The 56,496-nt window shown below is 66.6% G+C and carries 55 protein-coding genes (2 of these 55 cut by a window edge); 36 read left to right on the forward strand and 19 right to left on the reverse strand.

What is annotated here, in order from left to right; all coding sequences use genetic code 11:
- Both rplA and ACWDXS_RS25205 read left to right on the forward strand, forming a co-directional pair.
- A protein-coding gene (gene rplA, locus ACWDXS_RS25200) for a 50S ribosomal protein L1 (RefSeq protein ID WP_301903705.1) crosses the window boundary here: on the forward strand, positions 1–145 show its end. 569 nt of this gene lie to the left of the window's left edge; only the last 145 of its 714 coding nucleotides appear in the window; the start codon falls outside the window, past its left edge; the stop codon is at positions 143–145.
- A 114-nt stretch (positions 146–259) separates the two neighbouring features.
- Positions 260–799 carry an NADPH-dependent FMN reductase gene (locus tag ACWDXS_RS25205; RefSeq protein ID WP_387445712.1) on the forward strand — a complete coding sequence of 180 codons (540 nt, stop codon included), beginning with the start codon at positions 260–262 and terminating at the stop codon, positions 797–799.
- A gap of 40 nt (positions 800–839) precedes the next feature.
- Here ACWDXS_RS25205 and ACWDXS_RS25210 read toward each other — a convergent pair whose 3' ends face one another.
- Positions 840–2,456, reverse strand: coding sequence for an MFS transporter (locus tag ACWDXS_RS25210; protein WP_378990963.1), 1,617 nt, complete (start codon positions 2,454–2,456; stop codon positions 840–842).
- A gap of 417 nt (positions 2,457–2,873) precedes the next feature.
- On the opposite strand from ACWDXS_RS25210, the gene rplJ reads away from it, so the two are divergent.
- From rplJ to ACWDXS_RS25240, 6 genes are all read left to right on the forward strand, one after another.
- Positions 2,874–3,437, forward strand: a complete 564-nt coding sequence (gene rplJ, locus ACWDXS_RS25215) for a 50S ribosomal protein L10 (protein ID WP_062988862.1) — start codon at positions 2,874–2,876, stop codon at positions 3,435–3,437.
- Between the two features lie 62 nt (positions 3,438–3,499).
- The gene (gene rplL / locus ACWDXS_RS25220; protein ID WP_194826830.1) at positions 3,500–3,883 is read left to right on the forward strand and encodes a 50S ribosomal protein L7/L12; all 384 of its coding nucleotides are present in this window, start codon (positions 3,500–3,502) and stop codon (positions 3,881–3,883) included.
- 231 nt (positions 3,884–4,114) lie between these two features.
- Positions 4,115–5,194 carry an ABC transporter ATP-binding protein gene (locus ACWDXS_RS25225; protein WP_378634266.1) on the forward strand — a complete coding sequence of 360 codons (1,080 nt, stop codon included), beginning with the start codon at positions 4,115–4,117 and terminating at the stop codon, positions 5,192–5,194.
- 644 nt (positions 5,195–5,838) lie between these two features.
- On the forward strand, positions 5,839–9,339 hold the full coding sequence (gene rpoB, locus ACWDXS_RS25230; RefSeq protein WP_378990961.1) for a DNA-directed RNA polymerase subunit beta: 3,501 nt from the start codon (positions 5,839–5,841) through the stop codon (positions 9,337–9,339).
- 105 nt (positions 9,340–9,444) lie between these two features.
- A complete protein-coding gene (locus tag ACWDXS_RS25235; protein WP_378990960.1) occupies positions 9,445–13,398 on the forward strand; it encodes a DNA-directed RNA polymerase subunit beta' in 3,954 nt (1,317 codons plus the stop codon).
- Between the two features lie 81 nt (positions 13,399–13,479).
- Positions 13,480–14,013, forward strand: a complete 534-nt coding sequence (locus ACWDXS_RS25240) for a hypothetical protein (protein ID WP_387445713.1) — start codon at positions 13,480–13,482, stop codon at positions 14,011–14,013.
- On the opposite strand, the gene ACWDXS_RS25245 is transcribed toward ACWDXS_RS25240, so the two are convergent.
- Entirely contained in the window at positions 14,010–14,837 is an 828-nt protein-coding gene (locus ACWDXS_RS25245; protein WP_378990956.1) for a formate/nitrite transporter family protein, read from the reverse strand. The two genes, ACWDXS_RS25240 and ACWDXS_RS25245, sit on opposite strands and share 4 nt — an antisense overlap.
- 159 nt (positions 14,838–14,996) lie before the next feature.
- Between ACWDXS_RS25245 and cynS the strand changes: the two genes are divergently transcribed.
- Positions 14,997–15,446 (forward strand): cyanase, encoded by a 450-nt coding sequence (cynS, locus tag ACWDXS_RS25250; protein ID WP_378990954.1) that lies wholly within the window; start codon positions 14,997–14,999, stop codon positions 15,444–15,446.
- 18 nt (positions 15,447–15,464) lie between these two features.
- On the opposite strand, the gene ACWDXS_RS25255 is transcribed toward cynS, so the two are convergent.
- A complete protein-coding gene (locus ACWDXS_RS25255) occupies positions 15,465–16,466 on the reverse strand; it encodes an EamA family transporter (RefSeq protein WP_387445714.1) in 1,002 nt (333 codons plus the stop codon).
- A gap of 38 nt (positions 16,467–16,504) precedes the next feature.
- Here ACWDXS_RS25255 and ACWDXS_RS25260 point away from each other — a divergent pair, with 38 nt between their 5' ends.
- The gene (locus ACWDXS_RS25260; protein ID WP_449969244.1) at positions 16,505–17,035 is read left to right on the forward strand and encodes a CGNR zinc finger domain-containing protein; all 531 of its coding nucleotides are present in this window, start codon (positions 16,505–16,507) and stop codon (positions 17,033–17,035) included.
- Between the two features lie 53 nt (positions 17,036–17,088).
- Here the strand turns inward: ACWDXS_RS25260 and ACWDXS_RS25265 are convergent, their stop codons facing one another.
- The gene (locus tag ACWDXS_RS25265; RefSeq protein WP_449969247.1) at positions 17,089–17,757 is read right to left on the reverse strand and encodes a TetR/AcrR family transcriptional regulator; all 669 of its coding nucleotides are present in this window, start codon (positions 17,755–17,757) and stop codon (positions 17,089–17,091) included.
- A 114-nt stretch (positions 17,758–17,871) separates the two neighbouring features.
- Between ACWDXS_RS25265 and ACWDXS_RS25270 the strand changes: the two genes are divergently transcribed.
- Both ACWDXS_RS25270 and ACWDXS_RS25275 read left to right on the forward strand, forming a co-directional pair.
- A complete protein-coding gene (locus tag ACWDXS_RS25270; RefSeq protein ID WP_449969249.1) occupies positions 17,872–18,390 on the forward strand; it encodes a hypothetical protein in 519 nt (172 codons plus the stop codon).
- A 23-nt stretch (positions 18,391–18,413) separates the two neighbouring features.
- Positions 18,414–19,748 (forward strand): serine hydrolase domain-containing protein, encoded by a 1,335-nt coding sequence (locus tag ACWDXS_RS25275; RefSeq protein ID WP_449969252.1) that lies wholly within the window; start codon positions 18,414–18,416, stop codon positions 19,746–19,748.
- 61 nt (positions 19,749–19,809) lie between these two features.
- Here the strand turns inward: ACWDXS_RS25275 and ACWDXS_RS25280 are convergent, their stop codons facing one another.
- Together ACWDXS_RS25280 and ACWDXS_RS25285 are read right to left on the reverse strand one after the other, a co-directional pair.
- The gene (locus ACWDXS_RS25280; RefSeq protein WP_379313628.1) at positions 19,810–20,490 is read right to left on the reverse strand and encodes a hypothetical protein; all 681 of its coding nucleotides are present in this window, start codon (positions 20,488–20,490) and stop codon (positions 19,810–19,812) included.
- 79 nt (positions 20,491–20,569) lie between these two features.
- On the reverse strand, positions 20,570–21,580 hold the full coding sequence (locus tag ACWDXS_RS25285; protein ID WP_449969256.1) for an aldo/keto reductase: 1,011 nt from the start codon (positions 21,578–21,580) through the stop codon (positions 20,570–20,572).
- Between the two features lie 100 nt (positions 21,581–21,680).
- Here ACWDXS_RS25285 and ACWDXS_RS25290 point away from each other — a divergent pair, with 100 nt between their 5' ends.
- A complete protein-coding gene (locus ACWDXS_RS25290) occupies positions 21,681–22,526 on the forward strand; it encodes a helix-turn-helix transcriptional regulator (RefSeq protein WP_449969259.1) in 846 nt (281 codons plus the stop codon).
- Position 22,527: 1 nt separating this feature from the next.
- Here ACWDXS_RS25290 and ACWDXS_RS25295 read toward each other — a convergent pair whose 3' ends face one another.
- A complete protein-coding gene (locus ACWDXS_RS25295; RefSeq protein WP_379313624.1) occupies positions 22,528–23,169 on the reverse strand; it encodes a hypothetical protein in 642 nt (213 codons plus the stop codon).
- A 111-nt stretch (positions 23,170–23,280) separates the two neighbouring features.
- Positions 23,281–24,537: an FAD-dependent oxidoreductase gene (locus ACWDXS_RS25300; RefSeq protein WP_449969263.1), complete on the reverse strand. Its 1,257-nt coding sequence runs from the start codon at positions 24,535–24,537 to the stop codon at positions 23,281–23,283.
- A 124-nt stretch (positions 24,538–24,661) separates the two neighbouring features.
- Between ACWDXS_RS25300 and ACWDXS_RS25305 the strand changes: the two genes are divergently transcribed.
- Entirely contained in the window at positions 24,662–24,994 is a 333-nt protein-coding gene (locus ACWDXS_RS25305; RefSeq protein ID WP_378634300.1) for an ArsR/SmtB family transcription factor, read from the forward strand.
- Entirely contained in the window at positions 24,991–25,470 is a 480-nt protein-coding gene (locus ACWDXS_RS25310; RefSeq protein WP_387445720.1) for an SRPBCC family protein, read from the forward strand. The genes ACWDXS_RS25305 and ACWDXS_RS25310 overlap by 4 nt, the downstream gene beginning before the upstream one ends.
- 109 nt (positions 25,471–25,579) lie before the next feature.
- Here ACWDXS_RS25310 and ACWDXS_RS25315 read toward each other — a convergent pair whose 3' ends face one another.
- The 5 genes from ACWDXS_RS25315 to ACWDXS_RS25335 all read right to left on the reverse strand — a co-directional run bounded on the left by ACWDXS_RS25315 (position 25,580) and on the right by ACWDXS_RS25335 (position 28,945).
- The gene (locus ACWDXS_RS25315) at positions 25,580–26,569 is read right to left on the reverse strand and encodes a pirin family protein (protein WP_449969268.1); all 990 of its coding nucleotides are present in this window, start codon (positions 26,567–26,569) and stop codon (positions 25,580–25,582) included.
- Positions 26,566–26,880, reverse strand: a complete 315-nt coding sequence (locus ACWDXS_RS25320) for a GNAT family N-acetyltransferase (RefSeq protein WP_378990930.1) — start codon at positions 26,878–26,880, stop codon at positions 26,566–26,568. Before ACWDXS_RS25320 ends, ACWDXS_RS25315 begins: the two co-directional genes overlap by 4 nt.
- Before the next feature lie 130 nt (positions 26,881–27,010).
- Positions 27,011–28,027: an aldo/keto reductase gene (locus ACWDXS_RS25325; protein WP_378990928.1), complete on the reverse strand. Its 1,017-nt coding sequence runs from the start codon at positions 28,025–28,027 to the stop codon at positions 27,011–27,013.
- Complete coding sequence (locus tag ACWDXS_RS25330) at positions 28,024–28,488, reverse strand: MerR family transcriptional regulator (protein WP_378990927.1); 465 nt, start codon at positions 28,486–28,488, stop codon at positions 28,024–28,026. Before ACWDXS_RS25330 ends, ACWDXS_RS25325 begins: the two co-directional genes overlap by 4 nt.
- A gap of 88 nt (positions 28,489–28,576) precedes the next feature.
- Entirely contained in the window at positions 28,577–28,945 is a 369-nt protein-coding gene (locus tag ACWDXS_RS25335; RefSeq protein ID WP_378990926.1) for a VOC family protein, read from the reverse strand.
- Between the two features lie 48 nt (positions 28,946–28,993).
- On the opposite strand from ACWDXS_RS25335, the gene ACWDXS_RS25340 reads away from it, so the two are divergent.
- On the forward strand, positions 28,994–29,197 hold the full coding sequence (locus ACWDXS_RS25340; RefSeq protein ID WP_062988972.1) for a hypothetical protein: 204 nt from the start codon (positions 28,994–28,996) through the stop codon (positions 29,195–29,197).
- A gap of 16 nt (positions 29,198–29,213) precedes the next feature.
- Here ACWDXS_RS25340 and ACWDXS_RS25345 read toward each other — a convergent pair whose 3' ends face one another.
- Positions 29,214–29,705, reverse strand: coding sequence for a SixA phosphatase family protein (locus ACWDXS_RS25345; protein WP_378634316.1), 492 nt, complete (start codon positions 29,703–29,705; stop codon positions 29,214–29,216).
- Between the two features lie 155 nt (positions 29,706–29,860).
- Between ACWDXS_RS25345 and ACWDXS_RS25350 the strand changes: the two genes are divergently transcribed.
- Positions 29,861–31,528: an FAD-dependent oxidoreductase gene (locus ACWDXS_RS25350; protein ID WP_379314894.1), complete on the forward strand. Its 1,668-nt coding sequence runs from the start codon at positions 29,861–29,863 to the stop codon at positions 31,526–31,528.
- Between the two features lie 99 nt (positions 31,529–31,627).
- Here the strand turns inward: ACWDXS_RS25350 and ACWDXS_RS25355 are convergent, their stop codons facing one another.
- The gene (locus ACWDXS_RS25355; RefSeq protein ID WP_378634320.1) at positions 31,628–32,398 is read right to left on the reverse strand and encodes an acyl-[acyl-carrier-protein] thioesterase; all 771 of its coding nucleotides are present in this window, start codon (positions 32,396–32,398) and stop codon (positions 31,628–31,630) included.
- A 187-nt stretch (positions 32,399–32,585) separates the two neighbouring features.
- Between ACWDXS_RS25355 and ACWDXS_RS25360 the strand changes: the two genes are divergently transcribed.
- The 9 genes from ACWDXS_RS25360 (at position 32,586) to ACWDXS_RS25400 (ending at position 42,823) form a co-directional block, all read left to right on the forward strand.
- Positions 32,586–34,586: a protein kinase domain-containing protein gene (locus tag ACWDXS_RS25360; RefSeq protein ID WP_449969277.1), complete on the forward strand. Its 2,001-nt coding sequence runs from the start codon at positions 32,586–32,588 to the stop codon at positions 34,584–34,586.
- A 53-nt stretch (positions 34,587–34,639) separates the two neighbouring features.
- Positions 34,640–35,614 carry an NADPH:quinone oxidoreductase family protein gene (locus tag ACWDXS_RS25365; protein ID WP_378990922.1) on the forward strand — a complete coding sequence of 325 codons (975 nt, stop codon included), beginning with the start codon at positions 34,640–34,642 and terminating at the stop codon, positions 35,612–35,614.
- A gap of 66 nt (positions 35,615–35,680) precedes the next feature.
- Positions 35,681–36,793 (forward strand): winged helix DNA-binding domain-containing protein, encoded by a 1,113-nt coding sequence (locus tag ACWDXS_RS25370; RefSeq protein ID WP_449969280.1) that lies wholly within the window; start codon positions 35,681–35,683, stop codon positions 36,791–36,793.
- Between the two features lie 127 nt (positions 36,794–36,920).
- Positions 36,921–38,234, forward strand: a complete 1,314-nt coding sequence (locus ACWDXS_RS25375) for an amidohydrolase family protein (protein WP_449969283.1) — start codon at positions 36,921–36,923, stop codon at positions 38,232–38,234.
- A gap of 112 nt (positions 38,235–38,346) precedes the next feature.
- Entirely contained in the window at positions 38,347–39,132 is a 786-nt protein-coding gene (locus tag ACWDXS_RS25380) for an ABC transporter ATP-binding protein (protein ID WP_449969285.1), read from the forward strand.
- On the forward strand, positions 39,132–39,974 hold the full coding sequence (locus ACWDXS_RS25385; RefSeq protein ID WP_449969288.1) for an ABC transporter permease: 843 nt from the start codon (positions 39,132–39,134) through the stop codon (positions 39,972–39,974). Before ACWDXS_RS25380 ends, ACWDXS_RS25385 begins: the two co-directional genes overlap by 1 nt.
- Positions 39,975–39,982: 8 nt before the next feature.
- Positions 39,983–41,152: an ABC transporter substrate-binding protein gene (locus ACWDXS_RS25390; protein WP_449969291.1), complete on the forward strand. Its 1,170-nt coding sequence runs from the start codon at positions 39,983–39,985 to the stop codon at positions 41,150–41,152.
- Between the two features lie 10 nt (positions 41,153–41,162).
- On the forward strand, positions 41,163–42,155 hold the full coding sequence (locus tag ACWDXS_RS25395) for an isopenicillin N synthase family dioxygenase (RefSeq protein WP_449969293.1): 993 nt from the start codon (positions 41,163–41,165) through the stop codon (positions 42,153–42,155).
- Between the two features lie 29 nt (positions 42,156–42,184).
- Positions 42,185–42,823 (forward strand): GntR family transcriptional regulator, encoded by a 639-nt coding sequence (locus ACWDXS_RS25400; protein WP_449969296.1) that lies wholly within the window; start codon positions 42,185–42,187, stop codon positions 42,821–42,823.
- Between the two features lie 29 nt (positions 42,824–42,852).
- On the opposite strand, the gene ACWDXS_RS25405 is transcribed toward ACWDXS_RS25400, so the two are convergent.
- Positions 42,853–43,368 carry an Lrp/AsnC family transcriptional regulator gene (locus ACWDXS_RS25405; RefSeq protein WP_364408533.1) on the reverse strand — a complete coding sequence of 172 codons (516 nt, stop codon included), beginning with the start codon at positions 43,366–43,368 and terminating at the stop codon, positions 42,853–42,855.
- 132 nt (positions 43,369–43,500) lie between these two features.
- Between ACWDXS_RS25405 and hppD the strand changes: the two genes are divergently transcribed.
- From hppD to tuf, 7 genes are all read left to right on the forward strand, one after another.
- Positions 43,501–44,643, forward strand: coding sequence for a 4-hydroxyphenylpyruvate dioxygenase (gene hppD, locus ACWDXS_RS25410; RefSeq protein WP_378990910.1), 1,143 nt, complete (start codon positions 43,501–43,503; stop codon positions 44,641–44,643).
- A 31-nt stretch (positions 44,644–44,674) separates the two neighbouring features.
- On the forward strand, positions 44,675–45,202 hold the full coding sequence (locus ACWDXS_RS25415; protein WP_378990909.1) for a DUF3558 domain-containing protein: 528 nt from the start codon (positions 44,675–44,677) through the stop codon (positions 45,200–45,202).
- On the forward strand, positions 45,199–45,744 hold the full coding sequence (locus tag ACWDXS_RS25420; RefSeq protein WP_378990908.1) for a DUF3558 domain-containing protein: 546 nt from the start codon (positions 45,199–45,201) through the stop codon (positions 45,742–45,744). Before ACWDXS_RS25415 ends, ACWDXS_RS25420 begins: the two co-directional genes overlap by 4 nt.
- Before the next feature lie 272 nt (positions 45,745–46,016).
- Positions 46,017–46,391, forward strand: coding sequence for a 30S ribosomal protein S12 (rpsL, locus tag ACWDXS_RS25425; protein WP_056814220.1), 375 nt, complete (start codon positions 46,017–46,019; stop codon positions 46,389–46,391).
- A 1-nt stretch (position 46,392) separates the two neighbouring features.
- On the forward strand, positions 46,393–46,863 hold the full coding sequence (rpsG, locus tag ACWDXS_RS25430) for a 30S ribosomal protein S7 (RefSeq protein WP_056814216.1): 471 nt from the start codon (positions 46,393–46,395) through the stop codon (positions 46,861–46,863).
- 33 nt (positions 46,864–46,896) lie between these two features.
- Positions 46,897–48,999, forward strand: coding sequence for an elongation factor G (gene fusA, locus ACWDXS_RS25435; RefSeq protein WP_056814212.1), 2,103 nt, complete (start codon positions 46,897–46,899; stop codon positions 48,997–48,999).
- Positions 49,000–49,135: 136 nt separating this feature from the next.
- Positions 49,136–50,326 carry an elongation factor Tu gene (gene tuf, locus ACWDXS_RS25440; protein ID WP_378990905.1) on the forward strand — a complete coding sequence of 397 codons (1,191 nt, stop codon included), beginning with the start codon at positions 49,136–49,138 and terminating at the stop codon, positions 50,324–50,326.
- Between the two features lie 94 nt (positions 50,327–50,420).
- Here the strand turns inward: tuf and ACWDXS_RS25445 are convergent, their stop codons facing one another.
- The gene (locus tag ACWDXS_RS25445) at positions 50,421–50,768 is read right to left on the reverse strand and encodes a nitroreductase/quinone reductase family protein (protein ID WP_387445729.1); all 348 of its coding nucleotides are present in this window, start codon (positions 50,766–50,768) and stop codon (positions 50,421–50,423) included.
- 125 nt (positions 50,769–50,893) lie between these two features.
- On the opposite strand from ACWDXS_RS25445, the gene ACWDXS_RS25450 reads away from it, so the two are divergent.
- Positions 50,894–51,715, forward strand: a complete 822-nt coding sequence (locus ACWDXS_RS25450) for an alpha/beta fold hydrolase (RefSeq protein ID WP_387445730.1) — start codon at positions 50,894–50,896, stop codon at positions 51,713–51,715.
- A gap of 1 nt (position 51,716) precedes the next feature.
- On the opposite strand, the gene ACWDXS_RS25455 is transcribed toward ACWDXS_RS25450, so the two are convergent.
- Positions 51,717–52,148, reverse strand: coding sequence for a PPOX class F420-dependent oxidoreductase (locus ACWDXS_RS25455; RefSeq protein ID WP_378990900.1), 432 nt, complete (start codon positions 52,146–52,148; stop codon positions 51,717–51,719).
- A gap of 272 nt (positions 52,149–52,420) precedes the next feature.
- Here ACWDXS_RS25455 and fusA (ACWDXS_RS25460) point away from each other — a divergent pair, with 272 nt between their 5' ends.
- A complete protein-coding gene (gene fusA / locus ACWDXS_RS25460; protein WP_387445731.1) occupies positions 52,421–54,499 on the forward strand; it encodes an elongation factor G in 2,079 nt (692 codons plus the stop codon).
- A 53-nt stretch (positions 54,500–54,552) separates the two neighbouring features.
- Here fusA (ACWDXS_RS25460) and ACWDXS_RS25465 read toward each other — a convergent pair whose 3' ends face one another.
- Complete coding sequence (locus ACWDXS_RS25465; protein WP_449969304.1) at positions 54,553–55,455, reverse strand: helix-turn-helix transcriptional regulator; 903 nt, start codon at positions 55,453–55,455, stop codon at positions 54,553–54,555.
- A 102-nt stretch (positions 55,456–55,557) separates the two neighbouring features.
- On the opposite strand from ACWDXS_RS25465, the gene ACWDXS_RS25470 reads away from it, so the two are divergent.
- Positions 55,558–56,496, forward strand: partial view of an MFS transporter gene (locus ACWDXS_RS25470; protein WP_387445744.1) — the 5' portion only. The gene runs 579 nt beyond the window's last position; the window shows 939 of its 1,518 coding nt (coding positions 1–939); it begins with the start codon at positions 55,558–55,560; its stop codon lies off the right edge, out of view.

Here is a 56,496-nt window from a genome sequence, read left to right on the forward strand (position 1 = left end):
CGCCGCGCTGGACGAGATCCTGCGTGTGAAGCCGTCGACCGCCAAGGGTCGCTACGTCAAGAAGATCACGGTTTCGACGAACACCGGACCGGGCATCCCGGTGGACCCGAACCGTACCCGCAACCTCCTCGACGAGGATGCGTGAGCTTCGGCTGACAGCTAGCTCCTGAGAGCAACACGAGGGTGGGAACGCACAGCGTTCCCACCCTCGTGGTCTTTCGGGGGACTAATCGCCCCGGCATCCCGGTTGCGCACAGGTGTGACCAGGATTCTGCTGATCTCCGGTAGCACCAGAGCCGGATCTACCAATACCGCCGCCCTCCGCACCCTGGCCGGGCTCGCGCCCGACGGGATGCGCGCCGACCTCTATACCGGCCTGCGTGACCTGCCCGCTTTCGTTCCCGGCGACGATCCGGACGACTATCCCGCGGTGGTCGACCTCCGCGCCGAGCTCGCCACCGCGCACGCGGTGCTCATCTGCACCCCCGAATACGCGGGGACGCTGCCCGGCAGCTTGAAGAACCTGCTCGACTGGACCGTCGGTACGGCGGACCTGTACGAGAAGCCCACGGCCTGGTTGTCGGTGGCCCAACCGGGCCGCGGCGAGGGTGCGCTGGACACGCTGTCCACGGTGCTCGGTTACGTCGGCGCCGATGTCGTCGAGCGGGCGTGTCTGCGAGTGCCGGTGCTCGGCGCCGAGGTCGACGAGGACGGGCTGGTCGCGGATCGGGAGTTTGCGCTGAACGCATCGATCGCATTGATCGAGCTGGCTGCTCATCTGCGTCGAATCGGAGTGTGACGTGCGCGCACCGGGCCGCGACAGCCCGGTGCGCGTGCGGTCAGTTCTTCGCCTCGGTGTCCTCGGTCTCGCGCCAGCCGAGCAGGACGGACTCTCCGTCATGCGGCCGCCAGGGCAGGAAGATCGCCACGATCACCGCGCAGACGAGCACCGCGACGGTGGCGACCAGGGACGCGGCGTGGGCGCCCTGGAGCGTCGCGGCCTTCATGGCGACGATCAGGTTCTCGCGTTGGGTCTCGAAGAACGGCGCGAGCTCACGTTTGCGCAGTTCCAGCACGCTCAGCGGACTGGCCTTGACCAGGCTCTTCTCGTTGTCGTTCATGATGCCCATCGGGATGGCGTCGATGCGTGCGCCGATCCGGCTGGTGTAGTACGAGGCCACGATCGAGCCGAGCACCGCGACACCGAGCGTGCCGCCGATCTCGCGGGTCGTGTCGTTGACCGCCGAACCCGCCCCCGCCTCGTTCAGCGGCAGCGAGGACATGATCGATTCGGTGGCCGGTCCCTGCACGATGCCCAGACCCAGCGCCATCAACACCATCGAGGGCAGCACGCCGATCAGGTAGCTGCTGTCGACGGTGACCTGTCCGCCGAGGTAAAGGCCCGCGCCGATCAGTAGCAGGCCGATCACCAGTACCGCGGTGGTACCGACCCGTTGTGCCAGCAGCGTCGCGACCGGTGCGCCGATGGCGACCGAGAAGGCGAACGGCAATGAGGCGATACCGAATTCGAGCGGGGTGTATTCGCGCACGCCCTGGAAATACTGGGTGATCAGGAAAAGGAAACCGAACATCGAGAAGTAGCCGATGGCGATTGCCAGCGCGGGCAACGAGAATCGGCGGTTGCGGAACAACCGCATGTCGAGAATCGGTGCGGCAGTGCGCAATTCCCAGGTGACGAAGGCGGCGAGCAGGACGGTGCCGAGCGCCGCGGTGCACAGTGTGGTGAGCGAGAGCCAGCCATTGTGCGGCGCTTCGATGATCGACCACACCAGCAACGTGATCCCGGCGATCGAGAGCGCGATACCGACGAGATCGAGCTTGCCGATGTGGTCGGCGCGCGATTCGGGCACCCAGATCAGCGTCGCGACCAGCGCGACCAGCGCCACCGGCACGTTGATCCAGAACACCGAATGCCAGCTGAAATGTTCGAGCAGCCAGCCGCCGGAGATCGGGCCGATGGCGATCGCGAACCCGGCCATCGCGGTCCACGCGGCGATGGCCAGCGCGCGTTCGCGCCGGTCGGTGAAGATATTGATGATCAGGGCGAGGGTGGCGGGGAAGACCGCGGCGGCGAAAACGCCCATCGCGGCTCTGGCGACGATGACCTGCGTCATCGTTTCGGCGAGTGCGCCGCCGACCGACATCACCGCGATGCCGACGAGGCCGATGGTCATGATCCGGCGGCGGCCGTAGCGGTCGCCGAGGTTGCCTGCCGCCAGCAGCAGGCCGGCGAAGGTGAGGGTGTAGGCGTCGACGACCCACTGCAGGCCGGAGACTCCGGTCCGTAGCTGGACGCCGATCGAGGGAAGGGCGACGTTGACGATGGTGTTGTCGAGTACCACGAGCAATTCGGCCAGACAGATGACGGCGAGCGCGAGAAACCGCTGCGAACGCCGGTCCAGCAGCACTGATGGAGCGACTATGGAGGTTGCCATAGCATTGGAGTGAACCAGATTACTGTCACCCTGCGTAACACCTTCTCGGTAGGATCACTGCCACATTGCGCTGCCGAAGTGGTCTGTGTCACAGCAGATCCGGCCGAATCGGACCGGGGGATACCCGTTTTGGCAGATGGGGGGAGGTGCAGGTACAGTGGTCAACGGTCATGCGGGATGTGCATACATCCGGCGAAGACCACACCCATTCGTTCTACCGAAGACCGTTGGTCGTTGATGCCGAATTTCACGGTGTCGATCGAAGGTCCGGCGACATTGCCGGCGACCCACGCAGGGAGAGCTGAGGCCGAAGATATTTTGCGCCCCGGTACGCCTTGCGTCCGGGGCGTTCGTTTTGTCGCCGGCCCCTGATTCGGTAGTGCACCAACGAAACCGACATCAGAGAGGAGGCGAAGTATGGCGAAACCTGAAAAGGTCACCGCTGTCGCGGAGATCGCGGAGCAGTTCAAGAACTCCACGGCCACTGTTGTCACGGAATACCGTGGCCTGTCGGTCGGCAAGCTCACCGAGCTGCGTCGTGCGCTCGGCGCCGACGCCACGTACTCCGTCGCCAAGAACACCCTGGTCAAGATCGCCGCCGGCGAAGCCGGTGTGGCGGGTCTCGACGAGCTGTTCGTCGGCCCGACCGCTATCACCTTCATCCAGGGTGAGCCGGTCGATGCCGCCAAGGCGCTCAAGCAGTTCGCCAAGGACAACAAGTCCCTGGTCATCAAGGGCGGATACATGGACGGCCGCGCGCTGTCCGTGTCCGAGGTCGAGCGTATCGCTGACCTCGATTCGCGCGAGGTGCTGCTGGCCAAGCTGGCCGGTGCGTTCAAGGCCAAGCCGTCGCAGGCTGCCGCCCTGTTCGCCGCTCCCGCTTCGCAGGTCGCCCGGCTCGCCCAGGCGCTGCTCGAGAAGCGCACGAGTGCCGAAGGCGCTCCTGCTGCCGAAGAAGCACCCGCGGCTGACGCCGAATAAGACATCTATTACCCGCCTCGGGGTGCGTATGCGCTGCGAGGTACACCACGAAAGGAACCACCATGGCAAAGCTGAGCACCGAAGAACTGATCGGCGCCTTCAAGGAGCTGACCCTGCTCGAGCTCGCTGAGTTCGTCAAGGTCTTCGAAGAGACCTTCGACGTCACCGCCGCTGCCCCCGTCGCCGTCGCGGCCGCCGGTGGCGCTGCTCCGGCCGAGGCTGCCGAAGAGCAGGACGAGTTCGACGTCATCCTCGAGGGTGCCGGCGACAAGAAGATCCAGGTCATCAAGGTGGTCCGTGAGATCGTCTCGGGCCTGGGCCTGAAGGAAGCCAAGGACCTGGTCGAGGGCGCCCCGAAGCCGATCCTGGAGAAGGTCGCCAAGGATGCCGCCGAGGCCGCCAAGGCGAAGCTCGAAGAGGCCGGCGCCAAGGTTTCCGTCAAGTAATTCGGAACCAGTGCTGTTGTGAACGGGCGGTCCTTTCCGGGCCGTCCGTTTGCTATTTGTCCGGACATGCGAAAGTGATCCGGGTCGTAGTAGCCGCGCCAGGTTACTCTTCAGTCATGTAGGGGTGTGCCCCGTCTCACTGATGGGTTACAGTGACCGGACCCACAGAGTCGTAGCGCACCGCCGTGATGTGAGCGCGCGGGAACGCGGGTGGGGTGCTCGCAGGGATCAATGGAGGTAGCAGTGGGCGTCGAGGTCAGGACCGAGGGTGTAACAAAATCCTTCGGTTCACAGCGAATTTGGCAGGACGTGTCGATCACGCTCCCTTCGGGTGAGGTCAGTGCATTGCTCGGCCCATCGGGTACGGGTAAGTCGGTGTTCCTGAAGTCGCTCATCGGTCTGCTGCGGCCCGAGCGCGGGTCGATCTTCATCGATGGCACCGACATCATGACCTGCTCCAACAAGGAGCTCTACGAGATCCGCAAACTGTTCGGCGTCCTTTTCCAGGACGGCGCGCTGTTCGGGTCGATGAATTTGTACGACAACATCGCGTTCCCGCTTCGTGAGCACACGAAGAAGTCGGAATCCGAGATCCGCCGCGTGGTCATGGAGAAGCTCGAGCTGACCGGTCTGCTCGGCGCCGAGGGCAAGCTGCCCGGCGAGATCTCCGGTGGTATGCGCAAGCGCGCCGGTCTGGCCCGCGCGCTGGTCCTCGACCCGCAGATCATCCTCGTCGACGAGCCCGACTCGGGCCTCGACCCGGTGCGTACCTCGTACCTGGCGCAGCTGCTGCTCAACATCAACGCGCAGATCGACGCCACGATCCTGATCGTGACGCACAACATCAACCTGGCCCGTACCGTGCCGGACAACATCGGCATGCTCTTCCGCCGCAACCTGGTGATGTTCGGCCCCCGTGAGGTGCTGCTCACCAGCGAGGAGCCGGTGGTCAAGCAGTTCCTCAACGGCCGCATGATCGGCCCGATCGGTATGTCGGAGGAGAAGGACGAGGCGCAGATGGCGCGCGAGCAGGCGCTCGTCGACGCCGGTCACCACCACGGTGGCGCCGAGGAGATCGACGGCATCATCCCGCAGATGAAGGCCGAGCCCGGCATGCCCGCCCGCCAGGCCGTGTTCCGCCGTCAGGCGCGCGTGCGCGAGATCATCCACACCCTGCCGCACGCGGCACAGGTGGCGATCCGCGAGTCGCTGGATTCCTCCGATGACACTCAGGTGATGGCTGCCTACGGCGGCAACGATCAGCCCACCGAAACGTTCAAGACCGTTCCGCACGGCCAGATCAACGGCTGAGCGACTTTTACGCCTCGGATGAGCCCCGGCCTACGGCCGGGGCTCTTCTGCGTGACAGGGCGGAAAACAACTGCTGACCGGCCGTCGCCGGGGTGGCGCGCACGGCGTGTCGCGAGTAAAATGACCGCGGCGCGGGGTGGGGGATCCCCAGCGCGCCAGGCGATCTCGCATCGCGAACAGACCTTCGCGCGCCACTTGACGAGGGGCTCGCAAACCGTCACCCTATTCACAGCAGCGTGAGCTGTTGAGGGGCATCAACGCCAGCGAGAATTCGGCCCAGCACCAGCTGACAGGGGTCGGCGCCAGTTGAATAGAGGGCTCAGCGCCAAGTGAGCGGTCGTCTCGGGGGAGTCGGCGGCAGGGCGCGCAGCGGTGAAGGAACCCGACGCGGCCAGCGTCCAGGGCTTCGGCGCGTTATCCCGTGCGTCCGGTCACACGGATGGTATGTTGACACTCCCTTGTCTAGGGGTGTAAGTTTGGACGTTGCGCTGGCTGCCTCCTGTCCACACCTTGATTCGCACTCGAAAGTTCCACCCTTCCGGTGTTACTTCCGCTGCTGCTTGTTCTGGTTTCGTTCGGGCTGTAACCAGCGGAATTCGTAGCAGACAAGCGACGGTCGCGGACCACCACGCGACGCGCGTGAGGTGCTGGAAGGACGCATCTTGGCAGTCTCCACCCAGACCAAGGCTGGTATCCCCGGAGCCCCTTTGAGGGTTTCGTTCGCGAAGATCCGAGAGCCCTTGGAGGTGCCCGGACTTCTCGACCTACAAACGGACTCGTTCGCCTGGTTGGTCGGTACTCCCGACTGGCGTGAGAAGGCGGCCGCTCGCGGCGACGTCGGTCTCGCAGGCGGCCTCGAAGAGGTGCTCGAAGAGCTCTCGCCGATCGAGGACTTCTCCGGATCCATGTCCCTGTCGTTCTCTGATCCGCGCTTCGAAGAGGTCAAGGCCTCCATCGACGAGTGCAAAGAGAAGGACATGACCTACGCGGCGCCGTTGTTCGTCACCGCGGAGTTCATCAACAACAACACCGGCGAGATCAAGAGCCAGACGGTGTTCATGGGCGATTTCCCCATGATGACCGACAAGGGCACCTTCATCATCAACGGCACCGAGCGTGTCGTCGTCTCCCAGCTGGTCCGTTCCCCGGGCGTCTACTTCGATCACAACATCGACAAGACCACCGAGAAGGACCTGCACAGCGTGCGCGTGATCCCGTCGCGCGGCGCGTGGCTGGAGTTCGACGTCGACAAGCGCGACACCGTCGGTGTCCGTATCGACCGCAAGCGTCGTCAGCCGGTCACCGTGCTGCTCAAGGCGCTGGGTTGGACGACCGAGGAGATCGTCGAGCGTTTCGGCTTCTCCGAGATCATGATGTCCACCCTGGAGAAGGACAGCACGCCCGGCCAGGACGAGGCGCTGCTCGACATCTACCGCAAGCTGCGTCCGGGCGAGCCGCCGACCAAGGAGTCCGCGCAGACTCTGCTGGAGAACCTGTTCTTCAAGGAGAAGCGCTACGACCTGGCCCGCGTCGGTCGCTACAAGATCAACAAGAAGCTCGGCATCCACGTGCACGAGCCGGTGACCTCCTCGGTTCTCACCAAGGAAGACATCGTCGACACCATCGAGTACCTGGTGCGTCTGCACGCCGGTGACCGCACGATGACCGCCCCCGGCGGTGAAGAGGTCCCCGTCGAGATCGACGACATCGACCACTTCGGTAACCGTCGTCTGCGCACCGTCGGTGAGCTCATCCAGAACCAGATCCGCGTGGGCCTGTCCCGCATGGAGCGTGTCGTTCGTGAGCGGATGACGACTCAGGACGTCGAGGCGATCACGCCGCAGACCCTGATCAACATCCGTCCGGTCGTCGCGGCGATCAAGGAGTTCTTCGGAACTTCGCAGCTGTCGCAGTTCATGGACCAGAACAACCCGCTGTCGGGTCTGACCCACAAGCGCCGCCTGTCGGCGCTGGGCCCGGGTGGTCTGTCCCGTGAGCGCGCCGGTCTGGAAGTTCGTGACGTCCACCCGTCGCACTACGGCCGCATGTGCCCGATCGAGACCCCGGAAGGCCCGAACATCGGCCTGATCGGTTCGCTGTCGGTGTACGCGCGGGTCAACCCGTTCGGCTTCATCGAGACGCCGTACCAGAAGGTTGTCGACGGCAAGGTCACCGACGAGGTCAAGTACCTGACCGCCGACGAGGAAGACCGCTACGTTCGCGCGCAGGCCAACTCCCCGGTCGACGCCGAGGGTCGTTTCCTCGAGGAGAAGGTCCTCGTCCGCCGTGCGGGCGAAGAGGTCGAGTTCGTGACGCCGGCTCAGGTCGACTTCATGGACATCTCGCCGCGCCAGATGGTGTCGGTCGCGACGGCCATGATCCCGTTCCTCGAGCACGACGATGCCAACCGTGCCCTGATGGGCGCGAACATGCAGCGTCAGGCCGTGCCGCTGATCCGTTCCGAGTCCCCGATCGTGGGCACCGGCATGGAGCTGCGCGCAGCCGTCGACGCGGGCGACGTTGTTGTCAACGAGAAGCCCGGCGTTGTCGAAGAGGTCTCGGCCGATTACGTCACCGTGATGGCCGACGACGGCAGCCGCAAGTCCTACCGGATGCGCAAGTTCAACCGGTCGAACCAGGGCACCTGCTCGAACCAGCGTCCGATCGTGGACGAGGGCGATCGGGTGGAGAAGGGGCAGGTCCTCGCGGACGGCCCCTGCACCGAGAACGGTGAGATGGCGCTGGGCAAGAACTTGCTCGTCGCGATCATGCCGTGGGAAGGCCACAACTACGAGGACGCGATCATCCTGTCGCAGCGCCTCGTGGAAGAGGACGTTCTCACCTCGATCCACATCGAAGAGCACGAGATCGATGCCCGCGACACCAAGCTCGGTGCCGAGGAGATCACCCGGGACATCCCGAACGTCTCCGACGAGGTCCTCGCCGACCTCGACGAGCGCGGCATCATCCGCATCGGTGCCGAGGTCCGCGACGGCGACATCCTGGTCGGCAAGGTCACGCCCAAGGGCGAGACCGAGCTCACCCCGGAAGAGCGTCTGCTGCGTGCCATCTTCGGTGAGAAGGCTCGCGAAGTGCGCGACACCTCGCTCAAGGTGCCCCACGGTGAGTCCGGCAAGGTCATCGGCATTCGCGTGTTCTCGCGTGAAGACGACGACGATCTGCCTCCCGGTGTGAACGAGCTGGTCCGCGTCTACGTGGCCCAGAAGCGCAAGATCCAGGACGGCGACAAGCTCGCCGGTCGCCACGGCAACAAGGGCGTCATCGGCAAGATCCTCCCCATCGAGGACATGCCGTTCATGCCCGACGGCACGCCGGTCGACATCATTCTGAACACCCACGGTGTGCCCCGTCGTATGAACATCGGCCAGATCCTGGAAACCCATCTCGGGTGGATCGGTAAGGCCGGCTGGAATATCGACGTGGCCGCGGACGGCACCCGTCCCGACTGGGCGGCGACGCTGCCCGAGGAGATGCTGGCCGCGCCGGCCGACTCGAACATCGCCACGCCCGTCTTCGACGGCGCCAAGGATGACGAGCTGACCGGTCTGCTCGGGTCGACCCTGCCCAACCGTGACGGCGAGCGGATGGTCAACGCCGACGGCAAGTCGACGCTGTTCGACGGTCGTTCCGGTGAGCCGTTCCCGTACCCGGTCGCGGTCGGTTACATGTACATCCTGAAGCTGCACCACCTGGTCGACGACAAGATCCACGCCCGTTCGACCGGTCCGTACTCGATGATCACGCAGCAGCCGCTGGGTGGTAAGGCGCAGTTCGGTGGTCAGCGATTCGGTGAGATGGAGTGCTGGGCCATGCAGGCCTACGGTGCGGCGTACACGCTGCAGGAACTCCTGACCATCAAGTCCGACGACGTGGTCGGCCGCGTGAAGGTCTACGAGGCCATCGTCAAGGGCGAGAACATTCCGGAGCCGGGCATTCCGGAGTCGTTCAAGGTGCTCCTCAAGGAACTCCAGTCGCTGTGCCTCAACGTCGAGGTGCTGTCTTCGGATGGTGCCGCGATCGAGATGGGCGGCGGCGAAGACGAGGATCTGGAGCGCGCGGCCGCGAACCTGGGCATCAACCTGTCCAGGAACGAAGCCGCCACCATCGACGATCTGGCGAACTAGGTGGTAAGCGGTGCGGTCGCTGTGGAAGCGACCGCGCCGCGCACCGCGCTCGACAACTAGTGAACTTTTGCTCGAATTCGACCCGAACAGGGGAAAGGAAGTTACGTGCTAGACGTCAACTTCTTCGATGAACTCCGGATCGGCCTTGCCTCCGCCGATGACATCCGCCAGTGGTCTTTCGGCGAGGTGAAGAAGCCGGAGACCATCAACTACCGCACGCTCAAGCCGGAGAAGGACGGGCTCTTCTGCGAGAAGATCTTCGGTCCCACCCGGGACTGGGAGTGCTACTGCGGCAAGTACAAGCGTGTCCGCTTCAAGGGCATCATCTGTGAGCGCTGTGGCGTCGAGGTGACTCGCGCCAAGGTGCGTCGTGAGCGGATGGGCCACATCGAGCTGGCCGCTCCGGTTACTCACATCTGGTACTTCAAGGGCGTTCCGTCGCGCTTGGGCTACCTGCTCGACCTGGCGCCGAAGGATCTCGAGAAGATCATCTACTTCGCCGCCTACGTCATCGTCGGCGTCGACGAGGAGCTGCGTCACAACGAGCTCTCCACGCTCGAAGCCGAGATGGAGGTCGAGAAGAAGGCTGTCGCCGATCAGCGCGACGCCGACCTCGAGGCCCGCGCGCAGAAGCTCGAAGCCGATCTGGCCGAGCTGGAAGCCGAGGGCGCCAAGTCCGACGTGCGTCGCAAGGTCAAGGACGGCGGCGAGCGCGAAATGCGTCAGCTGCGCGACCGCTCGCAGCGTGAGCTGGACCGCCTCGACGAGATCTGGACGACCTTCACCAAGCTGTCGGTCAAGCAGCTCATCGTCGACGAGGTGCTCTACCGCGAGCTCGTCGACCGCTACGGCGAGTACTTCACCGGCGCCATGGGTGCGGAGTCCATCCAGAAGCTGATGGAGAACTTCGACATCAACGCCGAGGCCGAGAGCCTGCGCGAGACCATTCGCTCCGGCAAGGGTCAGAAGAAGCTGCGTGCGCTCAAGCGTCTGAAGGTCGTCGCGGCCTTCCAGACCAACGGCAACTCGCCCATGGGCATGGTGCTCGACGCTGTTCCGGTGATCCCGCCGGAGCTGCGCCCGATGGTCCAGCTCGACGGTGGCCGTTTCGCCACCTCCGACCTGAACGACCTGTACCGCCGCGTGATCAACCGCAACAACCGCCTCAAGCGACTGATCGATCTGGGTGCGCCCGAGATCATCGTCAACAACGAGAAGCGGATGCTGCAGGAGTCGGTCGACGCACTGTTCGACAACGGCCGTCGTGGCCGTCCGGTCACCGGACCGGGTAACCGCCCGCTGAAGTCCCTGAGCGACCTGCTCAAGGGCAAGCAGGGTCGTTTCCGTCAGAACCTGCTCGGCAAGCGCGTCGACTACTCGGGCCGTTCGGTCATCGTGGTCGGTCCGCAGCTCAAGCTGCACCAGTGTGGTCTGCCGAAGCTGATGGCGCTCGAGCTGTTCAAGCCGTTCGTCATGAAGCGTCTGGTCGATCTCAACCACGCGCAGAACATCAAGTCCGCCAAGCGGATGGTCGAGCGTCAGCGCGCACAGGTGTGGGATGTCCTCGAAGAGGTCATCGCCGAGCACCCTGTGCTGCTGAACCGCGCGCCCACCCTGCACCGCCTCGGCATCCAGGCCTTCGAGCCCCAGCTGGTCGAAGGCAAGGCCATTCAGCTGCACCCGCTCGTCTGTGAGGCGTTCAACGCCGACTTCGACGGTGACCAGATGGCCGTGCACCTTCCGCTGTCCGCGGAGGCGCAGGCCGAGGCACGCATTCTGATGCTGTCGTCGAACAACATCCTGTCCCCGGCGTCGGGTCGCCCCCTGGCGATGCCGCGTCTGGACATGGTGACGGGCCTGTTCTACCTGACCCGTCTCGACGAGAACGGTGTCGGCACCTACAAGGCCGCCGCCAAGGACGAGCCGGAGTACGGCGTGTTCTCCTCGCCCGCCGAGGCACAGATGGCCGTCGATCGTGGCGAGCTGACCGTGCGGTCCACCATCAAGGTGCGGCTGACCGAGCAGCGCCCGCCGCGGGATATCGAGAACGAGCTGTTCCCGGACGGCTGGAAGCGCGGCGAAGCGTGGCTGGCCGAGACCACGCTGGGTCGCGTGATCTTCAACGATCTGCTCCCGGCGGACTACGCGTTCATCAACGAGCCGATGCCGAAGAAGCGTCAGGCCACGATCATCAACGATCTGGCCGAGCGCTACCCGATGATCGTCGTCGCGCAGACCGTCGACAAGCTCAAGGACGCCGGCTTCTACTGGGCCACGCGTTCGGGTGTCACCGTCTCCATGTCGGACGTGCTCGTTCCGCCGGAGAAGCCCGAGATCATGGAACGCTACGAGTCGATGGCGGACCTGATCGAGAAGAAGTACCAGCGTGGCGCGCTCGATCACTCCGAGCGCAACAACGCCCTGGTCAAGATCTGGCAGGAAGCCACCGAGGAAGTGGGCGCCGCGCTGCGTACCCACTACCCGCCGGACAACCCGATCATCACGATCGTCGACTCCGGCGCCACGGGTAACTTCACCCAGACCCGTACCCTCGCGGGTATGAAGGGCCTGGTGACGAACCCGAAGGGTGAGTTCATCCCGCGCCCGATCAAGTCCTCGTTCCGTGAGGGCCTGACCGTGCTCGAGTACTTCATCAACACCCACGGTGCTCGTAAGGGTCTGGCCGACACGGCGCTTCGTACCGCCGACTCGGGTTACCTGACCCGTCGTCTGGTCGATGTGTCGCAGGACGTCATCGTCCGCGAAGAGGACTGTGGCACCGAACGCGGCATCCTGGTGCCGATCGCGGAGAAGCTGGCCGACGGCACGATCATCCGTGACGCGCACGTCGAGACCTCCACCTATGCCCGGACGCTCGCGTCCGACGCGGTGGATGCCAAGGGCAATGTCATCGTGTCGAAGGGCGCCGACCTCGGCGACCCCGCGCTCGACGCGCTGCTCGCGGCCGGTATCACCGAGGTGAAGGTCCGCTCCGTGCTGACCTGCACCACCGGCACCGGCGTCTGTGCCACCTGCTACGGCCGTTCGATGGCCACCGGCAAGCTGGTCGATATCGGCGAGGCCGTCGGCATCGTCGCGGCCCAGTCCATCGGTGAGCCCGGTACCCAGCTGACCATGCGTACCTTCCACCAGGGTGGTGTCGCAGGCGACGACATCACCGGTGGTCTGCCGCGTGTTCAGGAGCTCTTCGAGGCCCGTGTCCCCAAGGGCAAGGCGCCGATCGCGGAGGTCTCGGGCCGGGTGCGTCTCGAGGACGACGACCGCTTCTACAAGATCACGATCATCCCTGATGACGGGTCGGAGGAAGTCGTCTACGACAAGCTCTCGAAGCGTCAGCGTCTGCGGGTGTTCAAGCACGACGACGGCTCCGAGCGTCTGCTGGCCGACGGTGACCACGTGGAGGTGGGTCAGCAGCTGCTCGAGGGCGCTGCCGATCCGCACGAGGTGCTGCGCGTGATGGGTCCCCGTCAGGTGCAGGTCCACCTGGTCCACGAGGTCCAGGAGGTCTACCGCTCGCAGGGTGTGTCGATCCACGACAAGCACATCGAGGTCATCGTTCGCCAGATGCTGCGTCGTGTGACGATCATCGATTCGGGTGCGACCGAGTTCCTGCCCGGCTCGCTCACCGAGCGCGCCGAGTTCGAGAACTCGAACCGTCGCGTGGTGGCCGAAGGCCGCGAGCCGGCCTCGGGCCGTCCCGTGCTGATGGGTATCACCAAGGCGTCGCTGGCCACCGATTCGTGGCTGTCGGCGGCTTCCTTCCAGGAGACCACCCGAGTGCTGACGGACGCGGCGATCAACTGCCGCTCCGACAAGCTGATCGGCCTGAAGGAGAACGTGATCATCGGTAAGCTCATCCCGGCTGGTACCGGTATCAACCGTTACCGCAACATCCAGGTGCAGCCGACCGAAGAAGCCCGTGCCGCGGCGTACGCGGTGCCGTCCTACGACGACACCTACTACTCCCCGGACAGCTTCGGCTCCTCCACCGGCGCAGCGGTGCCGTTGGACGACTACGGCTTCAGCGACTACCGCTAAGCAGTAGCCCGAACGCCCCGTTCCTTCTTGGAGCGGGGCGTTCGTCGTTTCTGTGTCGGTGTGGGGTGAGACCATCTCGGTATGCCCGAAACCGCAGAGGCCCTGTCGATCGAGGACATGGTCCGTGGCGCGATCAAGCAGGTGTGGGCGGACTGTCCGGATCTGGTCGTGGATGCCGTTCACGAGCGAACTGTGGTGGCGCACATCGCATCCGCGCTGAATCAGCGATTGTCGGTTCTGCCCGGGAAGTGGCGGGCGGATGTCGAATACGATCGTGTCACGAATTTAGAATTCTCGATGGTGCGGAAGCAGCTGCGATTGGCGCGCGCGGGGCTCGACGATGTCAGCTTCGTGGTACCGGACTTGATCGTGCACGAACCGTACAGTGGTTCGAAACGTGGCAATATCCTTGTGCTGGAAGCCAAGAAGGGGCGCGTTTCAGCGCGGGCACGCGAAGGCGATTACATCAAACTCTGTGCGTTCATCGAGCAGCTCGGATACCGGCACGCGGTTTTCCTCGAGTTCGACGGTGCGGGTGGCCGCCCCAGGGTCGAGTGGATTCGCTCGGCGTACGAGTACCCGGACCCAACCCTGCGGGCGTCGGAGGAGCTCTAGTCCACTGCCGATTCGGCGGGCCGGCGTGACGGGGCGGTGCGGGCGTGGGTGGCGTAGAGGGTCAGGCCGACGAAGGTGAGCCCGCCTACGAGATTGCCGAGGACGGTGGGGATTTCGTTCCATACGAGGTAGTCGCCGAGGGAGAAGTCGCCGCCCAGGAGCAGGCCGGAGGGGAACAGGAACATGTTGACGATGGAGTGTTCGAAGCCCATGTAGAAGAACAGCATGATGGGCATCCACATCGCGATCACCTTGCCCGACACCGAGGTCGACATCATGGCGGCGACCACGCCGGTGGAGACCATCCAGTTGCACAGCACGGCGCGGATGAACAGGGTGAGCATGCCCGCGGCTCCGTGTTCGGCGTAGCCGAGGGTTCTGGATTCGCCGATCTCACCGAGCTTCTCGCCGACGGCGCTGGGGTCGACGGAGAAACCCATGGTGAGGATGATGGCCATCATCACCGCGACGGTGAACGCGCCCGCGAAGTTGCCGACGAACACCAGTCCCCAGTTGCGCAGCATCGTGCGCACCGTGACGCCGCGTCGTTTGTCGATCAGGGCCAGCGGAACCAGCGTGAAAACGCCGGTGAGCAAGTCGAATCCGAGCAGGTAGAGCATGCAGAACCCGACCGGGAAGAGCACGGCTCCGAGTAGTGGTTCGCCGGTGTTCACGGTGATGGTCACGGCGAACGCGGCGGCGAGGGCGAGGATCGCGCCCGCCATGTAGGCGCGGATCACGGTGTCGCGGGTGGACATGAAGGCTTTGGCCTCGCCCGCGTCGATCATCTTCTCGACGAAGTCCGCCGGTGTGAGATAGGACATGGAAAACCCTTCGTAGTGGCTCTAGCGCAGGAGTTTTCGCTGTCGAGGTTGCCTCGCGGTCACCGGACGTTGCTCCCACGTAAATAGTGGTATTCCACTATGGCGGCGAGTGCCTCCGAATGGCAGGCTGGCTGCGACCCCGACCCTAGGAGCCCCTGCATGCAACCGATTCTGAGCAAGTCCGCCGCCGCCGACCTCATCGTCGCCGCTCGTATCCGCAAGGGTATGACGTGGGCGGGCATCGCGGAATCGATCGGCGCACCCGTGGTCTGGACGACGGCAGCCCTGCTCGGCCAGCACCCGATGACCGAGGAACAGGCCGCCGCCGTCTGCACCCTGCTGGACCTCGACGACACCGTCGCCGAAAGCCTGCGTCTGCAACCCTCCCGCGGCGCCGACCCGGCGACACTGTCCGACCCCACCATCTACCGCCTCGTGGAAGCCGTCTCGGTCTACGGCCCCGCCCTCAAGGAACTCATCCACGAGGAATTCGGCGACGGCATCATGAGCGCCATCAACTTCAACATCGACATAGCCCGCCGCCCCCACCCCGACGGCGACCGCGTCGTCATCACCCTGGACGGCAAATTCCTCGACTACCGCTGGTGAATCGGGTTCTGTCGACGGTCAGGATCCTTGCTCGGTCCGAGTCCGCGGGAGCTCCGTCGGGGTGTCTGCCGGTGTCTCGGGGTCGCCGAGCGCGGGCGCGGTGGGCTCGCCGAGGCGGACGGAGACGACTCCGATGAGGATCAACGCGCCGCCGAGTAGCTGGATCGGGCGGGGGGCTTCGGCGAGGAGGATCCAGGCGAAGATCAGGGCGGCGAGGACTTCGGTGAGGGCTACGAAGGAGGCCAGGCGGGAGCCGAGGCGGCGGGTGGCGGCGATGCCGGTGACGTAGGCAATGGCGGCGGTGACGATGCCGATGACGAGGATGGGGATCCACCAGGGGGTGGTGAAGTCGGCGAAGGCGACCCGGTGGGTGGTGGCGTGCAGGGGGACGATGCCGAGGGCGCCCGCCAGGATCAGGGTGAGGCCGCCGATCAGGAGTCCGCCGCAGGCCAGAACGGTGCCGGGGAGGTCGCCGCCCTGGGCGGAGAGGACGAAATAGGCCGCGGCGCCGAGCATCGCGGCCAGCGCCCAGGCGATGCCGATCGGGTCGGTCGACAGGCCGGAGGTCACATCGAGCACGAGCAGCAGGCCGGTGATTCCGAGGACCGCGCCCGCGATGGTGGCCGCGCCGGGCTGTTGCCGGTGGCGCACCCACAACCAGCCCACCACGACGATCGGCGCGGTGTATTCGATCAGCAGCGCGGCGCCGACTTCCATGTGCGCGACGGCGTTGAAGTAGGCGAGCTGGGTGCCCGCCACGGCGACCAGGCCGTACGCGACGATGAGATTAGCGTTGGTGCGCAACAGTTTCCAGTTTCCCCGCAGGTGGGGGAGGGCGAGCGGCACGAGAACCACCCCGGCCAGCAGCACGCGCGCGGCGACAACGGCGGCGGCGCTCCAGCCCGCGTTCATCAGCCCACGCGCGAGTGGACCGGACAGCCCGAACGAGGTGGCCGACGCCAGCGCGAGCAGCAGTCCGGACCGCATCCGGATCGCGCTGTCATGAGTCAAAGTCACCATGACTAATGACGGTAAGGAGCCTGCGGTAATATGTCAATGTGGTTTTTGCTCATGGCACCGAGGCGGCCCTGCTGGCGGCGGTCGAACTGGTCAATTCCGCCGAAGACCCCGACACCTTGACCGAGACAGCTCAGCTCGCCGAGTTCTTCGAACGACACGTCTACACGGGCGCGCACACCGGCGACGCGGCCGAACTGACCGCTGTCCGGGCCCTGCGCGCGCCGCTGCGCGCGATGCTCACCAGCGACCGTGATACCGCCGTCACGCTCGTGAACGAGACTCTCGCCGGGCACCGCGCCGTACCGCAGTTGGTCCGCCACGGCGACGTCGACTATCACGTGCACGCGGTCCCGCCGCAAGCCCCACTTCCGGTCCGCATCGCCGTCGAAACCGCGATGGCGATGATCGATCTGATCCGCGCCGACGACCTGAGCAGACTCTCGATCTGCGCCGACGCGGACTGTGCGGGACTGGTACTCGACCTGTCCCGCAACCGTTCCCGCCGCTATTGCAGCACCGCATGCGGCAACCGCAACGCCGTCGCCGCCTACCGTGCGCGCCAGAAGTAGCCCACTGCAACGTGGTTCGGAGTAGGCCGATGCCGGACTGAGTCTGTCTCGGGCTAGCTCGGCCGTCTCTGCGTGAGCCCGTCGAGCAATGCGGTGAGCCCGAACTCGAAACTCCCCACGGCCGTGAGGGTTTCCGTGTCGGCGCGCTCGAGCCGGGCTCGCAGCCGCGGATACGGCAGGGCGATCTCGCCTGCCTCGTCGAGCGCGGCCTGGAGTTCTACCGCCGGATCGCGATCTCCGCGCCCGAGCCGTCGCCGCAGTGACACATCGGCCGCGGCGCCGGCGGCACTGCCGAGGATCAGTGTGAACACCGACCCCATCGCTTGGTCGGCCGCGTCGTCGACGAACCCGGCGTTCTCGTACACCGTCAGTGCGACCTCGTCGTGGCGAGCCTTGTTCGGCCCGTAGAGCAGGTAGCTCGACTGCGCCTGCGCCAGCCAGGGATGCCTGGTGATGGTTGTGTACAACCCGCGGGCCAGCTGTTCGGCGGCCGGGCGCCAGTCGAGCGAGTCGGGATCGGGCAGGGTGATTTCGCCCCAGATCTCGTCGGCGGCGAGGCGAATCAGGTTGTCCTTGTTCTTCACATGCCAGTACATCGCGGTCGGCGCGGAATCGAGCCGCTTGCCGAGGCTGCGCATGTTCAGCCCGTCGAGTCCCTCTTCGTCGAGCAGGTCGATCGCGGTGGCGACGATTTGTTCGCGGGTCAATGTCTCACGCGGCATGCCTAGACCATAGGGGTTCACCTGGCACTTTCACAAAGTTCAAGAAATCTCTTGCACTTAGTTCAAGTAGACCGCTACGCTACTTTTACAAAGTTCAAGAAGGGATCGACCAGCATGAATGTCTTCCTCGCCACCATCGACCTCGCCATCGCCGCCGCGTTCGTGAGCATGCCGTTCGTGCGCAATCGCTACGGCACGGCCGCCATGGTCACCGCCGAGTCCGAGCTGGCCAGACAGGGGGTGCGCACCACCGCGCTCACCGAGAACGGCATGCGGTTCGACGCCAGTGGCCACGAGAGTGCCGCGCCACTGAGCGTCGCCGCGATCATGATCGCGCTCGCCGGCGTCAACCTCGCTGACCTGGCCGTCGCCCGGCCGCTGAACTGGGTGCTGTTGACGCTGGTTCTGCTCGGCAACAGCGTCATCGTCTACAGCAATCACACCGCCGTGCGCTCGGTGCGCGCCGCGTTCCACCGCAAGGGCGATCCCGAACTGATCCGTATCGACGTTCCCGCACTGCTCGCGGCCGCCGAATCCGGCTTCCCGGCCTGGACTTGGACGTTGCAGACGCTGCGCAACATCACCGTCTTCGGCAGCGCCGTCCTCGGCCTCGCGGCCCTCGTACTTTCCTGAAACAGCAAGCAAGGAGAAGAACCATGTCCGATCTCGCCCAGTTCATCGCCGCTACCGCCACCGAATTCGGCATCCCCGGCCTAGCCGTCGGTGTTTTCGCCGACGGTCACGAGATCTTCGCGACGCACGGCGTCACCGGCATCGACAACCCGCTTCCCATCACCCCCGACACTCTGTTCGCCGCCGGCTCCATCACCAAACCGGTGACCGCGACCGCGCTGATGCGGCTGGTCGCCGAAGGCAGAATCGACCTCAACGCGACTGTTCAGCAGTATGTTCCGGAATTCACGGCCTCGACCGACATCACCGTCGGGGCCCTGCTCAACCACACCTCGGGCCTGGACTGGAACCTCCTCGTCGATACCGGCGAGGGTGACGACGCGCTCGCCGAGTTCGCCCGCCGGTTGAGTGATCTCCCGCCGATCGGCAAGCCGGGCGAACGCTCCTCCTACAGTCAGGCCGGTTTCAACCTCCTCGGCCGGGTCATCGAAACTGTCACCGGCCAGAGTTTCGAGCGCGCGGTCCATGACCTCGTACTCGCGCCGGTCGGTATGGACAACAGCGTCTTCCAGCTCTCCGATGTCATGACCCGCCGCTTCGCGATCGGTCACGAACTCGGCGCCGACCACGAAATGAGCGTCGTCCGGCCGTGGAAGGGCAACCGCGCCAACAATCCCGGCGGTGGCCTGGCCACGACCGTCGCCGATCAGTTGCGGTGGATGCGCGTGCACCTGGGGAAGAGCGATGTGCTGCCGACCGACATGCTCGCCCGCATGCAGGAGCCGACCGTGCAGCTGCGGGCCAGTTCGCTCGGCGACGCGATCGGTCAGTGCTGGTTCGTCCGCGACATCGATGGCGTCCGCACCATCGGCCACGGCGGTTCGGGCTTCGGGCAATTCGCCGAACTGCTTCTCGTCCCCGAACGCGACTTCGCGGTGGTGGTGATGGCCAACGCCGGTCCCGATGGCATCGCGTGCAACCAGCGCATCGTCCGCTGGGTCCTCGCGCACTACCTCGGCATCGATGATGTCGACCCGGCACCGCTGCCCTTCGACGCCGCGGCGGCCGCGGAACTGGTCGGCCGCTACGAGATCGACGCGATGACTTTCGACATCACCGCGACCCCGTCGAGCCTGGTCCTCGAGGTCAGGATCAAGCCGGAGCTGCGTGCGGCGGCCGACCAGGATCTCCCGCCCGACCACGTGCCGTTCGATGTCGGCCTGCTGCCCGGCGCAGGTGACGAATACATTGTCACCTCAGGGGCTTTCGTCGGTCAGCGCGGATACTTCAGCCGCGACGAGGACGGCGGGGTGATCGGAGTGGACCTGGCCGGCCGGTTGTTCACCCGCATCGGCTAGCGCGCGTCGGGTGGACCGCCGGGTTTCGCCACCCGGCGGTTCGGCCTTGCCCGCAGCGCGCCTACCTGACCTTCGGGCACTTCTTGCCCGCCAGATGGCACTTGTCCTCGAATCCCGCGGGCAGCCAGGTGCCGGTCTTCAGCAGTGGGTGGTGCGGAAAGTGCCGCAGGGCAGCGGTGACGAAAAGCAATACCGCCCAGGGGCTTTGGATCTGGATCTGCTGCAACTTGCCGTCTCGGTCGGGGAATCGGCAGCCGACGCGATCCGGCGCGGTGAGGTCGATGGACTCGAGCGCGGACCAGTACAGCGAGAACGACCGATCGGGGTTGGCGAGATGCAACCGCCGGTCCGAGATCATCACCGACCCCGGCCGTTCCGCCACCCAGCGCGGTTGCGCGGCGGCCGCTGCCTGAGTGCGCCGGGTCCGGTTCACGACCGCATTACCCAACTGCGCGGCCGCGACGATCGGGGCCGGACCGGCGACGGGCCCCCGGCTCCTGGTCCGATTTCCGTCGCCGGTCGGCCGCCACGTGTACCAGTTGACGGCTCCCTCGGCGAGACCGACCTCGCCGGGCTCGATCCGCACCCGCGTCGCCGTGTGCGGGATCAGTCCCACCTCGCCGCGCGCCAGCAGATCGGCCACCCCACAGGTGTACAGCAGGTAGTCGTCGAACCACGTCCACCCGGCCTGTTCGGCCAGGGCGCGTTCGATATCGGCCAGCGGGTCGAACACCACTCTCATCACCACCCACCCGTGCGGACTTACTGGTGTCAACGGTAGCGGAGACCGGCGGCAACGCGCGGTCGGCGGACAGCGAAAATCAGCGTTCGCTGTCGAGCATCGCCATCTGCTCGGCCGCGTACCGCTCGCCCGCGACGGCATCGGCCGGGGCCGCCGCCTCGATCACGGCCAGCTCGTCGGGCGTGAGCGAGATCCCGAGCGCCCCGAGCGTCTCGTCGAGGCGCGTCCGGCTGCGCGCGCCGATGACCGGCACGATGTCCTCGCCCCGGCTCAGTGCCCAGGCGATCGCCAGCTGGGCGACCGAAACCTGTTTCGTGGCAGCGATATCGGCCAGCGCCTCGACCAAGCGCAAGTTCGTGGTGAGGTTTTCGCCCTGGAAGCGCGGGCTGTGGGCACGGAAGTCGCCGGCCGTCGCGGGCCCGCCGTTGCGGAAGGTATCGCTGAGCAGCCCCCGCGAGAGCACGCCGTAAGCGGTGATGCCCGTGCCGAGTTGCCGTGCGACCGGGAGGATTTCCTTTTCGATGCCGCGGGAGATGAGCGAGTACTCGATCTGGAGGTCGGCGATCGGGTGCACCGCGGCGGCCCGTCGCAGTGTGTCGGCACCGATCTCGGAGAGTCCGATGTGCCGCACGTACCCCGCCTCGACGAGTTCGCCGATCGCGCCGACGGTGTCCTCGATCGGCACCTCGGGATCCAGGCGCGCGGGCCGGTAGACGTCGATGTGATCGACACCGAGTCGAGTCAGCGTGTAGGTGAGGAAGTTGCGGAGGGCGGCCGGTCGCCCGTCGAAGCCGCCCCATGTTCCGCCCGGCCCGCGCAGCGCACCGAATTTCACGCTGAGTACCACGTCCTCGCGGGCACGTTCGGCGATGGCCTTGCCGACCAGCATCTCGTTGTGACCCGCGCCGTAGAAGTCACCGGTGTCGATGAGGTTGATGCCCGCGTCGATGGCGGCGTGGAGGGTCGCGACCGATTCACGGTCGTCGGAGGCGCCGTATATCCCGGACATGCCCATCGCGCCGAGGCCGATGCGGCTGACGCGGGGACCGGTGTCGCCGAGGCCGACGGTGGGAATCTGTGAGTTCGTCATGCTTCGAGCCTGCGCCGCGAGCGCCGCTCGCGGCAGAGATCGTTCATCGGGGGATCGCCGGTCCCTGGCTGGGCGCCGCCGCGAAGCGCACCATGGAGATATGGACCGATCCGAGCTGGCCGACTTCCTGCGCCGTCACCGGGAACTGCTCACCCCCGCCGACGTGGGCCTGCCGCCCGGCCTGCGCCGGCGCACCCCCGGTCTGCGACGCGACGAGGTGGCTCTGCTCACCGGCATGTCGACCGACTACTACACCCGCCTCGAACAGGCGCGTGGTCCACGCCCGTCCACCCAGGTCCTCGCCGCGCTGGCTCGCGCGCTGCGCCTGAGTGCCGACGAGCGCGACCACCTGTTCCATCTGTGCGGCCACCCGTCCCCGGACCGCGGGCTGCGCGACAAGCACGTCGGCCCCGGCCTGCTGCACATGCTGGACAAACTCGACGACGTCCCCGCCGCCGTGATCACCGATCTCGGCGAGGTCCTCGTCCAGAACCGCATGCACAGTCTGCTGGCCGGTGACCACAGTGCCCGCAGGGGCCTCGATCGCTTCTATTCCTGGCGCTGGTTCACCGATCCATCGGCCAGAACGCTGTTCCCCGAATCGGATTGGGCCCGTATGAGCCGCAGCCATGTGGCCGATCTGCGTGCCACCGCGGCACGTCGCGCCGACGATGCGGAGGTCACCGGCTTCATCAGCGAGTTACGCGGCAACAGTGCGGAATTCGAAGAGCTGTGGAACGAACACGAAGTCGCCGTGCGGATCTCCGACACCAAACAGTTCCTGCACCCGGAAATCGGCCTGATCGATACGATCTGCGAAACCCTGCTCACCCCGAACGCCGCCCAGCGACTGCTGGTCTATCTGCCGCGTCCCGGCACCGACGCGGCGGAGAAGATGGCGCTGCTACGGGTGATCGGCACCCAACTCCTCAGTCCGACACAGTGATTCACGGTGTCCCGGTGACATAGGCGAGCGCGGTGTCGATCGCGGGCTGACCGCCTGCCAGCGCGTACCCGGCGAGCGCGCCGATCGCCGCCCCTGCCACGGTGGCGACCGGGACGGTGATGAAGTCCAGAATGAACAGGCCGAGCGGGAAGCCGAGTACGAAACCGATGGCAGCCCCGATGGCGGCACCTTCGATGATCTTCGGTTGCAGGCGTTGGGTTTCGGCGAAGAAGCGTTCCTGTGCGCTGATGTCGCGCACCGGTGTGGTCGATTCGCTGATCGGGGTGAGGGTCAGGCTGGTGCCCTGCTCGTCGATCGACGGCGTGAGCGGCACCGCGTGCGCACCGACCCGCACGACCATCGGCAGCGCCGCGAGAACCGCCCCCGATTCGTCGGTGATCGCGACGACTGTCGCGTCGTGGACGAGCTGGAACCGCCCCGTGTCGATGGTGGTGACCACCGCACGCCGATCCTCGGTGGCGCTCACCTGGTAGTTCACGCCCTTGTCGATGCCGCGCAGCGAGGGCGCCGCGACCGGCTGCTCGGCGATCACCGGCGCGGGCTCGGCGTGCCCGTTCCCGGCTGCCGCCACGATGACCCCCATCGCGAGCAGTGCCGCCCCGACCCCAGTGCCGATCCTCATCCCGCAAGCCTCCTGCTGCTCCACCCGGGTCCGGTTCGTCCCGTTCGTCGCGGCAAACCTAGCCGTTACGGCCCCGTTCGGAAAGTCCACAGCGGGCGGGGCCGGGACAGATCAGCGCCGCGCGTTCGACGATCCGGCGCCGGTCTGTGGACGTCGGGCGAAATCCGGCGCGTGCTCGGGGCGCAGCCCGATACCGCCGAGATAAGCGGTGATTCCGGCGAGCGCGGGCACGGCGTCGACAACACGCATCGGCAAGGGTGCGGTGTGCAGGGTTCCCCGCAGCGCGGGCGTGATGAGCATGTCGTGTTCGCCGCGCTGGGATCGCTGCGTGAAGCTCGCGGGCAGCATCCGCCTGCGCTGCACCTTTTCCAGGTCGGCGGTCCGCACGGTGCCGTCGAGCAGCGGCTGGGCCAGTATGCGCGCGGCCGCGACGGCGTCCTGCACCGCGAGATTGACGCCGACCCCGCCAACCGGTGACATCGTGTGCGCGGCATCGCCGATGCACAGCAGGCCGGGGACGTACCACCGGTCGAGCATGCCCACCGTCACCTCGAGCAGTTTGACGTCATCCCAGGTCCGGATCGCCGCTGTCGCCTCGGCGGACCAGCCGAACAGTTCGGTGACGCGATCGCGTAGCCACCGCACGTCGTGTGCGGCGCGAAGCTCTGCGTCACAGCCCTTTTCGATGATGTAGCCGGTCTGGTAGTAGTCGCCGCGGTCGATGGCCACCGCGGAGTTGCCGTTGGTGAAGCGGGCCTGCACGGCACCGCCGTCGATGTCGTCCTCCGATTTCGGGATGCGGAAGAACCACATGTCCATCGGCACGTCCTCCATGCGCGGGCGCAGACCCGCGGCCTCGCGCGTCACGGAATCGCGTCCGTCGCAGGCGATCACGAGATCTGCGCGCACGGCGTGTTCGACGCCGTCGGCGTCGAGATAGCGCACGCCTGCCACCCGGCCCGCCTCCTCGATCAGTCCGGTCGCGGTCGAGCGCATGCGCAGGGTGAAGGTCGGTTCCTCGGCCGCGGCGCTGGTGAGCAGGTCGAGGAAGTCCCATTGCGGCACCATGGCGATGTGCCGGTACTTGCCGGGAATTCGGGTGAAATCGGCGGCGACCACCATGCGGTCGCCCGCGTGCATGCACATCCGGGTGAGCTCGGAGCGCGGCAACCTGGCGAAGTTCGCGCCGAGCCCCAGTTCGTCGATCAGTCGCACCGTCGACGGGTGCACCGTATCGCCGCGGAAATCCCGGAGGAAGTCGGCATGCTTTTCCAGCACGGTCACTTCGACGCCTGCTCTGGCGAGTAGGAGACCGGCCATCGTGCCCGCGGGGCCGCCGCCGACGATGCAACAGGTGGTCTTGTCCATGAGTGTGCCCCCTCGATGATTCCCGCCAAGTTCTACGACAAAGCGTAGTAGTGAATCCATCGGCCCGTCCAGGGTTTTCCGAAAGGGGTTGACCGGATGACGTGGCCACGCAATACTGAACTAGATGGTTCAGTATGACTTCCTAGACGCCTCGTTCGGGGCGCTCGCGGACCCCACACGGCGGGGCATCCTCGAGCAACTCGGGCGTGGACCCGCGAGTATCAGCGAGTTGGCCGAGCGATTCGAGATGACCTTGACCGGCATCAAGAAGCACATCGGCCTGCTCGAGGACGCGGGCATGGTGGTCACCGAGAAGCGTGGGCGGGTGCGGTACTGCCGGATCTGTGAGCACGTCTTCGATCGTGAGGTGGCCTGGATGCAGGGTTATCGGCAGATGCTCGAAGCCCGGATGGACCGTCTCGGTGAATTCCTGCAACGAACGGAGCCAGAGCAATGAGCACCACCACCAACGACGCCGTCATTACCTCCACCTCGGACCGCGAAGTCCACATCGAACGCGATTTCGACGCCCCACTGGACCGGGTATGGGACGCCTACAGCCGCATCGAGCAGCTCTCCCGCTGGTGGGGTCGCGGCCATGTGGTCGACGTCGAGCGCTGGGAGTTCCGCAAGGGCGGCCACTGGCGTTTCGTCGAACACGACGGCGACGAGTCCTACGGTTTCGAGGGCCGCTTTCGCGAGATCACCCCGAAGGAACGCATCGTGCAGTCCTTCGAGTGGGACGGCATGCCCGCCCACATCTGCATCGACTCGACCACCTTCATCGATCTCGGCGACGGCCGCACCAGGGTCGCCACCGACAGCATCTTCCACACGGCCGAGGAATGCGCGGGCATGCTCGCCTCGGGCATGGAGGTCGGCCTCAACGACAGCTACCGGGCCCTCGACGCCCTGCTGGCCGAACGTCGCTGAGCGCGCGAACCCGATGCGGTGGCGGGGAGTCCCGCATCGGGAGGCGGCGTGGCCCGTTTCGCCGCAGGCTGATTCCGGACAGCGAGGGCGATGCGGCCTCGGCGCCGCGTCAGAGGTGAGTGCAGCCGGTCGCTCGTTTGCGTGGCTTCAAGCGCAACGGCGGTAGCGGCGGAGCGGGTATCCGCTCCTCGGGGGTGTGGCCGACGACCAACGGAAAACGGCTGGTATCGAGGGCTTCCCACGCCTGCCGCGCATCGATGATCTCCTCATGACTGCGGGCGACGAAGTTCCACCACATCACCAGCTCCTCGGCGAAGGGTTCGCCGCCGACCAGCGCGAAATGCGCTCCGTCGGTGCTGGACAGGCACAATTCGGTGCGGTCGGTGCCCAGATACAGCAGCGGGCCCGGGGTGAGTTCGGTGCCGTCGATCGTCACCGCGCCCTCGATCACCAGCACGGCGTGCTCGAACGCGCGGTCCAGCGGGAGCGACACCTCGGCGCCGGGGTCGAGCACGATGTCGGCCCCGACGATCGGCGTGTAGGCCTTCGCGGGTGAGGCGACACCGCCCAGGGCGCCGATCAGCACGGTGGCGCGCAGTCCTGGCGCCGCGTAGCTCGGCAGTTCGCGATGCTGCTCGAAATGCGGGTCGATGCCGGTGGCGGTGCCGGGCAGTGCGATCCACAGCTGGAGGCCGTGGCCCGCTTCCGCGCCGGGCACGCCGAACTCCGAATGCGCGATGCCGCGACCGGAGGTCATCAGATTCAGCTGCCCCGGCGCGATCTCGACGTCGGAGCCCACCGAATCGCGATGCCGGATGCGGCCGTCGAGCGGCCAGGTCACCGTCTGCAAGCCGATGTGGGGGTGGGGCAGGATGTCGGGGGAGGCGCCGGCCTCGGTCGCGGTGGCCGAACCGAACCGGTCGAGGAAACACCATGCGCCGACGGTCGGCAGATCCCGTTGCGGCAGTGTGCGTTCCACGTACACCCCGCGCACCCCGCCGAGTGGGACCTCCCTGGCCGGATACAACTCGGCGATCGGACCCGGACGCGGCGACGGCTCACACAGCGCCTCGTCCGGGTCGATCTCCAGGTCGCTCATCCGGCGATGCCCTTGCCCACCACGTGCGCGTCGTACTCGGGGTGCTTGTCCAGCCAGCCGCGAATGAACGGGCAGTGCGCGGTGATGGTGCGCCCGCGCGCGATCACGTCCTCGATTGCCTGGCGGGCGAGTACGCCGCCGAGTCCCTTGCCCGCGAACGCGTCATCGATCTCGGTGTGGATGAAATCGGTGTCGTTGTCGCGCTCGATGTATTCGGTGAAGCCGGCGAGCTCGTCGTCGAAGAACACGTCGTAGCGATTCTTCTCGACATTGCGCACGACGCGGCGCTGTGGCTCTGCTGTCTCGGTCATCGGCAAACGCTCCTTCCGCACCGACGGCGGTGCGCTGAGGGTCGGCGCGTCGTTGCGTCGACCGTGACGGTAACCAGAACCATTCGTCGGCCGCAGCCTATTCCGCGCGATCGTCGGTGGTCGCGGGACTCTATTCGCGTCCTGCCGAGGTGAACGTCATATCGGCGTACCGGCTGCCTGCCACCTGTTCGGCGATCGGCTCCACTGCGGCCAGTTCGTCCGCAGACAGGCGTACCGATGCCGCGGCGACGTTATCGGCCAGTCGGGTCCGCTTGCGGGTGCCGGGAATCGGCACCACGGACAGGTTGTGCACGTCCGCCCGCGCGTGTACCCACGCGAGTGCGACCTGGGCCTGGGTGATGCCGTGCGCGGCGGCGATCGCGGCCAGCGGTGCGAGCAGTGCGGCGTTGTGCTGGGCGTTGTCGCCGGTGAAGCGGGGCTGGAACTTGCGGAAGTCCTGGTCGCTCAGCTCTGTCGCCGAGGTGAACGCGCCGGTGAGAAAACCGCGGCCCAGCGGCGAGTACGGAACGAACGCCACACCCAGTTCGGCCGCGGCGGGCACCGCGGTGCGTTCCACGTCGCGGGAGAACAGCGACCACTCCGACTGCAACGCCGCGATCGGGTGCACCGCGTGCGCGGCCCGCAGCTCGTCACCGGTCACCTCGGACAACCCGAGCGCCCGCACCTTGCCCGCCGCGACGAGTTCGGCCATGGCGGCGACGGTCTCCTCGATCGGGACCCGCGGGTCGCGCCGGTGCATGTAGTACAGGTCGATCGTGTCGACGCCGAGCCTGCGCAGGCTGGCCTCGACCGACGCGCGAATGTAGGCGGGGGAGTTGTCGAAGCCGCGGAAGGACGGATCGTCTGCCTTGCGAACGATGCCGAATTTCGTGGCGATGAGCAGGTTTTCGCGGTTGGCACGCACGAAATCGCCGAGGAATTCCTCGTTGTGGCCGGATCCGTACACGTCGGCGGTGTCGAACAGGGTGACGCCGAGTTCGAGCGCGTGGTCGAGGGTGGCCCGCGATTCGGCCGCGTCGGTATCACCGTAGAACTCGCTGATGCCCATACAGCCGAGCCCCTGAGTGCCGATCAGCGGTCCGTCGGCGCCCAGAGTCGTGGTCGGCAGTGTCGCGGTGGTGCTCATGTGTCGCTTCCTTCGCTCGTGTGCACGGTGATCGTGGCGGGCCGGACCACATCCGATCGGCCTTCGTAGACGGCGATCTTGTAGTCGAGAACGGCCACGGTCTGCTGCAGCTCCGCGATCTTGTCGAGCACGTCGGATCTGGTCTGCCGGAACATCTCCAGCCGATCCGGGTAGGTCTGCTCGCCTGCCCGCACCAGTTCGGCGTAGCGGATCATGTCGGCCACCGGCATGCCGGTGAGCCGCAGCCGGGCGATCAGCGCCAGCCACTCCAGGTCGCGGTCGCTGAACCGGCGGTTGCCGGTGTGATCGCGACCGACATAGCTCATCAGCCCGATCCGCTCGTACCAGCGCAGGGTGTCGCGGCTCAGGCCCGAGCGATCGGCCACCTGGCCGATCGAATACCTCGGGCGTTCGTGTTCGTCGTCGCCGCTCTCGGCGCGCAGCGCCGCGTCCTGATCCATCGTGCTCGTCCCTTCCCGTGGAACTTCTTAGACGGTATCCACCTGGAGTGCACTCCAAGCAAGGACTGTTCCTCGGGGGCGAGCGAAGTCAGCTGTAGTTCGGCAGCTCCTGGATCGCCCACTTGTTGCCGTCGGGGTCGGCGAAGAAGGTGAACCGTCCCCAGCCCATGTCCTCGACGGGGCTGGCCGCCACACCCGCGGCGATCAGCTGTTCATAGGCCTTGTCGGCGCTGGCCACGACCATCTGCATCCCCTCGACGCTGCCCGGTGCGGCGCTGGTGAGCCCGCGGCCGATGCAGATCGAACACCCCGAACCCGGCGGTGTGAGCTGGACGAATCGGATCTCCGGGGACGGTGTGTGGTCGTGATCGGCGTTGAAGCCGATGCTGGTGTAGAAATCCTTGGCCCGGTCGACATCGGTGACCGGGATGGCAACGAGTTCGATTTTCCAATCCATGTGGTCGAGCATGACACGGTGGTCCGACGGAAACGTAGTGTGGATCACATGGCTGGTAAGGACATCGACCGCGTCAGGGCCCGCTCGGCTTGGGAAACGGTCAAGGAGAGCCCGGTGATCACCGCTATCGCGGTGGCCCCGGTGGTACTCGTGCTCGGCGTGGTCTGGGCGCTGACGAACGGATTCGTCGCGTTCGTGCTTCTGGCGCTGCTGGGGGTGGGCATCGTCGTCGGCGGCAAGCTGCTCAAGTGAGCCGCACCGAATGAGGTCAGCGCGGGACGTGGAACGTCGTGAGTTCGCCCGTTCCGGGGCCGAGTTGTGCCCACGGCCGATCGAATTCGAGCACGGCCAGCGCCGAGGTGGGGAACTTGCGGCTGAGCTCGGTCGCCTGATCGGATTCGCGGTTGCCCGCCAGCTCCCACGCGGTCCAGGGAATCCCGGGCACATGGCCGACGATGAGCAGCGTCGAGATCGTGTCGTCGGTGAGCCCGATCAGTTCCATGAGGGTGTGCGGGTTCGCGTCGTAGATGTCGTCGGTGTACTCGACGGGCGCGGTGATGCCGGTGGCCGCGAGGGTCTGTCTGGTGCGCTCGGCGGTCGAGCAGCGCACCGCGTCGATCGGCGGCGCGGCGGCGCGCAACCAGTCCCCGGCCAGCGCCGCTTCGCGCTCGCCACGCGGTGCCAGCGGGCGCGCGTGGTCGTCGACGTTGTCGGGATAGGCCGATTTTCCGTGCCGCATCAGGATCAGGGTCGCCACCATGAGACCACCGTAATCGTGGGCAGCGGTGAGGTAGCAGTCACACTCGAGGCACACTGAAAGCTGCGTCACCATCGATGGGTTCGTGGTTCACCCGCCACGGGCCCTGATAGGGGGCGTCTCGAGCCACCGACCACACATTTCGAGGATCTGCACCTATGGCCTACGTCATCACGCAGCGTTGTTGCAACGACGCCAGCTGCGTCACCGAATGCCCGGTCGACTGCATCCGCCCGACTCCGGATCAACCGGAGTTCGCCACGGCGGAGATGCTGTACATCGACCCCGACACCTGCATCGACTGCGGTGCCTGCGTTGACGCGTGCCCGGTGGACGCGATCTTCTCCGAAGATGACCTGCTGGCCTCGCTGTCCAGATACCGCGAGATCAACGCCGCCTACTTCCAGCGTCACCCGCTCGAGTCGAACTTCGACCCGCTGAGCACACCGGTGCGCCCGCCCAAGAGTCTGGGCACGCTGCGCGTCGCGATCGTCGGCGCGGGCCCCGCTGCCTGCTACGCCGCCGACGAATTGCTGCGGCGCAGCGATGTCGAGGTGGAGATGTTCGACCGGCTGCCGACCCCGTGGGGTCTGGTGCGCGCGGGCGTCGCCCCCGATCACGCGGGCACCAAGGGCGTCGCCGAGATGTTCGAGTCGGCGTTCCGCCGCGACACGCTGCAGTACTACCTCAATGTCGAGGTCGGTGAGCACATCGATCACCAGGAGCTCCTCGACCACCACCACGCGGTGATCTACGCCGTCGGCGCCTCGAGCGACCGCGCGCTCGGCATCCCCGGCGAGGACCTGCCCGGCAGCCACTCGGCCACCGAGTTCGTGGCCTGGTACAACGGCCACCCCGACTTCGCCGAGCACGAGTTCGACCTGTCCGGCGAACGTGCGGTGATCGTCGGCAACGGCAACGTGGCCCTCGATGTGGCGCGCGTGCTCACCGGCGACCCGGACGAGCTCGCCAAGACCGACATCGCCGACCACGCGCTGGACGCCCTGCGGCGCAGCAACATCCGCGAGGTGGTGATCCTCGGGCGACGCGGCCCGCTGCAAGCCGCCTACAGCTCGCCGGAGTTCCTCGCGCTCACCCATCGCACGGGCGTCGATGTGATCGTCGACCCCGCCGATATCGAACTCGACCCGCACAGCCGCGCGTTGCTCGACGATCCGAACATCGAACCCTCGTTGCGCCTGAAGTACGAGCTCGCGAAAGAGTATTCGACGGCCGCGCCCGACCTGTCGAACAAGCGGATCGTGTTCCGCTACCTCGCCGCGCCGACCGTCGTGCACGGTACCGACGCGGTCACCGCGATCGAGTTCGCGCACAACGAATTGACCGAGGAGAACGGGCAATTGGTGGCCACCGCCACCGATCGCACCGAGACCATCGAGACCGGCCTGGTGCTGCGCTCGATCGGCTACCGCGGCGAACCTGTCGCCGGCCTGCCCTTCGACGAGCGCCGTGGCACCGTGCCGAGCGAGCACGGCCGGGTCATCGACGCGACCGTGCCCGTCCCCGGCGTCTACGTCTCCGGCTGGATCAAGCGCGGCCCGCGCGGGGTGATCGGTTCCAACCGGATCGACGCCGAGGAGACCGTCGAAGCGGTGATCGCCGACTTCATCGCGGGCAAACTCACCGCGCCGACCGGCGACCGCGCCGCCCTGCGGGCACTGCTCGCGCAGCGCCAGCCCGATCTGGTCGACCGCAAGGGCTGGAAGACCATCGACCAGGCCGAGAAGACCGCGGGCAAGGCGGCAGGCAGGCCGCGGGTCAAGTTCACCACCCGCGCCGACCTGCTCAAAGCAGCCAAGGGCTAGGTGCAGAGCCGACACGGGTACCCGCGGTGCCGGGTACCCGTGCCGGCCGCGCCGCAGGAACGGCCGCAGGCCGAGAACACGCGGCGCCAGCCGCCAAAATTACGGTAGCGGCATGATCCGGACGACGGTTGTGGTGACGCCGCCGACCACGAACCACAGGCGCAGCACCATCTGCCCGGTCCGGTCGCCCGGTTCGTGGCGGGCGCGCACGGTGATGTGCTCGCGGGCCAGCACCGGCGCCACGTACTCGATCACGGCGCGATGCGGTCCGGCGACCAGCTTCGGGAAGTCGACCAGGAACTGTTCGACGGCCTGCCAGTAGCAGGCGTTGTTGACATGGTTGTACTGGTCGATATCGGTCGCCCGTACCGGGAACGGCAGGTCGGCGTCGGATTCGCGCGGCGCCGGATCGGTGAGATAGGGCCGCCAGCGCAGGCGATGCTCGTCGGTGGATCGGGCCAGGTAGGCGAGGCCGTCGTCGCTGATCCGGGCGGGTAGATTGCTCGACTCGCTGAGGTTGATCCAGAATCCCTCGGTCTCGATCAATCCACCGCGTTCGCTGGTGATCCGCGTGCGCATATTCGTCCACCGGGTGGACATCGACGAACACCAGCGCTCGAGATGCACGTGATCGGGCCACACGACCGGGCGGATCACGTCGATAACAGTGCGGCGCACGATCCAGGTGGGGTCGGTGAGGTGCAGCGCGGTCTGATTGAGCTCGTCCCAGGCGATGTCGGACAGGTAGCGCGCTACGGCGTCCAGGCGGAGTCGTTGATAAGGATCCACGTCGCCTGCCCGGACGGGCCACGCCGTGGCGAAACCCGTGCCCTCCTCGGGAAGCGGGGCCAGTGGCTGATCGAGTGACACGTGTGCTCCTTGCGCGACACACCAGTGCGCCGCGACTTCTTGCGTAGTTCTGTAGACGACTTTACGGGTCGCAGATCACACCCTCACGCCGAGCCGGGACTAGCGGTACCAGGTGTGGGTCACCAAGGGCCTAGCAGCGGGGTTGTCCTACATGACAGACCTATCGGCGCCCAGGTAGCCTGCTGTAATGGCCGGCGGAGCGATGGCGGGCTCGATGTTCGGGCGCTATGAAATTCGCAGACTTCTCGGAGTCGGCGGTATGGGGGAGGTCTACGAGGCATACGACACGTCCAAGAATCGTGTTGTCGCCCTCAAGATGCTCAACCGTGAACTCGCTGGTGATCCCACCTTCGTGCAGCGTTTCCGTCGCGAATCGCAGGCTATGGCGAGTGTGCAGGAACCGCACGTCATCCCGGTGCACGACTGGGGCGAGGTCGACGGTGTTCTCTACATCGACATGCGCCTGGTCAAGGGCGTCGATCTCAAGGAGCGCTTGCAGCAGTACGGCAGGCTCACGCCGGTCGAGGCGGTGCAGGTGGTCGAGCAGATCGCGTTCGCGCTCGACGCCGCGCACGAGGTCGGCTTGGTCCATCGCGACGTGAAACCGGGCAACATCCTGCTCACCGGCAACCTGTTCGCCTACCTGGTCGACTTCGGCATCGCCCACACCGCCACCGACCCGCAGCTCACCAGCGCGGGCAGCGCGGTCGGCTCGATGGCGTACATGGCGCCGGAGCGGTTCGAGAGTGTGCCGATGTCGCCGTCGGTGGACACCTACGCGCTCACCTGTGTTCTCTACGAATGCCTGGTGGGCCGGGTGCCGTACCCGGTGAACAGCCTCGCGGGCGCGATCGGCTCGCATCAGATGGCGCCCGCCCCGCGCCCCAGCGCGGCCGACGCCACGCTGACCACCTTCGACCCGGTCGTCGAACGGGGCATGGCCAAGCGGCCCGACCAGCGCTACGCGACCCCCGTCGACCTGGCTCGGGCCGCCAGAGCGGCGCTGATCCAAGCCGAACGCTCCACTCCCGCCACGGTATCCGGGCCCCGGATCGAGATCACCGGCCCGCAGACACCGCCGAGCCGGGTCGGCGATCTCGCTTCCCCGCCGACAACCCGCGGCTCGGCGGTCGTGCCCGCCGACTCGCAGCCACCGCCGACTCGCGACTCCGCGGCTCTTTCGCCGGATTCGCATTCGCCCCCGACGCGGGACTCCGCGGCGCTGTCGCCGGACTCGCGGTCACCCGCTACCCGGGATTCCGCAGCGCTGTTTCGTGATTCGCAATCGCCCCCGGCGATCTACGGCTCGGCGGCCTATGCGCCCGACTCGCACTCACCGGTGACGGCAAGGGGGCCGGTGTCCCGGCCGGGAGGGCAGGCGACCGGCGCCGGGCCGACCACTCGGGTCACGGGGCCGCAATCCGCCGAACCGTATTCGACGCATCGCGTGAGCGGCCCGCATTCCGCCGGACCGCAGCCGACGCGCCGGGTGACCGGACCCCAACCCGCAGACGCGTATCGGGCAGCAGAGCACCAACCGACGGTCCTGCGCGCGGCACCCGGTGTGACCGGTCCCGGCCGGGGGAGTGGCTATACCCATCCGTCGGCACCGCTCCCGATTCCCCCGCAACGTAATTCGGCCACGCCGGTGCTGGCCGGTGCGCTGGGTTCGCTGATCGTGTTGGCGGCGGTCGGTATCGGGGTGTGGTTCATGATGACCGTCGACGACCGCCGCGATGTGGCCGTGCCGCCGTCGCCCGCGTCCGGCGCCGTCGATCCCTCGGTGATCGAGACCGTCAGCCAGACGGTCCCCACCACAGAACAATCGCCGATCACGACCACTGTCCCCCCGCTGCAATCGAGTGTCTCCGGCGCCGACGGCCAAGGCTTCCTGAACGCGGGCCCGCGGTGCAACGACAACGACGCCGCGATGTCCATCGCCCGCACCACCAGATCGCGTGTCGTCATCTGTCACACCGGCGACCAGCGGTATTACTACAAGGGTGTACGCGCCAGCGACGGTGCCGGGATCGAACTCGATGATCCGGTACCGAACGGCGGTGGCGCGTACACCGTCACCAACCCGACCGACGGCACGCAGTACCAGCTCGACTCTTCCGGTCTGACGATCATCAAGGCCGGTTCGGTGCTCGCCAGCGAGCCGGTCACCGAGTTCGCCCATCGCTGATCCCACCGGCGGGTTATGTTCGCGGGTGAATGTCATCAAGAGAGGTGTCGGAAATGCGCGCAGCCCAGGTCGGCAAGTTGGACGGACCGTCGGCGATCGAGATCGTCGATCTGCCCGAGCCGGTGGCCTATCCGGGCGGTGTGCTGATCGACGTGCACGCGGCGGGTATCGCCTTCCCCGACGTGCTGATGACGCGCGGTCTCTACCAGATGAAGCCGGGCCTGCCGTTCGTCGTCGGCGGCGAGGTGGCCGGTGTCGTGCGCGAGGCGCCGGAGGGTTCGTCGCTGCGCCCCGGTGACCGGGTGGCCGCGCTGACCATGCTCGGCAACGGCGTCGCCGAGGTGGCGGTCTCGCCGGAACACGCGGTGTTCGCCCTGCCGGACAACGTCTCTCTCGAAGCCGGTGCGGGCGTGCTGTTCAACGACCTCACCGTCCACTTCTGCCTGACCAAGCGCGCCAGGATGGTCGAGGGCGAGACGGTGCTGGTGCACGGCGCGGCGGGCGGTATCGGCACCTCCACGCTGCGCATGGCCAGGGCGCTCGGCGCGGGCCGGGTGATCGCGGTGGTCAGCACGGATACGAAAGCACAGGTGGCCAAGGCCAATGGCGCCACCGATGTGGTGCTGACCGAAGATTGGCTCGCCGCGGTGAAGGACCTGACGGACGGTCGTGGCGTCGATATCGTCCTCGACCCGGTCGGCGGCGACCGCTTCACCGACAGCGTCCGTTCCCTGGCGGGCGGCGGCCGGCTGCTGGTCGTCGGTTTCACGGCGGGGGAGATCCCGACGGTGAAGGTGAACCGCCTGCTGCTCAAGAACGTCGAGGTCGTCGGCGCGGCCTGGGGCGAATGGGTGATGAGCCACCCCACCTACCTCGCCGAGCAGTGGGCCGAGATCGCCCCGCTGCTGGCGTCGGGCGCGATCCCCGCTCCCGATCCGGTGCTGTACCCGCTGGAGCGCACCGCCGAAGCCGTTGCGGCACTGGATAACCGGACCGCCACCGGCAAGGTGGTCGTGCGGCTGCGCTGACCGCGCCGGCTGTCACAGGTCGGCGGTACTGTCGGCAGGTCATCGCGGGTCGACGAAGGAAACCGAATGCAGCTGTCGAACAGAACACTCAACCGGACGTTGCTGGCCCGGCAGCATCTGCTGGAGCGTTCGACGCTGACCACCGACCAGATGTGCGAGCACCTGGTCGGCTTGCAGGCCCAGGACGTACCGCCGCCGTTCATCGGCTTGTGGAGTCGGATAGCCGATTTCGATCCGGCGACGGTATCGAAGGGCCTCGATGATCGGTCGCTCGTGCGGATCACTTTGATGCGCGGCACGATTCACCTCGTCACGCCGCCGGATGCGTTGCGGATCGCGCCGCACATTCAGCCCGAGCTCGAGAAAGCCCCGTTCCGTCAGGGTTTCAACTACGGTGCGATGGTCGGCCTCGACCCCGACGAAGTGCGCGCGCACGGGGAGGCGGCGCTCGGTGACGAGCCGAAGTCGGCGGCTGACCTGCGCGCCGAAGCCGCCCGCCGCTACCCCGACCGCGACGCCGGTGCGGTCCTGCAGACCTGGCTGTATCAACTCCCCGTCCTGCAAACACCCCCGCGCGGCCGCTGGGGCGACAACAGCCGCCCGGTCTGGTCGCGGGTTCAACCCTGGCTGGGCGCCCCACTCGATCCGGACTACCCGGTATCGGAGTTGATCCTGCGCTACCTGCGCGCCTTCGGCCCGGCGAGCACGATGGACATGCAGGCGTGGTCGCGCCTGCCCGCCATGAAGAAGGCCGTCGCCGAACTCGGCGACCGGGTGCGCACCTACACCGACGCCCGCGGCCGCACCCTCTACGACGCGGCCGACCTCGAACTCGCCGATCCCGACCTGCCCGCGCCGGTCCGGCTGCTCGGCTGGTACGACAACGCGCTGTTGTCCCACCAGGACCGCGCGCGGATCACCGGCGACGACAACCCGCCGACCCTGCGCGCCTTCGCCACCAATGTCTCGCCGATCCTGATCGACGGTTTCGCGGCCGGGGTGTACAAGATCTTCGTCAAGTCCGGAACCGCTCGCCTGCGGATCAGTCCGGCCCGCCCGTGGACGAAAACCGAAGCGGCGCAGGTGGAAGCGGAAGCAGGTGCCTTGCTCGCCTTCCTCGAGGCCGAATCCGAACCGGTCGTCGAGATCCTCGAGCCGGGCGCCGACCTTCGCCCGTGACGTCGGTTTAACGTCGAGGCAACAACGGTTTCCTAGGGTCGGTCCCACGACGTTCATGGCTGCAACGGACGACGTGCTCCGCTGAATCCGGCGAGCGAACCAGCCGCATCCCGAAAGAGGTGCGCGCATGGATTCTGTCGCGTCCGTAGTCATTACCGATGTCACCGTCTATACCGAGCGGGGCTGGGCGCCCGGCGAAGTCGTGATCGAAGACGGCGTGGTCATCGCCGTGGGGGCCACCCCCGAACACGCGGAGCTGCCCCGTTTCGACGGTGGTGGCGGTTATCTGCTGCCGGGCTTCGTCAATACCCACACCCACCTTCAGCAGGCGGTTCTGCGCGGGGTCGGCGAGGGCCTGCCGCTGCTGGAATGGCTGCGTTGCGTCGGCGAACACACCGTGGCCGCCACCCCGGAACAGACCTATCTCTCGGCGCTGGCAGGTGGCCTCGAGCTGCTGCGTAGCGGCGTCACGACGGTCGTCGAACACATGTGGCCGAGCCCGTCCGACGAGATCCACCAGGCGATGATCCGCGCGCTGCGAGAGCTCGGAATCCGTGTGGTCCTCGGTCGCGGCATCGCCGACCGCGCCGACATCACCCGCAAATGGGGCCTCGATCCGCGGCTCCTGCAGCCGCTCGACGAGGCTCTCGCCCACGTCGACGAGCTCGACAAGCAACTCGTCGGTACCCGCATCACGACGGCGCTCGCCGTCCCCAATCCGCGTTGCCTGACCCCCGACGGCATGGCGGCCGCCCGCGAATACGCCCGAGCCGCCGGCAAAACAGTGTCGGTACATGTACTCGAGACCACCACCGACGACGACATGTGCCGATTGCATGCGGGTGTCTCAGCCGTCGACTACCTCGACGCGAGCGGTTTCCTCTGGGACCGCACCTTGGCCGTGCACTGCGTCAACCTCGACGAGCACGGCCGCGAGGTCTTCGCCGAACGCGGTGTCGCCGTCTCCTACAACCCGGTTTCCAACATGCGCCTCGGCAGCGGCGTCGCCCCGGTTCCGGAGATGCTCGCGGCAGGCATCGACGTCACCCTCGGCGTCGACGGCGCCGCGAGCAACGACACTCAGGACATGCTGCTGGCCCTGCGCATCGGCGCATACCTGCAGCGTGCGGCCCATAAGCAGGCCGACCTGCTCGGTTTCGACGAGATGCTGCGGATGGCGACCGGGGCCGCGGGCCGGGTGCTCGGCCGCCCTGCGCGCACCGGCATCGCCGTGGGTGACCGCGCCGATCTCACCCTGGTTCGCTTCGACCGCGACTTCGCCTGCCTGCCGGTTCTCGACCCCGGTGCCACCCTGCTCACCGCCGCGTCGCCGCGCGTGATCGACACCGTGTGGGTCGACGGCGAGGCCGTGATCCGCGACGGCCGCAGCACCCGCGTCGATCATCAGGATCTCGCGCGACGTCTGATCCGCATGCGATGACTGTTAATCCATCGGAAACGAACGACACATTGCATGTAATTCAGCTAGATCAAACTGAATCCATTCCAAGGTTGCACGCAAAACCGATATACCGCAGGAGAAGGTGATCACGGTGACGCTCTACGACACGGTGAACGACGCCGACGCGAGGACGCTGCTGTCCGGCATGGAGGTTTCCTTCGCCGGTGTGAGCAAGTGCTTCGGCGGCGAAGGCGGCACACTCGCCCTGACCGACGTCGACCTCGACATCCGCGAAGGCGAATTCGTCGCGGTGGTCGGCCCGTCCGGCTGCGGTAAGTCGACGCTGCTGCGCCTGGCGGCCGGTCTCGAGCCGGTGAGCTCGGGAGCCGTTGCGGTACGCACGAATTCGATCGGCTTCATCTTCCAGGAAGCCACACTGCTGCCGTGGCGCAAGGTTCGCCGCAACGTCGAACTCTCGGCCGAACTGGCCGGGGTCGACCGCAAGACGCGCCGCGACCGGGTCGAGCGGGCGATCGAAGCCGTCGGCCTGGCCGACTTCGCGAACAAGCTGCCCAGCCAGCTCTCCGGCGGCATGCGCATGCGCGTCTCGCTGGCCAGGGCGCTGTCGCTGGAACCGCGCCTGATGCTCCTGGACGAACCGTTCGGCGCGCTCGACGAGATGACCAGGCTGAACATGCAGGAGGAGCTGCTGCGCCTCTACCGCGACAACGCCTTCACCGCCCTGTTCATCACCCACTCGGTCTCCGAGGCCGTATTCCTCGCCTCGCGGGTGGTGGTGATGTCGGCCCGGCCGGGCCGCATCCACGAGGTGATCGACGTCGACCTGCCCTACCCGCGGGAACGCGAACTGCGCTTCGAACCCGCGTTCACCCAACTCGTCTCGCGCATCTCGCGCTCGTTGAAAGAGGCTGCCTGATGGTGAGTGTCGCGGCCCGTGTTCCCGCCGCCACGAAGATGCAGCTGCCCACCGCGCACCTGCGCAAATTCGGCAGTTCGCTGGTAGCGCCGATTGTTTCGATCACCTTGGCGCTGGCCGCCTGGTACGCGGTGTCGATGCTGGTCCTCAGCGAGGGTCGCCGCTTCCTGCTGCCGCCGCCGCACGTGGTGTTCAGTGAATCGCTGGCCGACCCGAAGAAACTCGAGGTGATGCTGGAGGCGCTGGCCGTCACCGCCAGGGTCGCGGTCACCGGCCTGCTGATCTCGGCGGTGCTGGGGGTGGGGATCGCGGTGCTGATGAGTCAGGCCAAACCGATCGAGAACGTGGTCTACCCGTACGCCGTTGTTCTCCAGGCGATCCCGGTGCTGGCCGTGGTCCCGCTGATCGGCTTGTGGCTGGGCTACGGCTTCGCCGCCCGCACCACCGTGTGTGTGCTGATCGCGATCCATCCGATCATCGCGATGACCCTGTTCGGTATCAAGTCGGTCGACGGCAATCTCCAAGAGCTGTTCACCCTCGGCCGAGCGGGCCGCCTGCGCCGCCTCTGGTCGCTGCAACTGCCCGCCGCGCTGCCCTCGACCCTGACCGGATTGCGCACCGCCGCGGGACTTTCGGTCACCGGCGCCATCATCGGCGACATGTTCTTCGCGCAGGGCAAGCCCGGCATCGGCACCCTGCTCGACACCTACCGCGCCCGCTTGCAATCCGAGGATCTGATCGGCGCACTGCTGCTGGCCGCCCTGTTCGGCGTGCTCGTGTTCACCGTGTTCACGGTCATCCAGAAGGTCAGCGTCGGCCGCTGGCACAACTCCGCCAACTAAGGATCACCATGAAGACACTTCCCCTACGTCGCGTAGGTATCGCCGCGCTGGCGGTGCTGCTGGCCGGCACCGCGTCCGCCTGTTCCGGCGACGCCTCCGACGCCCCTGCCGTCGCGCTCGAACCGGCCCCGGCCGAACAGCAACTCGCGGGCGCTTGCCCGGCCACCGTGGTCGTCCAGCTCCAGTGGGCGCCGGAAACCGACTCCGGCCCGATCTTCGGCCTGCTCGGCCCGGGCTACACAGTCGACGCCGACAACAACAAGATCACCGGCCCGCTCGTCGCCGACGGTAAGGACACCGGCGTGCAGCTGGAGATCCGCGCGGGCGGCCCGGCCATCGGCTTCCAGACCGTGCCGTCGCAGATGTACGTCGACCAGAGCATCACCCTCGGTCTCGCGCACTCCGAGCACGCCATCGCCGCCGCGGGTCAGCAGCCGATCGTCGCCGTCACCACGCTGCTGCGCAACAGCCCTCAGATGCTGATGTGGGACCCGAAGACCAACCCGGACTGGAAGGGCATCACCGATATCGGCAAGTCCGGCAAGCCGGTGGTGGTCTCCAAGGGCCAGCTGTACCCGGACTGGCTGGTCGCGCGCGGACTGGTGAAGAAGGAGCAGGTCGACGCCTCCTACGACAACTCGCCCTCGCGCTTCGTCACCGATCCGTCCTTCGCTCAGCAGGGCTTCGCCAATGCCGAACCCTTCACCTACGAGCACGAGGTGCGGGCCTGGAACAAGCCGGTCGGCTACCAGCTGCTCAAGGATGTCGGCTACGAGGGTTATGCCCGCACCGTCAACGTGCGCGCCGACAAGCTCGCCGAGCTGCGTCCGTGCCTGCAGAAGCTGGTGCCGATGATCCAGCAGGCCACGGCCTCCTTCAAGGCCGATCCCAGCCACGTCGACGACGTCGTCGTCGATGTGGTCGAGCAGAACCCCAAGCTCAATCCCTACAGCGCCGAACTAGCCGAATTCGGATCCAAAGCCCTCATCGACGGCGGCCTGATCGGCAACGACACCGACGGCGTGCTCGGCAGTTTCGACGAGGCCCGCGTCCAGCGCATCATCGACGAATTCGCCCCCATCCTGCGATCGGGCGGCGCGAACGTGCCGACCGGCCTGACCGCGAAGGACCTGGTCACCAAGGAATTCCTCGACCCCGCCATTTCCGTCACCGGCTAAGGAGACACCCATGACCACCAGCTACGACCTGTCCGAAGTCTCGCGTGAGAAGCAGATGGGTGGTCTCGGCAAGGAGACCACCGACCGCGAGATCCGCGTCGTCGACCTCACCGACTTCGACAACCGCCGCGCCGAGATCACCGACGAACTGTGGGCCGCCGCCACCGAGATCGGCTTCTTCCAGCTCTCCGGCCATGGCATCCCGCAGGACCTGATCGACGAGATGTTCGGCGCCACCGCCGATTTCTTCGCCCTCCCCGAGCAGATCAAGGGGCAGTACCCCCTGGTCAAGCAGAACAACGCGGGCTGGGAGAGCCTGAGTCAGGTGCGCCCGTCCATCGGGGTTCCCGATCAGAAGGAGTCGTATCAGATCACCCGGCCGCACATGGACCAGCTGTGGCCCAGCGAGACCGAGCTGGCCGGATTCCGCAGCCGCGTCCTCGATTTCGAGAGCCGGGCCTGGGCAGTGGCGATGCGGGTGCTGTCCTGCTTCGCCGACCGCCTCGGACTCGACCGCGAACACTTCACCGCCGCACACGATCCCGGCTCCGCGAGCTACCAGAGCGCCCTGCGGCTGCTGCACTACTTCGCTGTTCCCGAGGAACTGCGCGGCGTCCCCGGACGCTGGCGGGCCGGCGCCCACACCGACTTCGACTGCCTCACACTGCTTTTCCAGCGCGACGGGCAGGGCGGGCTCCAGGTGTGCCCCGGCAAGGAGATGCAAGAGCAGGAGTGGACCTCCATCACTGCGTCGTCGAGCCTGATCACCTGCAATATCGGTGACATGCTCACCCGCTGGAGCGACGACCTGCTGCCGTCGAACTTCCACCGCGTGCGCAGCCCCGGCGAGGGCGAGTACCAGGGCGAGCGCTACAGCATCGCCTACTTCGCCCAGGCCGACCGCGATGCCGTCATCCAGGGGCCCGCGGGCAAGTACCCGCCCGTCACCGCGGCCGACTTCCTGACTCAGCGGGTACAGGCGAACTACCGCCCCCAGGGATAATCACCGCAACCAACGGAAAGGGCACTGCGATGACCGAAGCCTCGCTGCTCGGCCAGTCTGTCCATCGACGGATCCGGCAGATGGTCCTCTCCGGCGAGCTGACCTCGGGCCAGCCGCTCAGCGTGCCCGCGCTGGCGACCGAGCTCGGGGTCAGTCGCAGCCCCGTCCGCGAAGCGGTGCAGCAGCTGATCTACGAGGGTCTCGCGGTCAGCGCACCGCATGCGGGGGCGAAGGTCGCCGCCGTCGACGACGATCGCATCCGCGATGTCCTGGCGGTCCGCGCCGCCCTCGACGGTCTCGCCGCCGCCGCGGCGGCCACCCGCCTCACCGAGGCCGACCTCGACACGCTCACCGGCATCATCACCGCCCAGCAAGCGCATCTGGACGACCCCGCCGATCCCGCTCGCGACGCCCAGCTCGACCTGGAGTTCCACACGTTCATCCGCGACGCCTGCGGCAACGCGTGCGTCGTCGACGAACTGGCCCGCCTGGAAGCCCAGGCCCACCTCTACCGCGGCGACCTGTGGTGCTCGGCCCGCAACCGCCGCGTCGCCCTGCGCGAACACCGCCGCATCGTCGAAGCCCTCGAATCCGGCCACCCCGAGTCCGCCCGCGCGGCCGCCGAGGCACACGTGCAGGGTCTGCTCACCCGCCTCGCCAGGCAATAGCAGCCCGAGTCGGCTCCCGGCAGTAACCGTCAGCGGTGATCGCGGTACGCGGGGGCCTTCGCGGTCCCCGCCGGGGTCAAGGTGTGCAGCAGCGGCATGGTCCGATGCGCGACCACCGTCGACAACACGATCACACTGTGCGACCGCACCACCGACCCGGTCCGATCGATGCTCAACAACACCGCCTGCAAACCGGCATGGGAATCGGCCCCGATCCGGCACAGCACGTCACCGGAACCGGTCGTCGCGTACGCCTCGAGCACTCCCGGAATCGCCGCCAGCTCCGCGCTCACGGTATCCAGCGCGCCCTGCGCGATCTCCAGGGTCACGAACGCCTGCACATCGAAACCCGCTGCGGTGACATCGATCTGCGGATCGTAGGACGCGATCACCCCGGATTCCTCCATCCGGTTGATCCGCGCCTGCACCGTCGCCCGCGCGACCTTCGTCCGCCGCGACAGTTCGAGAATTCCGGCCTTCTGGAACTCGTGCATCGCGGTGAGGATCGCCAGGTCGAGCTCATCCAATTTCGCGGGGGTGCGCATGCGAAGACCTCCATGTCCGGTTGCTATTCAAATTGTCCATCATTTGTGGGCATCCGGTGGCTTCTCGAGCCAGCCTGCTCAGACAAAGATGGTGTAGTTGCCCACCTGCGGCCCGGCGCGATTTCCTAGGTCATGACCATTGAGCAGCAGCTCGTCGGGCTGATCGAGCACGACGACAGTGTCGATCCGTTTCCGGTGATCGGATGGGACGCCCTCGTCTGGGTCGTCGGCAACGCGACCCAGAGCGCCCACTTCCTGCAATCCGCGTTCGGCATGCGGCTGGAGGCGTACTCGGGCCCCGAGACCGGTAATCGCGACCACAAGTCGTTCGTGCTGCGCAGTGGGGGAGCGCGATTCGTGATCACCGGCGCGGTCGACCCCGACAGCCCGCTCGTCGCCCACCACGACCGCCACGGCGACGGTGTCGTCGACATCGCGCTCGAGGTCCCCGACGTGGACCGCTGCATCGCCTGGGCTCGCGATCACGGCGCGACCGTCCTCACCGAACCGCACGACGAGACCGACGAATTCGGCACCGTGCGCTCGGCCGCACTGGCCACCTACGGCGACACCAGGCACACCCTGATCGACCGCTCCGGCTACGCGGGTCCCTATCTCCCCGGTTATATCGCGCGCACCTCCACCCGCGAGCCGGGTAAGCGCGTGTTCCAGGCCATCGATCACGTGGTCGGCAATGTCGAACTCGGCATGATGGACCGCTGGGTCGACTTCTACCGCGACGTCATGGGATTCACGAACATGGCCGAATTCGTCGGCGACGACATCGCCACCGAGTACTCCGCGTTGATGAGCAAGGTCGTCGCCAACGGCAATCACCGGGTGAAGTTCCCGCTCAACGAACCGGCGGTGGGCCGCAAGCGTTCTCAGATCGACGAGTATCTCGAGTTCTATCGCGGCCCCGGCGTCCAGCACATCGCACTGGCCACCGGCGACATCCTCGAAACCGTCGACGCCCTGCGCGCCGAGGGCGTCGAATTCCTCGCGACACCCGACACCTATTACGAGGATCCCGAACTGCGCGCTCGCATCGGCGCCGTGCGCGTACCGGTCGACGAACTCCAGCGCCGAGGCATCCTGGTCGACCGCGACGAGGACGGCTACCTCCTGCAGATCTTCACCCGTCCCCTCACCGATCGCCCCACCGTCTTCTTCGAACTCATCGAGCGACACGGCTCACTCGGCTTCGGAAAGGGCAACTTCAAGGCCCTTTTTCAGGCCATCGAGCGCGAACAGGAGGCTCGCGGCAACCTGTGACCGGGTCCGCGGACCTACTACAGTTGCGGCCATGCGGATCCCCTCGGCGATCATCACCGGCATGACCTTGGTCGTCATGCTGACGTCGTGCGGATCGGGGGGCGACTCCGATACGCCGACAGGGCCCAACCGTCCACCACCGAAGGTCGCCTCACTGGGTCCCTTCGTGGGCGAGTGCGGCCATGTCACCGACGACGAAGTGCGCACTCTCGCCGGTCTCGGCCAGATCGCGCGGGTCTACAAGAACGCGACCGGCTGCAATTGGCAATCGGCCGGATTATCGTCGCCCAGCGTCACTTTCGCCTCGTACCGCGGCAGTCCGATCGAACGTGAGAAGGCGTGGGTGTCCAACGTGGGCCGTGCACCGGAGACCATCGACGTGGGCGGGCATTCCGGCTTCATGGCGCTCGACCCGCAGGGCACTGTCTGCGACCTCGCCGTGCAACTCGACGACGACTTCTTCGAGTGGTCGATGTCCACCGGCATCTTCGCCACCGGCGGCAACCCGTGCGACCGGACCAGGAAACTGGCCGAGCTGACCGTGGGACGGCTGCAGTGAGCGCCGGCAAGGTCGCCGCCGCGGCGCTGATGCTCACCCTCGCGCTGGCAGGCTGCGGCCAGAAGATCGAGGGCACTGCCCAGCCGCTGGGGAAGGGCGGCGGCGGTGAGACGATCAATACCGACTTCGACAAGCTGCTGCGCGAGTGCGAGGTGGTGGCCGCGGCCAAGATCGGCGAGATCATCGGCAACGCCAAGAGCGTGAGCGCCTCGTTCAGCGGTGCCGTCTGCATGTGGGACATCGAGGACGCACCCGGCGGGGGCGCCATGGCCAGCCTCAACTGGTACGAGATGGGTACGCTGAACAACGAGAAGACCACCAACGACAAGTTGGGCTACACCTCCGGCGACATCACCGTGCAGGGCCGCAGGGCGTTGCAGGTGCGCAGACCGGGCGACAACGACTCCTGCGGCGTCACCGCCCCGGCCGCCGATGTCGGCGTCGTCGGGTGGTGGATCAACTACCGGCCCGGCTCGGCGCACCCCGATCCGTGCGTGGGCGCCCAGAAATTGGTCGAGCTGACCCTGGATCTCGCCCGGTAGAAGGCTTGACGCGGCCCCCCGCTTTGACCCCGAATCGGGCACGCGGGTATCGTGGATCCCTGTGCCCGGATTACTGCGGGCAAGTTCGTGTGTGAACGTAGGCCAGCGAAAGCGGCCGATACGTTCCAACGTGCCTTGAAAAGGGCACTGAGCGCCTCAGCGACACGCCCGACCACGGGTTAACGGAAACGTGGTCTGACGTGCGGGTGAAAGCTCGATGAACTGCAAGACACTGCACACCAAGCGCAATTACCAATAAGGAAAGCCGGTCTATGCCAACCATCAACCAGCTGGTCCGCAAGGGTCGCCGCGACAAGGTCACCAAGACCAAGACTGCGGCCCTGAAGGGGAGCCCGCAGCGTCGTGGCGTGTGCACTCGCGTGTACACCACCACCCCCAAGAAGCCGAACTCCGCGCTCCGTAAGGTCGCGCGTGTTCGCCTGACCAGCGCGATCGAGGTCACGGCGTACATCCCCGGTGAAGGCCACAACCTGCAGGAGCACTCCATGGTGCTCGTTCGCGGCGGTCGTGTGAAGGACCTCCCTGGTGTCCGTTACAAGATCATCCGTGGATCGCTCGACACCCAGGGCGTGAAGAACCGCAAGCAGGCGCGCAGCCGCTACGGCGCCAAGAAGGAGAAGAGCTGATATGCCACGCAAGGGCCCCGCACCCAAGCGTCCGCTGATCAACGACCCGGTCTACGGGTCCCCGCTGGTCACTCAGCTGGTCAACAAGATCCTGATGGACGGCAAGAAGTCCACCGCCGAGCGCATCGTCTACGGTGCCCTCGAGCAGGCGCGTGAGAAGACCGGCACCGATCCGGTCGTCACCCTCAAGCGCGCGCTGGACAACGTCAAGCCCGCCCTCGAGGTGAAGCCCCGCCGTGTCGGTGGCGCCACCTACCAGGTGCCGGTCGAGGTCCGTCCGGGCCGCGCCAACACCCTGGCGCTGCGCTGGCTGGTCAGCTACTCCCGCGCGCGTCGCGAGAAGACCATGGTCGAGCGTCTCGCCAACGAGCTCCTCGATGCCAGCAACGGCCTCGGTGCCGCCGTGAAGCGTCGCGAGGACACCCACAAGATGGCCGAGTCGAACCGGGCCTTCGCGCACTACCGCTGGTGATAGCCCGGCCCGTCACTTAAAAGGGAGAATTTCGTGGCACAGGACGTGCTCACCGACCTGAACAAGGTCCGCAACATCGGCATCATGGCCCACATCGATGCGGGCAAGACCACCACGACCGAACGCATCCTGTTCTACACCGGTATCACGTACAAGATCGGTGAAGTTCACGATGGCGCGGCCACGATGGACTGGATGGAGCAGGAGCAGGAGCGTGGTATCACCATCACCTCCGCGGCTACCACCTGCTTCTGGAAAGACAACCAGATCAACATCATCGACACCCCCGGGCACGTCGACTTCACCGTCGAGGTGGAGCGTTCGCTCCGCGTCCTCGATGGCGCGGTCGCGGTGTTCGACGGCAAAGAGGGTGTCGAGCCCCAGTCCGAGCAGGTGTGGCGTCAGGCCGACAAGTACGACGTGCCGCGTATCTGCTTCGTGAACAAGATGGACAAGCTCGGTGCGGATTTCTACTTCACCGTGCAGACCATCAAGGACCGTCTCGGCGCTCGTCCGCTCGTGATCCAGCTGCCGATCGGCGCTGAGAACGACTTCGAGGGCATCGTCGACCTGGTCGAGAACAACGCCAAGGTCTGGAAGGGCGAGACCAAGCTCGGCGAAGAGTACGAAGTCGTCGAGATCCCGGCCGACCTCAAGGAGAAGGCCGAGCAGTACCGTCAGGAACTGCTCGAGACCGTCGCCGAGTCCGACGAGGCACTGCTCGAGAAGTTCTTCGGTGGCGAGGATCTCACCATCGAGGAGATCAAGGGCGCCATCCGCAAGATGACCGTCAACTCCGAGCTGTACCCGGTGCTGTGCGGTTCCGCGTTCAAGAACAAGGGCGTTCAGCCCATGCTCGACGCGGTCATCGATTACCTCCCTTCCCCGCTGGACGTCGAGGCCACCACCGGCCACGTGCCCAACAAGGAAGAAGAGCTGATCACCCGCAAGCCGAACGTCGACGAGCCGTTCGCGGCCCTGGCGTTCAAGATCGCGGTGCACCCGTTCTTCGGTGAACTCACCTACGTGCGTGTGTACTCGGGTCAGGTCGCCTCCGGCGCCCAGGTCGTGAACTCGACCAAGGGCAAGAAGGAGCGTCTGGGCAAGCTGTTCCAGATGCACTCCAACAAGGAGATGCCGGTCGCCACGGCTTCGGCAGGCCACATCTACGCGGTCATCGGCCTGAAGGACACCACCACCGGTGACACCCTGTCCGACGCGCAGAACCAGGTCGTCCTCGAGTCGATGACCTTCCCGGATCCGGTCATCGAGGTCTCGATCGAGCCCAAGACCAAGTCCGACCAGGAAAAGCTCGGCACCGCGATCCAGAAGCTGGCGCGCGAAGACCCGACGTTCTCGGTCAAGCTCGACCAGGAGACCGGCCAGACCGTCATCGGCGGCATGGGCGAGCTCCACCTCGACATCCTCGTCGACCGTATGCGTCGCGAGTTCAAGGTCGAGGCCAACGTCGGCAAGCCGCAGGTGGCCTACCGCGAGACCATCACCAAGAAGGTCGAGAAGCACGAGTTCACCCACAAGAAGCAGACGGGTGGCTCCGGCCAGTTCGCGAAGGTCATCATCGCCCTCGAGCCGTTCGTCGGCGAAGACGGCGCGACCTACGAGTTCGAGAACAAGGTCTCCGGTGGTCGCGTGCCCCGTGAGTACATCCCGTCGGTCGACGCGGGCGCCCAGGATGCCATGCAGTACGGCGTGCTCGCCGGCTACCCGCTGGTGAACCTGAAGGTCAGCCTGCTCGACGGCGCGTACCACGACGTCGACTCCTCGGAAATGGCGTTCAAGATCGCGGGTTCGCAGGCCCTCAAGGAAGCGGCCCGTAAGGCCGGTCCGGTGATCCTCGAGCCGCTCATGGCGGTCGAGGTCATCACGCCCGAGGAATACATGGGCGACGTGATCGGCGACCTCAACTCCCGCCGTGGCCAGATTCAGGCCATGGAGGAACGCAGTGGTGCCCGTGTCGTCAAGGCGCTGGTTCCGCTCTCGGAGATGTTCGGTTACATCGGTGACCTGCGGTCCAAGACCCAGGGTCGCGCGAACTACTCCATGGTGTTCGCCCAGTACGCAGAGGTTCCGGCCAATGTGTCCAAGGAGATCATCGCCAAGGCGACCGGCGAATAAAACCCTCTTGCGGTCCAGTGGCACACTGGACCGCAAGTGCCGGGCGTCAAGTAATACCCCCGATCCCCGCCTCCAGCGGGGATGACACACGCACTGCTGCAAATGCACGCACCAACAAGTCCAGGAGGACCCAAAAGTGGCGAAGGCGAAGTTCGAGCGGACGAAGCCGCACGTCAACATCGGCACCATCGGTCACGTCGACCACGGCAAGACCACGCTGACTGCAGCGATCACCAAGGTGCTGGCTGACAAGTTCCCGGATCTGAACGACGCGTTCGCGTTCGATCAGATCGACAAGGCGCCGGAGGAGAAGGCTCGTGGTATCACGATCAACATCTCCCACGTCGAGTACCAGACCGAGAAGCGCCACTACGCGCACGTCGACGCCCCGGGCCACGCGGACTACATCAAGAACATGATCACCGGTGCGGCGCAGATGGACGGCGCCATCCTGGTGGTCGCGGCCACCGATGGCCCGATGCCGCAGACTCGCGAGCACGTGCTGCTCGCCCGTCAGGTCGGCGTGCCTTACATCCTGGTCGCGCTGAACAAGTCGGACATGGTCGACGACGAGGAAATCCTCGAGCTCGTCGAGATGGAGGTCCGCGAACTGCTGGCCTCGCAGGAATTCGACGAGGACGCGCCGGTCGTGCGTGTCTCCGGTCTGAAGGCCCTCGAAGGCGACGAGAAGTGGGCCGACGCGATCGTCGAGCTCATGGCCGCTGTCGACGAGTCGATCCCGGACCCGGTCCGCGAGACCGAGCTCCCGTTCCTGATGCCCGTTGAGGACGTCTTCACGATCACCGGTCGTGGCACCGTCGTCACCGGTCGTGTCGAGCGCGGCATCGTCAACGTGAACGAGGAGGTGGAAATCGTCGGCATCAAGGAGAAGTCGACCAAGACCACCGTCACCGGCATCGAGATGTTCCGCAAGCTGCTCGACCAGGGCCAGGCGGGCGACAACGTCGGCCTGCTGGTTCGTGGCATCAAGCGCGAAGATGTCGAGCGTGGCCAGGTTGTCGTCAAGCCGGGCACCACGACTCCCCACACGGAGTTCGAGGGCCAGGCGTACATCCTGTCGAAGGACGAGGGCGGCCGCCACACCCCGTTCTTCAACAACTACCGCCCGCAGTTCTACTTCCGTACCACGGACGTGACCGGCGTCGTTACCCTCCCCGAGGGCACCGAGATGGTCATGCCCGGCGACAACACCGAGATGCTGGTCAAGCTGATCCAGCCGGTCGCCATGGACGAAGGCCTGCGCTTCGCGATCCGCGAGGGTGGCCGCACCGTCGGTGCCGGTCGCGTCACGAAGATCATCAAGTGAGTCTCTGACTTGCTGACACCGCAACGGCGTCGCTCCTTCGGGAGCGGCGCCGTTCGGCGTTTTCAGGGGCGATCGTGCGACTCGGACGGATCCACTACGCCGGTCGGACGCGGACGGTTACTCGGCCGCGGTCGTCTCGGTGGGCTATGGCGTGGCCGCGGTGATCGATGCCGTCGATGCGCAGGGTGACGGAGGCTCCCTCGTCCAGGAAGTTGCGCCACCAGGACTTCTTGTCCGGCATCGCTACGCCGATGAGGTATTCGTCGCCGGAGCGGCGGTAGTTGACGGGGGTGCTGAACGTGCGGCCCGAGCGGCGGCCGGTGTAGGTGATCTGGGCGAAGGCTTTGCCGAGTAGCTTGCCGATGACGGGGGCATTGGTCAGGGCGACCACGCCGGTGTTGAACGCGCCGACACCGCGGCGCAACAGCGATTCTTGTCCCATCGGATTCTCCTGTAGTCGACGAACCGTCAGCCTACCGACGGTGTATGACTTCTGACGTCATCGTGGTTGTCGGTCGTGCTCGGTAGCGTTGGGGCACTATCGCATTCGAGAGGATCGGAGACCTCGTGGGCAAGGCCGCGCTCGAACGGGAATTGGATGTCAGCGAAGGGGTGCTCGAACACGGGATGCCCTATCTCGCGTTCGGGTCGGGGCGTCCACTGGTGTTCTTGCGGTGGTTCATGCCCGACCACGCCAATCCGCGTGGCTGGCTGCGGTCCAGCGAGATCAAGACGATGGCGCCGTTGGCCAGGAACTTCCGGGTGTACGCGGTCAATCGCGCGCCGGGGATGGCGGCCGGTACCTCGATGGGCGATATCGCGCGGGAGCACGCGGAAGCGTTGCACAACGAATTCGGCGGTCCCGTAGACGTTCTCGGCATTTCCTCGGGTGGCTCCGTAGCGCTGCAGCTCGCCGCCGACCATCCGTCAGCAGTACGCCGACTGGTGATCGCTTCCTCCTCCTACCGTCTCGACCAGTCCGCGCGCGTGTCGCAGATGAAATACGCGGAGGCCGCCGCTGCGGGCAAACGGTCCCTGCACCACATGGCGACCCAGGGCATCGAATCTTCGCTGAAGGCGCGCCTCGTCGGCGCCGCCGCCTGGCTGGCGGACCCGCTGTTTCGCCCGAAGAACCCCGCCGACACCCTCGCCTTCGTTCATGCCGAAGATGCCTTCGACCTCACCGGCCGCCTAGCCGACATCACGACCCCCACGCTGGTCGTCGCAGGCGACCGCGACGAGTTCTACGACCAATCCTCCTTCCGCTACACCGCCGACGGCATTCCTGATTCCCGCTTGATCATCTACCCCGCGACAGACCACCTCGGGGCGATCAAACACGCCCAGTTCGCTTCGGACGTCACCGAATTCCTTTCGGCAACGGGCTGACTCAGCGAATCTTGGCGCCGTAAACGTGCTCGACGGACAGGGCCATGAGTACGCGGCGGTCCGAGACCATGACCTCGCGGTACTCGTTCCAGTCGGGGTGCTCGCCCGCGGCGGCGCGGTAGTAGTCGACCAAGGCCTCGACTTCCGGGCCGTTCGGGTCCGTGCCGGGGCCGGTCAGGGTGGCGGTGCCCTCGGCGGTGGCCCAGGACCAGCCGTCGGCGCTGGTGACCTCGAGGGCGGCGCGCGGGTCGCGACGGAGGTTGATCGTCTTGGCACGGCCTTCGGTCATGGAGACGTAGATGATGCCCGCGGCGCGGTCGTAGTACGGGGTGACGGGGGAGAGTTGGGGGCGGCCGTCGGATTTGATGGTGGCCAGGATGCCGATGCGGGAGTCGGCGATGAGGGCGTGCAGGTCGAGCGCGGTTTCGGGCATCGATCGGCTCCTAGGGGGTGGCGGGGCTGTTCGTTGTGTCGAACCGTCGTGGTCGCGCGTTTATGCCCGGGCGGCGGAAATCCCGTCGACAGCGCGCGATCGGGCGCGTAGAACTTGTCGCATGGTTACAGCACGTCCGCAGTCGCGGTTCTAGCTCGCATCGGGTCCTTCGGCGCCGGTGCGGCGCCGCGTGATCCGACGCCCGTGCCGTTCCCGGAACGCCCCACTGGCGAGCGTCGATTCATCGACAAGAACCAGCCTGGGGGATTCCCATGACCAGAATCGATCTCGCCCGAATTCGCAATATCGGCATCGCCGCCCACATCGACGCGGGCAAGACCACAACCACCGAACGGGTGCTGTTCTACACCGGTGTCACCCGGACCCTCGGCGAGGTGCACGACGGCACCGCGGTGATGGACCGGATGATCCAGGAGCGCGAACACGGCATCACCATCGCGGCGGCGGCGACCACCTGCTGGTGGGACGAGCACCAGATCACCATCCTCGACACCCCCGGCCACGTCGACTTCACCGTCGAGGTGGAGCGTTCGCTGCGGGTGCTCGACGGTGCGATCGCCGTGTTCGACGCCAAGGAGGGCGTGGAGCCGCAGTCGGAGCAGGTGTGGCGGCAGGCCGACAAGTACGGCGTCCCGCGGCTCTGTTTCGTGAACAAGATGGACAAGCTCGGTGCCGATTTCGCGTTCACCGTGCGGACCATCGCGGAGCGACTCCGGGTGCGCCCGTTGGTGATTCAGCTGCCGATCGGTGCGGAACGCGAGTTCGACGGCATCATCGACCTGGTCGAGATGACCGCCAAGGTGTGGCGTGGCGACACCGACCGCGGTGCTCGTTTCGAGACGATCGAGATTCCGGAAGATCTGCGTACCAAAGCCTTCCAGCATCGTGATGCGCTGGAGGCGGCCGTCGCGGAGGCCGACGAGGAAGTACTGGAGCGCTACCTCACAGGCAAGCCGATCACCGTCGATGTTCTCGAGGCGGCTATCCGGCGGATGACGATCGACGCACGGGCCTACCCGGTGCTGTGTGGCTCGGCGCTGGCCAACATCGGCGTGCAGCCACTGCTGGACGCCGTCGTCGACTACCTGCCGTCGCCGCTGGATGTCGTCGCTGTGCACGGGTTCTCGCCGGAGGGCGAGCACATCCACCGCGCGCCCGATATCGCCGAGCCGTTCGCGGCGCTGGCGTTCAAGGTCGCGCTGCACCCGTTCTTCGGCAAGCTCGTCTACCTGCGGGTGTACTCCGGTACCGCCGAACCCGGTGCGACCGTACTGAATTCGACCAATGGACGAAAGGAGCGTCTCGGCAAACTGTTCCAGATGCATTCGAGCACCGAGATCGCCGTCGAGCGGGTGCAGGCCGGGCAGATCTGTGCCGTGATCGGCCTGAAGGCGACGGGAACCGGCGACACCCTGTGCGATCGGGCAGCCCCCGTCGTCCTGGAGTCGATGACCTTCCCCGACCCCGTACTCGCCGTCTCGATCGAACCGAGGACCCGCGCCGACCAGGACAAGCTGGGCACCGCCTTGGCGCGCCTGGCCGACGAGGACCCGACGTTCACCGTGCGCATCGACGCCGAAACCGGCCAGACGGTCATCGGCGGCATGGGCGAACTGCATCTGGAGATCCTGGTCGACCGGATGAAACGGGAGTTCCGGGTCGACGCCGACATCGGCGCCCCACGCGTGGCCTACCGCGAAACCATCACCGCGGCAGTCGATCTGTTCGAATACACCCACCGTAAGCAACAGGGTGGGCACGGGCAGTTCGCCAAGGTGGTGATCGCGCTGGAACCCCACGTGGCCGAGGACGACGCGATCTACGAATTCGAGAGCCGGGTCACCGGCGGGCGCGTACCGCGGGAGTACATCCCCGCGGTGGACGCGGGCGCGCAAGACGCGCTGCGCGTCGGCACCCTCGCCGGCTTTCCGCTGGTGAACGTGAAGGTGACGCTGCTCGACGGCGCTGCCCACGCGCAGGATTCGTCGGAACTGGCGTTTCGTCTCGCGGGAGCGGCGGCGGTGCGCGCGGCGCTCGCGCGAGCGAAGCCGGTGCTGCTCGAACCGGTGATGGCCGTGGAGGTCGTGACACCGGAGGAGTACGTCGGCGAGGTGATCGGTGACCTCAACGCGCGTCGTGGCCGGGTCACCGAGCTCACGGAACGGGGCGGCGCGCACATCATCCGCGCACTGACCCCGCTCCAGGAGATGTTCGGCTACATCGGGGACCTACGCTCGAAAACCCGTGGCCGAGCTAACTACTCGATGGTGTTCGACTCCTACGCCCCGGTCCCGCCGGGTGCTGCGGAGTCGATCATCGCGGGCAGTTGATCGACACCGGTGGCGCCGCGATACCCGCGGCGTCACCGGTTCGTCGACAAGCCCTAGGTGGGGGTCGCGTCCGGTGTCTCGGAGTCGACCATCGCCGGCACCCGACGCGTCCTGGTGGATCCGGCGGTCAGCAGGCGCAGCGCGTCTGCCGAGCTCGCATCGCGCGCGGTGTAGACCTCGAGCCGGTGGTCGGGACTGTCGGGCTGCAACCACACCTGATAGTCGACGTCGACACGGCCGACCGTCGGATGACGCAGATCCATCGGCCCGACGGTGCAATCGGCGACCTCCGCGCCGGCCCACAGTGTCGCGAAAGTCGTACTGCGCATGACGAGTTCGCCGATCAGTTCGGCCAGCCGCGCGTCGGTGGGGTAGCGCCCAGCGGTCAGCCGGAGGTAGCCCACGTGAATGCGGGCGAGCTCGTCCCAGTTCCGGTACAGATCCCTGGCGAGTGGATCGAGGAAGAACAGTCGCGGAATCGATGGACGTCGTGCGGGGTCGTCGGGCGCGGTGAAGTCGAGGTGCTCGCCGACGAGCGCGTGCCCGGCGTGATTCCAGGCGAGCACATCGCCACGGCGTCCGAGCACGACCGCGGGCATGGTGTTGCCGAGCGAGGTGAGCAGCGTGAGAACCCGCGGATGTGGTTGTTCCGGTTCGGCCCGGACCAGGTGCGGCACGGCCGGTTGACCTGCGAGGTTGTGCAGGTGGGCCGTTTCGGCGGGATCGAGCTGGAGCACCCGGGCGATGGCGTCGATGACCTGCGCGGAAACGGTTCCGGCCTGATCTTGTTCGAGGCGCGTGTAATAACCGGCGCTGACTCCGGCGAGCTGAGCGAGTTCTTCGCGGCGAAGTCCGGGGACGCGGCGGGTGACGCCGAAGGTGCGTAGGCCGATCCGCTCAGGGGTAGTTCGGTCGCGGCGGGACTTGAGGAACGTTCCGAGGCTTTCCAACTCCATCGTTCCGATCGTAGGCACCACCGGGCTGTCCTGCCTATCCCGGCCGGGTGTACCCACGTCAGGGGTCTGGTTACCACTCGCACGCGATCGCAGGGTGGGGACATGAATCGAATCGATATCGAGCTGCGATCCTGGCTGGGCCTGCTGGTGGTGCTCGGCCCCGTCCTGCTCGTCGCCATGGACGGCTCGGTGCTGTTCCTGGCCATGCCCGCCATCACCGAGGCGCTCTCACCCTCGGCCGACGAAGCCCTCTGGATCCTGGACAGCTACGGCTTCGCGGTCGGCGCCCTGCTGATCGCGTTCGGCACCATCGGTGACCGATACGGCCGCAAACGCCTGCTGATGATCGGCGCGGCGATGTTCGGCCTCGGCTCGGTGGGGGCGGCCTTCGCCACGAGCCCCGCACTGCTGATCGCCTTCCGTGTCCTGATGGGGGTGGCAGGCGCGACGCTGTTGCCGTCGGCGCTCGCCGTGCTCGGCACACTGTTCACCGACCCGCGCCGACGGGCGCAGGCCATCGGCATCTTCGCCGCCACCTTCGCCGCGGGTTTCGCGATCGGCCCGATCGTCGCCGGGCAGCTGCTGACCCGGTTCTGGTGGGGATCGGTGCTACTGATCAATGTGCCCGTGGTGCTGGTGTTCCTGGTGCTGGCGCCGATCCTGCTCGGTGAGGTGCGCGCGACCGGCCTCAGCCGCATCGACGTGGCGAGTGTGCTCACCTCGGCATCCGGACTTCTGGCTGCCATGTACGCGGTGAAACACGGCGCTGCGCAGGGCATATCCATTTCCTCGGTGACTGTGGGCCTGGTCGGTGTGGCGCTGCTCGCGTGGTTCGGCCGCAGGCAGGGGCGCATCGACAACCCGCTCATCGACTTCACCCTGTTCCGCAACCGGGTCTTCACCATCGCTATCGTCACCGGGTTCCTGCCGCTGGCGGCCTGGTCGGCGACCGCGTATCTGGCGGCGATGTACCTACAATCCGTGCTCGGCAGGTCCATCGCCGACGCCGCGCTGCTCGCGGTCCCCGGCGCGCTCGTGCTC

The sequence above is a fragment of the Nocardia sp. NPDC003183 genome (genome assembly GCF_053590715.1).

Bases quoted from the DNA above. Each gene is read 5' to 3' on its own strand.
- ACWDXS_RS25210 (WP_378990963.1), bottom strand. From the start codon at position 2,456: ATGGCAACCTCCATAGTCGCTCCATCAGTGCTGCTGGACCGGCGTTCG.
- rplJ (WP_062988862.1), top strand. From the start codon at position 2,874: ATGGCGAAACCTGAAAAGGTCACCGCTGTCGCGGAGATCGCGGAGCAG.
- rplL (WP_194826830.1), top strand. From the start codon at position 3,500: ATGGCAAAGCTGAGCACCGAAGAACTGATCGGCGCCTTCAAGGAGCTG.
- ACWDXS_RS25225 (WP_378634266.1), top strand. From the start codon at position 4,115: ATGGAGGTAGCAGTGGGCGTCGAGGTCAGGACCGAGGGTGTAACAAAA.
- ACWDXS_RS25240 (WP_387445713.1), top strand. From the start codon at position 13,480: ATGCCCGAAACCGCAGAGGCCCTGTCGATCGAGGACATGGTCCGTGGC.
- ACWDXS_RS25245 (WP_378990956.1), bottom strand. From the start codon at position 14,837: ATGTCCTATCTCACACCGGCGGACTTCGTCGAGAAGATGATCGACGCG.
- cynS (WP_378990954.1), top strand. From the start codon at position 14,997: ATGCAACCGATTCTGAGCAAGTCCGCCGCCGCCGACCTCATCGTCGCC.
- ACWDXS_RS25255 (WP_387445714.1), bottom strand. From the start codon at position 16,466: ATGGTGACTTTGACTCATGACAGCGCGATCCGGATGCGGTCCGGACTG.
- ACWDXS_RS25265 (WP_449969247.1), bottom strand. From the start codon at position 17,757: ATGCCGCGTGAGACATTGACCCGCGAACAAATCGTCGCCACCGCGATC.
- ACWDXS_RS25270 (WP_449969249.1), top strand. From the start codon at position 17,872: ATGAATGTCTTCCTCGCCACCATCGACCTCGCCATCGCCGCCGCGTTC.
- ACWDXS_RS25275 (WP_449969252.1), top strand. From the start codon at position 18,414: ATGTCCGATCTCGCCCAGTTCATCGCCGCTACCGCCACCGAATTCGGC.
- ACWDXS_RS25280 (WP_379313628.1), bottom strand. From the start codon at position 20,490: ATGAGAGTGGTGTTCGACCCGCTGGCCGATATCGAACGCGCCCTGGCC.
- ACWDXS_RS25285 (WP_449969256.1), bottom strand. From the start codon at position 21,580: ATGACGAACTCACAGATTCCCACCGTCGGCCTCGGCGACACCGGTCCC.
- ACWDXS_RS25290 (WP_449969259.1), top strand. From the start codon at position 21,681: ATGGACCGATCCGAGCTGGCCGACTTCCTGCGCCGTCACCGGGAACTG.
- ACWDXS_RS25295 (WP_379313624.1), bottom strand. From the start codon at position 23,169: ATGAGGATCGGCACTGGGGTCGGGGCGGCACTGCTCGCGATGGGGGTC.
- ACWDXS_RS25300 (WP_449969263.1), bottom strand. From the start codon at position 24,537: ATGGACAAGACCACCTGTTGCATCGTCGGCGGCGGCCCCGCGGGCACG.
- ACWDXS_RS25305 (WP_378634300.1), top strand. From the start codon at position 24,662: ATGGTTCAGTATGACTTCCTAGACGCCTCGTTCGGGGCGCTCGCGGAC.
- ACWDXS_RS25310 (WP_387445720.1), top strand. From the start codon at position 24,991: ATGAGCACCACCACCAACGACGCCGTCATTACCTCCACCTCGGACCGC.
- ACWDXS_RS25315 (WP_449969268.1), bottom strand. From the start codon at position 26,569: ATGAGCGACCTGGAGATCGACCCGGACGAGGCGCTGTGTGAGCCGTCG.
- ACWDXS_RS25320 (WP_378990930.1), bottom strand. From the start codon at position 26,880: ATGACCGAGACAGCAGAGCCACAGCGCCGCGTCGTGCGCAATGTCGAG.
- ACWDXS_RS25325 (WP_378990928.1), bottom strand. From the start codon at position 28,027: ATGAGCACCACCGCGACACTGCCGACCACGACTCTGGGCGCCGACGGA.
- ACWDXS_RS25330 (WP_378990927.1), bottom strand. From the start codon at position 28,488: ATGGATCAGGACGCGGCGCTGCGCGCCGAGAGCGGCGACGACGAACAC.
- ACWDXS_RS25335 (WP_378990926.1), bottom strand. From the start codon at position 28,945: ATGGATTGGAAAATCGAACTCGTTGCCATCCCGGTCACCGATGTCGAC.
- ACWDXS_RS25340 (WP_062988972.1), top strand. From the start codon at position 28,994: ATGGCTGGTAAGGACATCGACCGCGTCAGGGCCCGCTCGGCTTGGGAA.
- ACWDXS_RS25345 (WP_378634316.1), bottom strand. From the start codon at position 29,705: ATGGTGGCGACCCTGATCCTGATGCGGCACGGAAAATCGGCCTATCCC.
- ACWDXS_RS25350 (WP_379314894.1), top strand. From the start codon at position 29,861: ATGGCCTACGTCATCACGCAGCGTTGTTGCAACGACGCCAGCTGCGTC.
- ACWDXS_RS25360 (WP_449969277.1), top strand. From the start codon at position 32,586: ATGGCCGGCGGAGCGATGGCGGGCTCGATGTTCGGGCGCTATGAAATT.
- ACWDXS_RS25365 (WP_378990922.1), top strand. From the start codon at position 34,640: ATGCGCGCAGCCCAGGTCGGCAAGTTGGACGGACCGTCGGCGATCGAG.
- ACWDXS_RS25370 (WP_449969280.1), top strand. From the start codon at position 35,681: ATGCAGCTGTCGAACAGAACACTCAACCGGACGTTGCTGGCCCGGCAG.
- ACWDXS_RS25375 (WP_449969283.1), top strand. From the start codon at position 36,921: ATGGATTCTGTCGCGTCCGTAGTCATTACCGATGTCACCGTCTATACC.
- ACWDXS_RS25385 (WP_449969288.1), top strand. From the start codon at position 39,132: ATGGTGAGTGTCGCGGCCCGTGTTCCCGCCGCCACGAAGATGCAGCTG.
- ACWDXS_RS25390 (WP_449969291.1), top strand. From the start codon at position 39,983: ATGAAGACACTTCCCCTACGTCGCGTAGGTATCGCCGCGCTGGCGGTG.
- ACWDXS_RS25395 (WP_449969293.1), top strand. From the start codon at position 41,163: ATGACCACCAGCTACGACCTGTCCGAAGTCTCGCGTGAGAAGCAGATG.
- ACWDXS_RS25400 (WP_449969296.1), top strand. From the start codon at position 42,185: ATGACCGAAGCCTCGCTGCTCGGCCAGTCTGTCCATCGACGGATCCGG.
- ACWDXS_RS25405 (WP_364408533.1), bottom strand. From the start codon at position 43,368: ATGCGCACCCCCGCGAAATTGGATGAGCTCGACCTGGCGATCCTCACC.
- hppD (WP_378990910.1), top strand. From the start codon at position 43,501: ATGACCATTGAGCAGCAGCTCGTCGGGCTGATCGAGCACGACGACAGT.
- ACWDXS_RS25415 (WP_378990909.1), top strand. From the start codon at position 44,675: ATGCGGATCCCCTCGGCGATCATCACCGGCATGACCTTGGTCGTCATG.
- rpsL (WP_056814220.1), top strand. From the start codon at position 46,017: ATGCCAACCATCAACCAGCTGGTCCGCAAGGGTCGCCGCGACAAGGTC.
- rpsG (WP_056814216.1), top strand. From the start codon at position 46,393: ATGCCACGCAAGGGCCCCGCACCCAAGCGTCCGCTGATCAACGACCCG.
- ACWDXS_RS25445 (WP_387445729.1), bottom strand. From the start codon at position 50,768: ATGGGACAAGAATCGCTGTTGCGCCGCGGTGTCGGCGCGTTCAACACC.
- ACWDXS_RS25455 (WP_378990900.1), bottom strand. From the start codon at position 52,148: ATGCCCGAAACCGCGCTCGACCTGCACGCCCTCATCGCCGACTCCCGC.
- fusA (WP_387445731.1), top strand. From the start codon at position 52,421: ATGACCAGAATCGATCTCGCCCGAATTCGCAATATCGGCATCGCCGCC.
- ACWDXS_RS25465 (WP_449969304.1), bottom strand. From the start codon at position 55,455: ATGGAGTTGGAAAGCCTCGGAACGTTCCTCAAGTCCCGCCGCGACCGA.